The sequence below is a fragment of the Yersinia sp. 22-579 genome (genome assembly GCF_030433455.1).
Classification (GTDB): Bacteria; Pseudomonadota; Gammaproteobacteria; order Enterobacterales; family Enterobacteriaceae; genus Yersinia; species Yersinia enterocolitica.
Map to the genome: position 1 here is coordinate 173,015 of NZ_JAUJTZ010000005.1, position 57,671 is coordinate 230,685.

Below are 57,671 nucleotides of genomic sequence, written 5' to 3' on the forward strand. Positions count from 1 at the left end.
TCATCAATCTTTTAACATCAGGTGTATCAGTACAGGAGTCACTATGTCAGCGGCAAAAAAACAAAAAATTACGCTGTGGGAGTTTTTCCAGAGTTTAGGGAAAACCTTCATGCTACCGGTCGCCTTGCTCTCCTTCTGCGGGATCATGCTGGGTATCGGCAGTTCGCTTAGCAGTAAAGATGTCATCACCTTATTACCCTTTATTGGTCACCCGGCCTTCCAGCTATTGTTTACCTGGATGAGTAAGGTTGGCTCATTTGCCTTTAGCTTCTTGCCGGTGATGTTCGCCATCGCGATCCCACTGGGTATGGCGCGTGAAAACAAAGGGGTGGCAGCATTCTCCGGTTTCGTTGGTTTTGCCGTACTGAATCTGGCAACCAATTTTTACCTGACCACCAGTGGCGTATTACCGACAACTGACCCACTGGTCCTGAAAACACATAACATTCAGAATATATTGGGCATCCAGTCCATCGATACCGGTATTTTAGGCGCGGTGATTGTCGGGATCATTGTTTATTTACTGCATGAACGCTTCAATACAATTCGCTTACCTGATGCATTAGCCTTCTTTGGTGGCACCCGTTTCGTGCCGATTGTCACCACCGTGGTGCTCGGATTGGTCGGTTTGTTGATCCCGCTGATCTGGCCTTGGTTTGCGGCGGGTATCAATGGTTTAGGCCGTTTGATTAACGGTGCTGGTATGTTCGGGCCGATGATTTTCGGTAGCGGCGAGCGCTTATTACTGCCATTCGGCCTGCATCATATCTTAGTGGCATTAATCCGCTTCACCGAAGCTGGCGGCACTATGGATGTGTGCGGTCATAGTGTTAGCGGTGCTTTAACTATTTTCCAGGCGCAATTATCTTGCCCTACTACCACCGGTTTCTCTGAAAGTGCCACTCGCTTCCTGTCGCAAGGTAAAATGCCCGCGTTCCTCGGCGGCCTGCCAGGTGCGGCACTGGCAATGTATCATTGTGCTAAGCCAGAAAATCGCCATAAAATTAAAGGGTTGTTGATTTCGGGTGTCGTTGCTTGTGTTATCGGCGGCACCACAGAACCGATTGAATTCCTGTTCCTGTTTGTTGCCCCGTTCCTGTATTTGATCCATGCCATCCTGACAGGGCTGGGCTTTACTGTTATGGCGCTATTAGGAGTGACCATCGGTAATACTGACGGTAATATCATTGATTTCGTGGTATTTGGCATTCTGCATGGCACCGCAACCAAATGGTACTGGGTGCCTGTCGTTGCCGGGATCTGGTTTGTGGCTTACTACTGTATTTTCCGTTTTGCTATTCAGCACTTCAATATCAAAACACCGGGTCGTGAGAATGAAACCACCGCCAGCAGTAATGCAGAAAAAGCAGCCAGTGGCGCTGTTAGCGGCAAGTCTGGCTATAACTCCCCTGCTATCTTGGCTGCTCTGGGTGGTGCCGATAATATCGTCTCATTAGATAACTGTATTACGCGCTTACGCATGTCGGTCAAAGATATGAATTTAGTGGATAAAGAGGCATTGAAAGCCAATCGTGCCATTGGTGTCATTCAACTCAATGACCACAACCTTCAAGTTGTTATCGGCCCGCAAGTGCAATCAGTGAAAGATGAATTAGACTCACTGATAGGGAATGGTCAATTTGCCATATCATAAGAAGCCAAACTCAGTGAGTGAAGGGTTGACCGCACCCAGGGGCACGTTTCCCCTTCATTTAACTTTCTATAAATAGGTTTGTCATTAACTGACACGGGGTGCTCTGATACCCCGTGTTTTCAGAAGCGAGATGCTGATGTTTGATTTCTCCACCCCCGTCGATCGTCACGGCACCTGGTGTACCCAGTGGGACTATATTGCTGACCGCTTTGGTGCTGCGGATTTGCTGCCCTTCACTATCTCGGATATGGATTTCCCCACCGCTCCGGTTATTTTGCAAGCACTGAATCAGCGCATCGGGCACGGTGTGCTGGGGTACAGTCGCTGGCAACATGAAGATTTTCTCGGCGCAATCCGCCACTGGTATCAGCAACGTTTTCATTGTCATATTGATACCTCAATGGCGGTCTATGGCCCGTCGGTCATCTATATGGTGGCCCAACTGATTCGCTGCTGGTCGGCACCCAGTGATTTCGTCGTCACTCACACCCCCGCTTATGATGCTTTTTACAAAGTGATCCTCGGCAATCAGCGCCAATTACTCAGCTGCCCGCTGCATAAAGTCGATAACCAGTGGCAGTGCGATATGGCACATCTGGAAGCATTACTGGCGCGCCCGCAAACCAAAATATTGTTACTGTGCAGCCCGCATAATCCAACCGGTAAGGTCTGGACAGCAGCAGAACTCGCCCACATGGCCGAGTTATGTGAGCGCCATCAGGTCAAGGTCATCAGTGATGAAATTCATATGGACATGACGTGGGATAATCAAGTGCACACGCCGTGGAGTCAGGTCGGTCAAACACCTTGGGCCTTACTGACCTCGGGTTCCAAGACATTTAATATTCCGGCCCTCACCGGGGCTTACGGTTTTATCAGTGATACTGAAACGCGTGAAACCTATAGCCAAATGTTAAAGGGTCGTGATGGCCTCTCTTCTCCCGCTGTTTTAGCCATCGTGGCGCATATTGCGGCCTACCGCCAGGCTGAACCCTGGTTAGACGAATTACGCCGTTATCTGCAAGCCAATCTGGCTTATGTTGCTCAGCGGTTGAATGAAGCATTTCCCACATTAAACTGGCAACCGCCGCAGGCAACCTATTTGGCGTGGATAGATTTGCGGCCACTGAATATTGACGATAATCAATTGCAGAACGTGCTGATCGAGCAACAGAAAGTCGCCATTATGCCGGGCTTCACTTACGGTGAAGAAGGCCGTGGTTTCCTACGCCTTAATGTCGGTTGTTCGCGCAGTAAAGTTGAAAGCGGAATGGATAAACTCATTAATGGGATCCGGTTTTTACAGCGGGAATAGCGAGTTTGCGTCGGTTATACAGGCACCTTTTGAAAGATAAAAAGGTGCCAAAATGGGACTTTCATCACTTTTTTATGCAACACGGTGGATATTTTCACTGATTTGTTTTTATAATGTTCTGCACTTAATCCATAATAATCCAGTGAGTGCACATATGATTGACCCCCGCCTTCCCTTGACTGACATTCATCGCCACCTTGACGGCAATATTCGTGCGCAAACTATTTTGGATCTGGGACGTCAGTTCAATCTGTCGCTACCTGCTGATGAGTTAGAGGCTCTGCGCCCGCATGTTCAAATCACTAAAACTGAACCTGATTTAGTGAGCTTCCTGCAGAAGTTGGATTGGGGCGTCGCAGTTTTAGGCTCTTTGGAGGCCTGCCGTCGTGTGGCTTATGAGAATGTGGAAGATGCCGCCAATGCGGGCTTACATTATGCCGAGCTGCGTTTCTCTCCATTCTATATGGCAATGAAACATCAGTTACCCGTCGCCGGTGTAGTAGAAGCCGTCATTGATGGTATTCAAGCTGGTTGTCGTGATTTTGATATTGATATTCGTCTCATCGGTATTCTTAGCCGCACTTTTGGTGAGCAAGCCTGTCTGCAAGAACTGGATGGTTTGCTGGCACATCGTGATGCTATTACTGCGCTGGATTTGGCGGGTGATGAGCTGGGTTTCCCTGGTGGGCTGTTCCGCAGTCACTTTAACCGCGCGCGTGATGCCGGTTGGCGAATTACCGTCCATGCCGGTGAAGCCGCGGGACCTGAGAGCATCTGGCAGGCTATTCGCGAGTTAGGGGCGGAACGTATCGGTCACGGTGTTAAAGCCGTAGAAGATATCAAACTAATGGATTATCTGGCTGAGCATAATATTGGTATTGAATCCTGTCTGACATCCAATATGCAAACCAGCACAGTGGCATCACTGGCGACTCACCCATTAGCCATCTTCTTGCGCCATGGCGTATTAGCCTCTATCAATACTGATGACCCTGCGGTTCAAGGAATTGAAATTGCTAATGAGTATCATATTGCCGCGCCAGCAGCTGGCCTGACGCCACAAGAAATTCGTCAGGCGCAAGAAAATGGCCTGACAATGGCATTTATCAGTGAGCAAGAAAAGCAGGCCTTGCGCGACAAAATTCGCAACTAAACAGCAGGATATCAAAACAGCGCGTATCACTAAAAAGTTCTACGCATTCAGTGATTGAAGGGACAGCCGCACTTAGACCTAGTGGCACTTCGACGGCTCACGCGCTTGTATTTAAAACGAAAAGTGAGCCGACGGCACATGTCCCTTTCATTTGACTTAGTTTGTAATCGAAAAGATAGATTATTACTGACTCCTGAGAAACCTCGATAACTCGGTCTTGCAAGGTGAGGACAGGTAGAAGAGTAAAGCGTCCGCGCCAAGGATGGCGCGGCTCGAGCCCCCAGGGAAGGGTTTACGGCGTCTTTACGATCTGCCTGTTTTCACCACTACAGGCACTTTGTCATTAACCTCATGATTACAATGTCCCACCGCTCTCCTCAGTGCGCATTTCCGCATTCTCTCTGGCGACCCGTTTGGCGTATCGCTGCGCCAATACCGCACAAACCATCAACTGAACCTGATGGAATATCATCAGCGGCAATACCATAACCCCCACTACCGAGGCAGGAAACAGCACATTAGCCATCGGAATTCCATTAGCCAGACTTTTCTTCGAACCGCAGAACACAATGGTAATTTCATCGGCAGTATTGAAACCCAACCAACGGGCAGCCAACGTATTGACGACCAATACCAATGTCAGCAAGACCATTGAACAAACCAATATTGCCAGCAACGACCAGCCGTCGATTTGATGCCAAATCCCCTGCACTACCGCCTCACTGAAGGCAACATAAACCACCAACAGAATCGATGACCGGTCAGTAATATTGACCAGTTTCTTATGACGCTCAACCCATTTGGCTATCAGTGGGCGTGATAAGTGACCGACAATAAACGGCACCATCAATTGCATGACGATAGAACCGATAGCATGCAAAGTATCAGTATCGCCCCCCTGGGTATGCATCAACATCCCGACCAGAATCGGTGATAAGAATACACCGAGGATACTGGATGCCGAGGCGCTACATATGGCAGCAGCAACATTGCCTCCGGCCACCGAGGTATAGGCGATAGCGGATTGCACTGTCGCTGGCAATGCACACAGATACAGGAACCCCAGATACAACGTTGGCGTTAACACCCCGGGAACTAACACATTCATACCCAATCCCAATAGCGGGAACAGGGCAAAGGTACTGAGGAATACCACCAAATGCAGTTTCCAATGCCCCATGCCGGAGACTATAGCGGCGCGGGACAGTTTGGCACCGTGCATAAAGAACAGTAATGCGATAGCCGCCGTCGTCAGGTGTTCAAACCCTACTTTGACCTCACCCTCACAAGGAAAGATGGAGGCAATAATAACGACCAGTATGAGTACCAATAAGAACTTATCTATTCGTAAGCGTTGTAACCAAGACATGCAAAAGTATTCCTTCAATATACCCTTCGCTCTGGAAGCTGCGGGGGTGTTAGCTACGCTTACTCACCCGAATCACTTACTGATGTAAGCTCATCGGGATTTGTTCGCTTGCTGCCTACCCGTAACTCCAATAGCTTTGGGTATAGTTTAAAAAAAACGAAGAGGTCTAACTCAATGTGCAGTGACAACTGGCAGCGTTTTTTTCTGTTGATCAGAGGTAATGCCCAACTCAATCAACTCCATCACCGTAATCGCTTCAGATGCTGGCACTGGATTGGCTGCCGTACCCAAAATGGCTTCACGGATCCCAGCATAGTAAGCAGGATAATTACCCGGTAATGTCAGCAGAGGTTTCTCGGCCAGAACACCATCATGTGACAGTGTCACGACACCATCGCGCATGTCATAGCCCCAGTCAGCCTGCGGTAAACGCTCACCCGCTTTCAGTCGGTCTTCCTGCGGATCTAAACCAAATTTAATGTAGCTGCCTTGCATGCCGTGGACGATATAACGCGCAGTTTCTGCCGCCGCCAAAACGGTGCCATGCAACACCACACGTTGATCTGGATAACTGAGAATGGCATGGAAGTAGTCAACCGACTGCGCCCCTGGACGTAGCATTCCTAAATCCACATTTAAGCTGTCTGGCAAACCAAAGAGTTGCAGCGCTTGATCCAGTAAATGCGGCCCCAGATCGTACCAAATACCGCTGCCAGCGCCGCCTTGCTCGCGCCAGCGCTGACGGATTTCAGGGCGATAACGGTCAAAGTGAGATTCAAAATAGACGATTTTCCCCAGCGAACCTTCCGCCAGTAGTGTTTTTAATGTCAGAAAATCACTGTCCCAGCGGCGATTATGGAATACAGATAATAGCAGCCCAGCTTCGTCAGCCTGTTTCTTCAGATCTCGTGCTTGTGACAGTGTCACGGTAAACGGTTTATCGACCACCACATGTTTACCGGCTGCCAGTGCCCGCTGGGCCAAAGGGAAATGGGTATCATTGGGGGTTGGAATAACGATGAGTTTAATTGAAGGGTCATCAAATAAGGCTTGCGGATCAGAAACGACAGTCATTGACGGCCAATCTGCATGAACTTTACTGGCATCACTACTGGAAACCCCTGCCAGTTCCAGCCCAGGCGTCCCCATTATCAGGGGAGCATGGAATGTTTTACTGGCGTAGCCATAACCCAGTAAACCCACTTTTATTTTTTCAGCCATCACATATTTCCTCTTGCCCGGTATCACTCGATACAATCGATTTGACACTATGATGATTCCCGCGACAAGAGGTAATTTTTTGCTGCACGAGACCAGCGGCATTAAACCCTTACGATGCCCTCGCCATTCTCGCGCCATTCAGGGTGGCGTAAGCTGCGTTGTGGATAATTGGTTTCAATGCTGCGACGCCTGAAATCACTGGGGCTAACCCCTACGCGTTTGCGGAATACTCGGGAAAAATAAAGCTGGTCGTCATATCCCACCACCCGACCAATGGTCGCGATCGGTTCTTGCGTGGTTTGCAGTAATAATTTAGCGCGGATCACCCGCTGGTCTTCGCGCCAGCGCAAGATATTAATCCCCACTTGCTCGCGAAACAGGTGCGCCAAGCGTGACGGTGATAAACAGACATGGCGGGCAACTTCATCGATGCGCAACTCACCCGCCAAATTGCCGGTGATAAATTGGCATGCTTCGATCACCCGTGGGTCCATAATACGTTGCGGGCTGAGAGGATCTTCTTCCATTGAACGTAGCAATAGCCGCTCTAACAAATTCATCCCTAGCTCTTCACCAAACCGCCGCCCGGATTTTTGTGTCTGTTCTATATTGGCAAACAGACGATCGAATTCCAGCAACAAGTTATTGTTGGGTAAGGATAAACGCCCTACTTCATGGGTTTTACTGTGCCACTCCAACCAATCTGCCCAATAGGCCCGAGGACGGAAATAGACCCAGCGATGATACCAACAATCACTGTTAGGTGAGCGACCATAATAATGTGCCGCTTTAGGCGGAAAGAGCAGCAAATCACCAGGGTTACTGTAAAAGGTGTTTTCACCATCAAAGATCTTGCCCTGACCCTTAATGGTCAGATTCAAGATATAACCTTTCATGCCGCCGGGCCGGTCGATAAAGAAATCGAGTGGTCCATCAGCCAGAATCGGGGTTAATCCAGCCACCAAATAAGCGTTAAAAGTGTAGCCTGGCAGCAAGGGATTGGGTTGTGGTTCCTGAACCATTCGATGGTACATTGAGTCTCCTTGGTGTCATTTATGCGCTTATACCCGTCATACATCAGTTTATCGGGCAGATTTCAAACTGCCCGATAGTGATAACAAAATTGTGAGCCACGGTGGGTTTTTATGGACTTTCCTGTCATCCGTGCACTTATACCGTCCGTTTAGCCAGCTGTTTGTAACGGTCGAAGATAACCGCTGCCAGCAGGATCAAGCCGCGCACCACGTATTGCGAGAACGGGGAAATATTCAGTAGGTTCATGGCATTTTCCACTGTCCCCAGAATCAAAATACCGGCGATGACATAGGAAATTTTGCCAATCCCGCCTTTGAGGGATACCCCACCCAGCACACAAGCGGAGATGACTATCAACTCATAACCAATCGAGGTCATTGGCTGACCACTGGTCATACGTGAAGCCAGGATGATCCCCGCAGCGGCGGATACCAGACCAGACAACACAAAGATAATGATTTTGGTACGTACCACCGGAACACCGGCCAAACGAGCGGCATCTTCATTACCCCCGATCGCCAGTGTATTGCGGCCAAAGGTGGTTTTATTCAACAAGAAACCAAACAGTGCCAGGCAAGCAATAGTGATCCAGATAGGCGCAGGCAAACCCAGCCAGTTGGTGTAACCGAGCGCGAAGAAACGTTCATCTTCGATACCCACAGCTTTACCATCAGAAATAATGTAAGCCAGACCACGAACAATCTGCATGGTTGCCAGAGTGGTTATCAGGGCGTTTATCTTCAGCCGGGCAATGACAAAACCGTTGATCAGACCACATAATGCGCCCAGTAACAAACCCGCCCCCACCCCCAGCCATAAGCTTTCAGTCATATTGATGACTACCGCGGTGGTGACCCCCGCACAAGCAATAACTGATGCGACAGATAAGTCAAAATCACCGGATGCCAAACAAAACAGCATACCGCACGCCACCATCCCGGACATTGAGATAGCCAGCCCCAAACCTTTCATATTGATAAAGGAGCCAAAATTAGGCACAAATATGACACAGCCAATAAACACCACGGCGAATACCACCAGCATGCCGTAGCTATCCCAAATGCGAGATAGCCCCAGCCCTCTTTTAGCGGGAGCCTCTTGCGGTGGCTGCGACTGAGGTGATGCAGGGGTTTTCTTATCTGAACTTAACGTCACACTGGACATGGATGTATTCATTACAATCTTCTCCTTCACAATCAGGCCACCGCTGGTGCGGTATCCGTCGCAATATTCGGGGTACGTAGCATCGCCAAACTGAGCGCTTGCTCTTCAGTGGCATCATCGTGATTTAACTCACCGGAGATGGCTCCTTCGCGCATCACCACAATTCTGTCCGCCAGCCCAAGAACCTCTGGCAAATCGCTCGACGCAAACAGCACGGCAATGCCCTGTTTCGCCAGTTCATAAATCACGTTATAGATTTCATGCTTGGCGCCGACGTCAATACCGCGTGTCGGTTCATCCAGCAGGATCACTTTCATATCCTCAGATAACCAGCGGCCCAAAATGGCTTTCTGCTGATTTCCTCCGGAGAGATTCATAATCAACTGCTGAGGGCCAGGGGTTTTGATATTCAAGGACTGAATGCGTAGTGCGGCGTTCTCTTGTTCCCAGCGATTGTTAATCAGGCAGCCAGCGGTCAGTGTTTTGCGGCGGGCGCTGATATTGATATTGTCCTGCACCGAATGCACTGGAATCATACCGTCGGCTTTGCGATCTTCCGGACACAGCATGACACCGGCGGTAATGGCATCAATCGGCGAGCGAATAGTGAGCGGCTTGCCATCCAGTAACACCTGCCCACTGCTCAGTTTGGTACCACCAAATAGCCCTTTAAGTAATTCGCTGCGCCCGGCACCGACCAGCCCAAACAAGCCGACAATCTCACCTTGATGTACGGTTAGGCTAATGGGAGATTTCACGCCAATGGCTTTGACGTTTTGTAATGTCAGGCGCTCAGGCCCAATGTCACGCGGCAGATAACCATAAATATCCCCCAGATTGCGCCCGACCATGGCTTGTACCAGCGAATCATTATTCACCTTATCCATATCATCAAAAGTACGTACGTAGCGGCCATCTTTGAACACGGTAATGGCATCACTCAGCGCAAAGATTTCTTCCATACGGTGAGAGACATACAAGATGACGCGCCCTTCAGCACGTAACTCCCGGATCACCCGGAACAGTTGCTCGATTTCCCGCGCAGAAAGCGAACTGGTCGGCTCATCAAACGCAATAATTTTGGCATTACGCGCCAGTGCCTTAGCAATTTCCACCATCTGCCATTGGCCGATGGAGAGGTATTTGAGTGGCGTATCGGGGTCAATATCCAGCCCCAAATGTTTGAGTTGTAAGCTGGACTCATAACGCAGTAATTTACGATCAACCATGCCCATCTTGGTGGGCAATTGGCCCAAATAGATATTTTCTGCCACTGTCATTTCCGGAACCAAATGCAGTTCCTGATAAATGATTGCCACGCCCGCATCAAGCGCTTCGGTGGTATTGGTAAAATTAACGGCTTTGCCTTTAATATGAATCTCACCCTGAGTCGGGGTGTAATTGCCGCTGAGAATTTTCAGCAGAGTCGATTTCCCTGCGCCATTCTCCCCCATCAGGGCATGGATTTGCCCGGCCTGACAGGTAAAACTGATATCATCCAGCGCTTGCACACCGGGGAAACTTTTTCCGATGCCACAAAAAGCCAGATACGGTGACTGTTCGGCTTCCAGCTCGGCTTGTAACGCAGAATGGAGTGCTGACATGATGGTTTCCTTATAAAGTTTGGGTTGCAGCGGGGCCAAATATCAAATGACCCCGATGCGCCATAGCGTGTAGTGGAATTACATCAAGCCTTTCTTCTCTAACTCAGTTTTGAAGTTATCGCGGGTGATCAGCACCACATCAGTCACTTCAGTAAATTTCGCTGGCTCAACATCTTTGGTGACCCAGTCATGCAGCATCTGAATGCTCTTATAACCGTGGATATCCGGGCTGGGTAACAGAGAACCGTAGAAGCCAGTCGCCTGACCTTTGGACAGTTCGCTAACCGCATCAACCCCATTGATACCAATGCCTATCACATTCGGAGCCTTAAAGCCCTGACCTTCAGTGGCACGCACACCACCCAATACGGTGTTGTCGTTCATCCCGACGATCAGCCAGTTTTTCACTTCAGGATGCTGTACTAACATAGAGTTAGCGGCATCGAATGCCCCTGGGATATCATTGGATTTAGTGGGAACTTTGTAGATCTGTTTTTCCGGGAAGCCCGCAGTTTTCAATGCGTCCATTGAGCCAGAAGTGCGACGGCGCGCGGTATCCAGCTCATCAGAAGTGATCGCCATAACAGCGGTTTCCCCTGGCTGCCACCCCCGTTTATTCATCTCTTTCCACAGTTCTTGCCCTTGGCGCTCACCAATTTTGGTCGCCGCCATCATCACCAATGGCACGCTCTCCATGGGTTTACCTTTGGCATTGACGAATTGATCGTCAACGGCGATCACTTTCAGGTTATAACTGCGAGCCTTAGCTTCAATGGCGGGCCCTAGTTTCGGATCAGGGGTACAGATAACGAAACCTTTCGCACCACTGGCGGCCAGACTGTCGATGGCATTTAGGGTTTTTTCACCATCGGGCACGGCTATTTTTATCACTTCAAAACCTAAATCTTTGCCCGCTTTATCGGCAAACTTCCACTCGGTCTGGAACCAAGGCTCTTCAGGTTGCTTAACTAAAAATCCTAGTTTCATGCTTTCGGCAATAGCTGAATGTGACATAACTGCCGCTAACCCAACCACTGCCAGCGCTTTAGTTAATTTATGCATAGTGTTCTCCGGACTTTTTTTGTAGGAAGAGATATTTTTTGTTTATTTAATCAACACCAACAACAATCAATTGTTTTTCAGTGGAAACGTTATCAATCGTATTTTTCAACGTTAATAAGCTTTAATCCTTTATTAAAAGCGACCTAACCTCACCATATCCGCTAAGACGGGAACAGTTTTAACGTTAATTACGTGTCAGAATGTAGAGCGCTATCACATCCAGGGATTACAGTTTATTTATCCATGTATTCAGCAAATTTAACCTATTGCTAACTTTTGACTAGCATCACAAAAACGCTATAGGAAGCAGAAAAGTGCATACTTCCAGCTATTGACTCCTCACCTCTTGCTGTCACTCACTCCTATCTTTGTTAGCAATTAATAGGGTTAGTAATTAATAAGTAATTGCCCTTGAATCCTTGTTTTCAGTAATGAGTTAGGAGCAACCACCATGACAGGCGACGTTATATCGGCAGACCGCCCTTTTTTGACAAAAGAGGCTATCTCGCTCGGGTTGGATTTTGGCAGCGATTCCGTTCGGGTATTGGCGGTGGATTGTCAGGATGGCACCGAGATAGACACTGAAGTTGTTTACTACCCTCGCTGGCAGAAAGGCCTCTACAGCCACGCTGCGCAAAACCAGTTCCGCCACCATCCCCTCGACTACATCGAAGCCATGGAACAGGCTATCCGCCAAGTCGTTAGCCGCCTGTCAGGAGAACAACGCCAACACATTATTGGCATCGGCGTTGATACCACCGGTTCCACCCCCGCACCGATTGATGCACAAGGTCAGGTATTGGCGTTACGTCCTGATTTTGCTGAAAACCCTAATGCAATGTTCGTACTATGGAAAGATCACACCGCCATAGAAGAAGCTGAAGAAATCAATCGGTTATGTCGCAGTGGCGAATTTGAGGATTATTCGCGTTATATCGGTGGGGTTTACTCTTCTGAATGGTTTTGGGCGAAAATTCTGCATGTCACGCGCGCCGATAAAGCGGTGCGAGATGCAGCGGTATCATGGATTGAGCTATGCGACTGGGTTCCCGCGCTACTTTCAGGCACCACTTCTCCTAAAGATATTCAGCGGGGTCGGTGCGCTGCGGGGCATAAAAGCTTGTGGCACCCATCATGGGGAGGATTACCGCCGCGTGAATTCCTGGCCGCACTTGATAACAGTTTAGTCAGCCAACTCGATTACCCGATGTTCACTGATACCTATACCGCTGAACGCCCGGTCGGTCTGATTACCGCTGAATGGGCCGAGCGTTTGGGGCTGCCTGCGACTGTGGTTATTTCAGGTGGTGCATTCGATTGTCATATGGGTGCCGTCGGTGCCGGTGCTCAACCTTATACTTTAGTTAAAGTTATTGGCACTTCTACTTGCGATATATTGATTGCCGATGAGAAGTTAGTCGGTGAGCGGGCTATCGCCGGAATTTGCGGGCAGGTAGAAGGTAGCGTAGTTCCCGGCTGGATTGGTATGGAAGCGGGCCAGTCAGCATTCGGTGACATGTATGCCTGGTTCAGCCGTTTATTGAGCTGGCCACTGCATCAAGCTGCACTGACACAACCAGAATTACAACCACAGTTAAAACAGATTGAATCTACCCTGCTGGCTTCACTGACGGCTGAATGGGCTAAAAATCCCTCACTTGATAATCTGCCAGTGGTATTGGATTGGTTTAATGGCCGCCGCACCCCGAATGCCAATCAGCGACTAAAAGGCGTTATCACTGATCTCAATCTGGGAACGGATGCTCCCACGCTATTTGGTGGGTTTATCGCTGCCACCGCATTTGGTGCCCGCGCGATTATGGAATGCTTCGAACAGCAAGACATTCCGGTAGAGAACGTGCTGGCATTGGGCGGTATTGCACGCAAATCACCGGTTATCATGCAGGTTTGTGCTGATGTTATGAACCGACCAATCCAAATTGTGGCATCCGATCAATGTTGCGCTTTGGGCGCGGCGATTTTTGCCGCTGTTGCCGCCGGTGTGTTTGTTGATGTACCGACAGCACAACAACATATGGCGTGTAAGATTGAACGCACTCTGACACCTAATGCAGCACAAGTTGCCCGCTATCAACAGCTTTATCAACGCTATCAACAGTGGTGTCTATCCGCTGAGCCACACTACGCACCGGTAACCGAAGCGTGATTAACCGGCTGATTTATAACTTTATGCTGTATAAAAATTGATTAAATGGAGTATCCGATGGACGTATTCAAGCAATCAGAAGTGTGGTTTGTGATAGGCAGTCAAAACCTGTATGGCCCTAAAACTCTGCAACAAGTTATGGATAATGCCCATCATGTCGTCAATAGCCTCAATAGTGAAGCGGGCTTGCCGGTCAAACTGGTGCTTAAACCTTTGGTGACCACGCCAGATGAAATTACCGCGTTGTGTCGTGAGGCCAACTACGATACCGCCTGTATTGGCGTCATGACCTGGCTACATACCTTCTCACCGGCCAAAATGTGGATTGGTGGACTGAGTATTCTGAATAAACCGTTGCTGCAATTCCATACTCAGTTTAATGCTCAAATCCCATGGGAAACCATGGATATGGACTTTATGAACTTGAACCAAACTGCTCATGGTGGCCGTGAGTTTGGTTTTATCGGCGCACGTATGCGCCAGCAACACAGTGTTATCACCGGTCATTGGCAAGATAAAGAAGCTCATCAGCGGATTGGCCAGTGGATGCGCGTTGCGGCAGCCAAACAGGAAAGCCAACAACTGAAAGTTGCCCGTTTCGGTGATAATATGCGCGAAGTCGCAGTAACTGAAGGGGATAAAGTTGCAGCACAAATCCAGTTTGGTTACTCGGTGAATGCCTATGGCATCGGTGATTTAGTCACCGTGGTGGATGCGGTCAGCAAAGGTGAGATTGATGCCTTGGTTGAAGAATATGAAGCCACTTACCGGCTGACAGATGCGGTGCAACTGAATGGCAATAAACGCGAAAACCTACTGGATGCCGCGCGTATTGAATTGGGTATGAAGCGTTTTCTGGAACAAGGTGGTTTTAAGGCTTTCACCACTAACTTTGAAAATCTATATGGATTAAAACAGTTACCGGGCTTGGCGGTTCAACGCCTGATGCAACAAGGTTACGGTTTTGGTGGCGAAGGTGATTGGAAAACCGCTGCATTATTACGCATTCTGAAAGTCATGGGTACCGGCCTAAAAGGCGGCACCTCCTTTATGGAGGATTACACCTATAACTTCCAGCCAGGTAATGATCTGGTGGTGGGTTCCCATATGCTGGAAGTGTGCCCATCTATCGCCAAAGAAGAAAAACCACTGTTGGATGTGCAGCATTTAGGTATTGGTGGTAAAGCCGATCCCGCCCGGTTGATCTTCTCGACTCCGGCAGGCCCGGCACTGAATGCCAGCTTAATCGATATGGGTAATCGCTTCCGCTTGTTGGTCAATGTGGTTGATACCGTCGAGCAACCGCATCCGTTACCAAAACTACCGGTAGCGCGCGCTATTTGGCAAGCTCAGCCTTCACTGGCAACCGCCGCCGAGGCATGGATTATCGCGGGTGGTGCGCACCATACCGTGTTCTCACAAGCTATTGGCGTGGATGAGTTGCGTTTGTATGCTGAAATGCACGGCATTGAATTCCTGCTTATTGATAACGACACCACATTGCCAGCATTCAAAAATGAAATTCGCTGGAATGAAGTCTATTACCATCTGAATCGCTGAGTCAGGCATATCCGTACATCACGATAAAGGGGTTTCCCCCCTTTAGACTGCTGACACACCTCGACAACTCGATCTTGCAAGGTGAAGGCAGGTAGAAGAGTAAAGCGTCCGCGCCAGGGAAGGCGCGGTTCGAGCCTACAAGGATGCTTGTTTTAACAAAAGAAGTACGGCGTCTTTACGATCTGCCTGTTTTCACCGATACGGGCACATTGTCATTAAAACCCCCCTTTATTTATTCTGTCTGTAATCGCCACAGGCGTGCATAAGTGCCAGATTTATCCAACAACTCTTGATGGTTACCCTGCTCTAATACTTGCCCCTCTTTTAACACCAAAATACGATGACATTGACGCAAGGTGTTTAAACGATGTGCAATGCAGATTACTGTGCGATTACGCGTGATTTCCGGCAACTGGCGCATAATCGCCGCCTCAGACTCATAATCCAGCGCACTGGTTGCTTCATCAAGAATCAGTATTTTGGGATCCGCCATCAGTGCTCTCGCCAATGCAACTCGCTGCCGCTGCCCTCCCGATAACAAACTGCCGCGTTCGCCAACGGGCGTTTGATAACCCTGTGCTAGTGCAGCAATAAAGTCATGTGCGCCAGCTAATCGAGCAATATGCTCAACATGAGCATCATCAGCGTTTGGCCGACACTGGCATATGTTGTCACGTATCGAGCCAGAAAATAGTACGCTCTCCTGCAACACCACACTCATCTGACAGCGCAATGTGGTGGCATCCGTAATAGCCAAATCCTGCCCGTCGACCAAAATTTGCCCGTGTTGTGGCGTATATAATCGTTGGAGTAGCTTGGTTAATGTGGACTTTCCGCAGCCAGATGGGCCGGTAATACCAATAAACTCACCACCAGCAATCTCTAAATTAAGGTTTTGTATCACTTCGGCGGTATCGGGTCGATAACGGAAACGTACCTGTTTAAAAGCCAGCCCCCCTGGGCTATTCGAACTCGATAACAACCCAGCGCTGCCCGGTTCAGTGGGATAATCCAGAATGGTACCAATGCGTTTTAGCGCCACCTGCGTATGCTGAAAATCTTGCCAGATTTGCGCCAAACGCAAGATAGGCTGAGTGACATAACCCGAAAATAACGTAAACGCGATAAACTGGCCGGGGCTAAGCTCTCCGTCCAATACCAACGTGACACCAACCCACAATAAAATTGCCGAAGTCACTTTATTAATTAAACTGATACCTTGCTCAGCAATATTGGCAGCTCTGGCACAAGCAAATGAGGCACGGACATAGTTTGCCAATGAACGCCGCCAACTCCGATTAAACTGGTTTTCGGTGGCAGATGTCTTGATAGTTTCCAATCCACTAATCGCTTCGGTGAGAAATGCCGTATTCTGTGCACGGGTTTCATATTGGCGCTCCACCCGCTTACGTAGCATTCCGCCCGCAGCCCACCAAAACAGCAGATAACAAACCAGAGAGAACAAGACTATCCATGTCAGTGGTTGGCTATAGCAAAACATCACTGCGATAAAAGTGCTGACAAAAACCAAATCCAGTAGCATGGTTAAAGCAGAACCAGTTAGAAAGCTGCGAATTTGCTCCATTTCTCGCACTTTAGCGATGGTTTGTCCGGTTTGTTGTGAAGCGAAGTAACCCAGTGGCAACCCCATTAAATGGCGATAAAGCCCGGTATTAAGCTCGGCCCCCACTCGGCTGGATAAATGTGAAAACAACCACCCGCGTAAAAAGGTATAGCAGGGTTCCACAATCGCCAGCGCAATCATGGCAATTCCCAGCACCATTAGGCTGCCCATCCCGCGGCTCACCAGAACTTTGTCGATAACCGTTTCAAATAGCATCGGCGTCACCAGCAAAATCCCCTGCAATAGCAATGAAACCAAAATGATATTACGCAACTGGAGGCGGTATTTGGTGATAACCGGAATAAACCAGCTAAAGCCAAAGGGTATTTTCTTTTGCTCATGCAGCTCAGCTTTTGCCAATAATATGGCCTCGCCACACCACAAGCTGGCGAGTTCCTGCCGGCTTATCTGTTTTTGTAGATGTTGTTGCTGACTATCGGCATAACAATAAATGCTCGCTTCTTGTTCATTAAGGGCCAATAACACGTACCACTGAGTATCACAACTGAATAGCAGTGGCAGCGTCAGATTGTCCAGACGTGAAATGGGATAGTTCACCGCCCTGGCCCGCAAGCCAATCCAATTAGCACAGCGACATAGAGTAATATTATCGATATCTTGCGGCGCTAATCCGACCTTATGTGCCAAGTGTGAAGATTCAACAGCCAAATCAAAACAGGCCGCAGCACGGGCCAGCGCCGCCAACGGTTGATTAACCTGAGTCGTGGTTGAATTCATCATTATCAACGCTCCCTCATGGCTTCGGATTGGTACTGCTGCAACGGGCTGAGTAAGTAATCGATAACCCGCCGACGGCCGGTCTTAATCTCTGCGCTGACAGACATACCTGCTGATAAACGCACCGGTTTCCCCTCGACGGTCAGTGTGTCGCTGTCGAGTCGAATGCGTGCCGGAAACACCAAGCCTTGCTGTTGATCTTCCATGGCATCGAGGGAAATATGTTTGACTTCACCAGAGAGAGTACCGAATCGGGTATAGGGGAAGCTGTCTATTTTGACTTCCACCGCCTGACCCGGTAGAACAAAACCGATATCTTTATTGAGGATCATCACATCCAGTTCTAGCTGGTGACTTTCTGGAACCAAGATCATAAGCGGTTGAGCACTGGTGACGACACCGCCCAGTGTATGTACCGAGGATTGCTGTATCACACCGTCGACGGGTGCACGTAAAGTTTGTTGCCGCTGTTTTTCCGTTAACTTAACCAACTCTTGCTTTAGTTGGTTGATAACTTCGTGAGCCTTATTCAACTGCTCCTGATAACTTCGTTTCTTCTCAGCTAAATAGTGCAATCGGACTTGCGCAAGGTTGCGCATTTTAGCGCGCAGAACAGCTTGCTCACTCTCTAAACGATTGCCCTCCGCGCGCGCATTTAACCACTCCCGTTCTTGTATCAATACCTCAGCTTCAGCAATTGCCTTGGATTTCACCAGAGTTTGTAGTGCCTGCAATCTTTGATGAATATTTTTCATCAAAGCCTTGTGATGAGTAATATTGGTACTTCCGGCCTGAATATAAGCCTGATTAACGGCTCGCTCGCTGTCTTGACGTGCCAGCTCGGCGTTAACTTCATCATATTCTTTCGTCAACAGGGATTTAGCTGTCATGACTAAATTCTCAGGGCTATTATCGGGATAGATGAAATTCGTCAGAGGGGCATCAGTGAGCAGCGCCGACATTCGCGCGGCCTCCAGCGAACGGTGCATTAATTGTTGGTTGATATTATTAACTTCAGCATCGACCCCAATGGGGTTGAGTTCTAACAGCACCTGACCGGCAACCACCCGGTCACCATCATGAACATTGATTGCCACCACAACACCAGGCTCAAGTGACTGGATAATTTTGGAATGTTCAGCAACAATCACTTTCCCATTTGCTGATGCATGAATATCTAGCCTTCCCGCAATCGACCAAACTAATACCAATAACAATGTCAGTGCCAAAAACCAGGCAGTACGCCTTGCCAATGGCGCTACCGGACGCTCTACAATATCCAGATAGGCCGGAAGAAAGTCATATTCGTCGCGGGTTCGTTTCGTTGCGTGATGGCGTTGCCAGCGTTTTTTTAACCCGTCGAAAATGGCTAATTTCGCCCAAAATTGCATCAACTTCATTGTGATTCCTCATGGCTAAAGTCGGCTTGCTGCTGCCAAAGTTGGGCATAGATACCGTTCTGCGCCAACAGTTGGTCATGATTTGCCAGCTCAGCCACACAGCCTTGTTTTATGACGGCAATACGATGACAGTGCCGCACCGTCGAAAGGCGGTGAGCAATGGTAATGACGGTGCGGTTGGCAATAATGCGGGACATATTTTTCTGAACTTCAGCCTGCGACTCATCATCCAGAGCACTGGTCGCCTCATCAAAAATCAATACGCGGGGATTGGCCAGTAGAGTACGGGCAATCGCAATACGCTGACGTTGCCCACCAGAAAGGGATGCCCCGCCTTCAGACAGCACGGTGTCATACCCTAGCGGCAAGGCCAGAATAAAATCGTTCGCGCCCGCCAGACAGGCCGCATCAACGACGTCACTCAGTGAGGCAGTTGGCCGAGAATAGGCAATATTTTCACGAACAGTGCGGTTAAACAGGTAGTTTTCTTGCATGACCACACCGACCTGACGACGTAGATACTCAGGAGAGAAATGATTTATCGGGTAACCATCAATATTAATAACACCCTGTTCAGCGATATAAAGGCGCTGTAACAGCCGCGCGACCGTACTTTTTCCTGAACCTGACGGGCCGACCAGCCCGACATGCTCTCCCGCGCGCAGTGATAATGAGAAATGACGCAATACAGGATCAAGATCGGGGCGATAACGGAAAACCACATTGTCCAAGGTGATATCACCGTTAATTTGGCGATTAGACGGTGCGACACCCGTGGCTTGCTCGACCGGCAAACTTAAAATATCGGATATCAGCATCAGCCCAACTTTCGCTCGTATACTCTGCTGCCATAAATCAACCAACTTACTCATTGGCATTAATGCTTGTACCGCCAGCATATTAAAAGCAATTAACTGCCCGATACTCAGTTGCACAGACATGACTTGATATGCCCCAATAACAATCACCAGCGCACTGGCCAATTTTTGCAGTAACTGGGCACACTGGCTGCTGAAGTTTTGCAGGTTTTGCACCTGAAAATTAGCTTGAGCGTAGTCTCGTGTTTGCGTCTCCCACCGCTGCTGCATCTGCGGTTCTAAGGCCAGGCTTTTAACGGTTTCAACGCCGGAGACAGTTTCGGTTAAAAATGCACCATTCTGAGCGGCGCAACTGCACAACACTTCAACTCTCTTTTGCAAGGGACGGGTGGTTAATGCCGCTAATAACAGATATAGCGGCAGTGTAGCCAGGACAATTAATGTCAGGAGCGGCGAAATACACCACATAACAATAAATAAGATGAGGGTAAAAACAACATCAACACATAAGGTCAGCGCTGTCCCGGTAATAAACTCACGAATATTATCCAGCTCACAGACTCGCGCCACAATATTCCCGACATGTCGTTGCTTAAAATAACTTAATGGTAACTTTATTAAGTGATTAAATAGTTTACCCCCCAATAAAATATCCACTCGAGTTGTGGTATGACTAAAAATATATTCACGCAAAAACTTCAGTACAACCTCATATACTCCTACCACCAATAATACGATAATTAACACGTCGAGAGTCGTTAGTGCATTATGCACCAGGACTTTATCCATAATAACCTGAAAGAAAAGTGGTGATATCAATGCCAGAAACTGTAATAGCATTGATAACACCAGCACCTGAATCAGGGATTTGCGATGGCGTAATAAAACGGGGATAAACCACCGAATATCAAAGCGTGAATGGCTACAATAGAATACCACCCCCCCCCCACATCTCACTAAGTAGCTGATAGCTAATTATTTGTGGTTTACTGCTATCAGCATGCTGCAGCAATGCCTCATTATCATTTAATCGTGCTAATAAGATAAACCTGCCCTCTGTATCACGAAATGCCAGTGGTAACTGCTCAGGTTTTATTTTATTTAATGCCCGTTTTTTCATTTTAAAACGGGTCGATGTCGCTCGTGATAACTGTGATAAATATTGTTGCAATGAGGCGAGTGGCCCCCTGGTCGAAAGATCAACAGCAGCATTTTTACCCAATATTTCTACTGACTCCGCATTAACCCCTGCTAAGCGAAGTAATCGCGCAGCACAGACCAAAGAAGAGTGAATATGATTTCCCATAAATTAGACTACCTATAATTTTACCGTCAAAAACAAATAATTGTTCATGAAACCATAGAATATGACCATGGGATTGTAGGGCTTCTTTTATATACCACTTTTATAATCTAAGAATTTAAAATAAAACCGATCTCAAAATTTCTTTAATTTCATCAAAAAAAACAAAACTCACAAAATTAAAATATAAAAAGTAGAAATCGCAATATTGGTGTTATGGGTTAACCCGCAAACACCATCGCGCTATCAGCGGCGGTGGCCTCACATTTATTGATTTGTATCGCCAATTTTTTAGCGCTTTGTGTGATAATTTCGCCGTGATTTATAGTCATCGTGATTGGCCACCGCCGTTTTATCACCACTAACAGGAACTTTCGCACCATGACACCGACACTGTCTTCCTCTGCCGATGCTCTCCCTTCACTAGCAAATATGAGTCCTGAAACAAATTTGCTTCCCATTCAGCAAATTGCACAACAATTAGGCTTGAGCGCAGATGATTTAATCCCCTATGGTCACCCTATGGCGAAAGTTGATATCCGAGCATTACGGCCCGGTGGCCCACAAGGCAAACTGATTCTGGTTTCCAGCATCACCCCAACCCCGCTGGGGGAAGGTAAAACCGTCACGACCATTGGTTTAAGTCAGGGAATCAACCGCTTAGGCTATCGCGGGATGGCTTGCATCCGTCAACCGAGCCTTGGCCCAGTCTTTGGTGTTAAAGGGGGAGCGGCTGGCGGTGGTGCGGCACAAGTGTTACCCATGGAGAAGTTGAACCTGCATCTGACCGGTGATATCCATGCTATTAGCGCAGCACATAATTTGGCAGCGGCGGCGCTGGATGCACGTCTGTATCATGAACAGCGCATGGGCTCGGCTTTTAGTCAACAAACCGGCATGCCACTGCTAAATATTGATGCTCAACAGATCCTCTGGCCGCGAGTGGTTGACCATAATGATCGGGCGCTGCGCCATATTCAGGTCGGTGTGGGCGGCGGTACTCACGGTGTTGAGCGGCACGACCATGTGGAAATTACCGCAGCATCAGAACTTATGGCCATTCTGGCGTTGTCAGAAAGCTTGCACGACATGCGCCAACGCATTGGCCGGATAATTTTGGCCCACAGCACTAGCGGGCAAGCCATTACGGCTGATGACTTGGGGGTGGCAGGTGCCATGACGGCGCTAATGAAAGAGACCATCCACCCAACACTGATGCAAACCAGTGAACAGACGCCGGTGCTTATCCACGCCGGGCCATTTGCCAACATTGCCCACGGGAATTCTTCAGTGCTGGCTGACCGTCTGGGATTGCAGTTAGCAGACTATGTGGTGACGGAAGCCGGCTTCGGTTCTGATATGGGCATGGAGAAGTTCTTTAATATCAAGTATCGGCAATCTGGTATTGCGCCATCCTGTGTGGTTCTGGTCGCCACATTACGTAGCCTGAAAGCCAATAGTGGTGTTTTTGATATCAAACCGGGCCAACCTCTGCCTGCTGAAATTCTCGATACCAACATGCCTTTATTAAGCCAAGGTTGCGCCAATCTAAAATGGCATATTAATCATGCCAAAAGCTATGGCTTACCGGTGGTGGTGGCCGTCAATGGCTTCCCTGACGACAGCCCGGAAGAGCTGGCCTTTTTAGCCGACTATGCGCTATCTGCTGGCGCAGTTGCCTGTGAAATCAGTGAGGCTTTTGCCAAAGGTGGCGCGGGCACCACCGCCTTGGCTCAGCGCGTTATCGATGCTTGCGCTCATGCATCTCCTCCAGTACTGGCGTACCCTGACAGTGCCTCATTGGAGCAGAAAATAGAGATTTTGGCGCAGCGCTATGGCGCCCGTGAAGTCACGTTCACCCCACAAGCACGTCAGCAGCTTGACTCAATCACTAAGGCGGGTTTTGGTCATTTACCGCTGTGTATCGCCAAAACACCGTTGTCCATCAGCGCAGATGCCAGCTTAAAGAATGTTCCACGTGACTTTGTGTTGCCTGTCACCGCCTGTGCGGTGTCAGCCGGTGCCGGATTTGTGCGCATTTATGCTGGGGATATTATGACCATGCCGGGTCTGGGAACACAGCCTGCGTATTATCATATTGATATAGATGACGAAGGGTGTATTCGCGGGTTAAGCTAGTGTGATGTAGAGAAGGGTTAACTGCATAATGGGTTATCCCTTTTGATGAATATATAAAAGGCGCACTATGTCTCAACCTAAGGAATATCAACGTATTGGCGGCTGGCTATTGGCCCCTCTGGCTTATTTGATTGTGACATTGCTCAGTGCCAGCTTAATGTTGGCACTCTATGCTATGGCGATTTTTACGCCAGAATCCAGAGAATATCTGGTGACCAACTCGCAGGCATTTACTTTGCAATGGTATTTCTCCGTGGTCACCACGCTCTTAATGTGGATTTATACCTTATGGGTCATCTGGCTATTCTGTAGCCGCTCACAGCGATTCCCTAAATGGTTTATTCTCTGGCTATTACTTACCGTATTATTGGCATTAAAAGCCTTTGCTTTCTCGCCTATCAGTGATGATATCGCCTTACGTACCTTGGGTTGGCCCCTGCTGGCGGCGGCGGTTTTTGTGCCTTACATGAAACGTTCGCAGCGAGTGAAGCATACTTTTATTGAGTATTAAGCCAATTGCGCACTTTTTCTTCCAGGTATCCAATAGATTTCAAGGCGCAGGAAGGCGGCAAGCAAGAGCATCCCGATGAGCTGACACAAGTCAGTGATTCGGGTGACAAATCTGTCGGGAGCAGATTTGAACGCTGCTCGCAGCGGCCTCGTAGAGGCGAGGCCCATGGACGGGCCGAGTAATTGAGTGCAGCCAACACACCTGCAACTTGAAATATGACGGATAAAAGGGTAATAACCTTGCTCTTCATCTGTTGTTCTTAAGCCGCCAATTTTAGATAATAGGCGGCTTTACTTTTTTTGACTCCGCAATGATTTTTTGGGCTCCGTAATGACTTTTAGGTTCTGCAATGACTGAATACCTGCTGCTATTTGTCGGTACTGTTTTGGTAAACAACTTCGTTCTGGTCAAATTTCTTGGCCTGTGCCCTTTCATGGGTGTCTCCAAAAAACTGGAGACCGCCATTGGTATGGGGCTGGCGACGACTTTCGTACTGACATTGGCCTCGGTTTGCGCCTGGATGGTCAACAGCTTTATTTTACTGCCACTTGGGTTGGTCTATTTGCGGACGCTGGCCTTTATTTTAGTTATCGCGGTGGTGGTGCAATTTACTGAGCTGGTGGTGCGCAAAACCAGCCCGGCACTTTATCGCTTGCTGGGGATCTTTTTGCCGCTCATCACCACAAACTGTGCGGTATTAGGTGTGGCCTTACTTAATGTCAATCAATCACACAATTTTATGCAATCGGCAGTCTATGGCTTCAGTGCCGCCGCCGGTTTCTCTTTAGTCATGGTGCTGTTTGCGGCTATCCGTGAGCGGCTGGCTGTCGCTGACGTTCCCGCCCCCTTCCGTGGCTCGTCCATTGCCCTGATAACCGCGGGGCTGATGTCATTGGCCTTTATGGGCTTTACCGGATTGGTGAAGTTCTAATGATGTCGTTATGGATTGCCATTGGTGCATTAAGTACATTGGCGCTGATTTCTGGTGCCGTGCTAGGTTTTGCTGCCCGCCGTTTCCAGGTTGATCAAGACCCGGTTGTCGAGCAAGTTGATGCTATTTTACCGCAAAGCCAGTGTGGTCAATGTGGCTATCCCGGCTGTCGCCCGTATGCCGAAGCGGTATCAGCGGGTGGTGAGAAAATAAACAAATGCGCTCCCGGTGGCGAGCAAGTGATGCTTAAGCTGGCCGAATTGCTGGCCGTAGAGCCACAACCGTTGGATGGTGACGAAGCTGCCGCCCACCCGCAGCGCAAAGTGGCTTTTATTGATGAAGCAAATTGCATTGGTTGCACCAAATGCATTCAGGCCTGTCCGGTTGATGCCATTGTTGGCGCGACCCGAGCCATGCATACGGTTTTGCCGGATCTCTGCACCGGTTGTGACCTTTGTGTCTCGCCGTGCCCGACGGACTGCATTGAGATGATCCCGGTTGCTACCACCACCGCCAACTGGAAGTGGGATTTAAGCACCATCCCAGTTAAAAACCTTCCCAGCCAATTAGCTGCCTCGCAGATGATTCCGGTGAAAATGATAGATGTGGAGCAACATGTTTAAGCTGTTTACTGCCCGCAAACACGACAATATCTGGGAGTTTGATGGGGGTATCCATCCGCCAGAAATGAAGCTGCAATCAAGTCGGGTTCCAATGCGTATCGCGACTTTGCCGGAACAATTAATCGTTCCTTTGCAACAGCATTTGGGGCCAGAAGGCGAACTGCGCGTCAGCACCGGTGAGCGGGTGTTAAAGGGTCAACCGCTGACTGTTGGCCGTGGCCGTACGGTGCCGGTACATGCACCAACTTCCGGCGTCATCACGGCAATTGCGCCGCATACTACTGCCCACCCCTCCGGTCTGGCAGAGCTGTGTGTACACATAACTCCCGATGGTGAAGACCGCTGGCGCGAGCAACAGCCGTGGGCCGATTACTCGCTACACGATAAAACCTCCCTGCTGGAGAGGATCCATCAGGCGGGTATCGCCGGTTTAGGCGGCGCGGGGTTCCCTACCGCTAGCAAACTACAGGGCGGTTTGAACAGTGTAACCACACTCATTATTAATGCTGCCGAGTGTGAACCTTATATCACTGCCGATGATCGCCTGATGCAAGAACATGCCTCAGAAGTGGTCTTGGGGACACAGATTTTAATGTACTTGTTGCAGCCGCAGCAGGTGCTGATTGGTATTGAAGACAATAAACCCGAAGCTATCGCCGCCCTAAAACAGGCATTACGCGGTCAGGATAAAATACAGCTGCGGGTAATTCCTACCAAATATCCGTCAGGTGGGGCCAAGCAACTCACCAAGATCCTGACAGGTAAAGAAGTACCTTACGGTAAACACTCATCATCCATTGGCGTATTAATGCAAAACGTCGGTACTGTAGTGGCCATTAAGCGGGCGATTATTGACGACGAGCCATTAATTGAACGCGTGGTGACATTAACCGGTGATGCATTATCAAAACCAGGTAATTTCTGGGCCAGAATTGGCACGCCCGTACTGCATTTGTTGAAACTGGCCGGTTTTACACCGCAAAACCAACCGATGGTGATTATGGGCGGCCCATTGATGGGCTTTACCCTACCCAGTCTGGATGTACCGATTGTTAAGATCAGTAACTGTATTTTGGCTCCCACGGAAGCCGAAATGGGGTTATCTGAGCCTGAACAGTCGTGTATTCGCTGCGGTTTGTGTGTAGATGCGTGTCCGGCGGGTTTATTACCTCAGCAACTCTATTGGTTTAGTCGTGGCGAAGAGCATGAGAAAGCGCGCAATCATAATTTATTTGATTGTATCGAATGCGGTGCCTGCGCCTATGTTTGCCCAAGTAATATTCCTTTGGTGCAATATTATCGTCAGGAAAAGGCCGAAATACGCACCCTTGATCAAGAAGCTGAACGTGCTGCACAAGCGAAAGCGCGTTTTGAAGCTAAGCAGGCACGCCTTGAGCGGGAAAAACTGGCGCGCGAATTGCGCCACAAACAAGCCGCCGTCAAGCTGACAGATGTAGACCAACAGAGGGTTGAAGCGGCTGTCAGTCGTTTAGCGCGTGAATCTAATAATACAGATTCAACTATCAGTGTGACCCTTGGGCAAACACCCGATAATAGTGCCGCTATTGCTGCTCGTGAGGCTCGTAAAGAACAAGCTCGAGCACGTCAGGTAGAGAAAAAGCTTGCTACCGCCGAACCAGAAACTGATGCTATTGACCCACGTCAGGCCGCAGTTGCTGCGGCTATTGCCCGCGTTAAAGCTAAAAAAGCCGCGCAAGCTCAACTTGAGTCAGATGCGGTGAAAAGTGACAGTGAAGTATCAGAGGAAGATCCGCGCAAAGCTGCTGTCGCCGCTGCTATTGCCCGAGTGAAAGCCAAAAAGGCCGCACAAGCTCAACTTGAATCAGAACCGGTGAAAAGCGAAAGTGAAGCGCCAGAGGAAGATCCGCGCAAAGCTGCCGTGGCGGCGGCTATCGCCCGCGTGAAAACCAAAAAGGCTGCACAAGCTCAACTTGAATCAGAACCGGTGAAAAGCGACAGTGAAGCACCAGTGGAAGATCCGCGCAAAGCTGCTGTCGCCGCTGCTATTGCCCGAGTGAAAGCTAAAAAGGCTGCGCAAAGCGCATCAGCCGTTAAACCCTGACGAGGTAAGAACTGACGCGCTTTTGCCGTCGCAGTTGAGCGTCAGTTCACGGACATAAGGTAGGTGTAGGTAGATGTAATATCACGTAATTTAGATTCGGCGTGGCAACTATCGACCTCAATCACTTCCATTTCAATACCACCGCCGAACTCATCACGCAGCTTGGGCAGCACTTCATTAAACAAATATATTGAAAACTTGATACATTCTTTAGCATTACCTTGATGAGAAATAGCCAGAAACTCTCCCTTAGGAATTGAGATACTGTCTATCTCTCGATGCCCTTGAATTTCATGCCGTTTTTCTTTATCAATTGCCGTCGAATAATACATACTTTTCTGCCCTTGCTGATCCTTATTGGCAGAAAACAGGGAATACACTCGCTGGCAAGAGAAGTTAACTTCCTTAAAAAAATCGAGCATAATTTCATCTTTCATTGCCATGCAAGAGGAATGCTGCCCGCTGCAATGATTATGTTCATCAAAATTCAGCTGCCGGGTAAACCCGACCAGCTCTTGCGCAGGTAAAGATACCCGTTTGATTTCTGGCGTGTAATTCTCATAGAAGTTAAAGCGCGGAAGCATTCCCTGCACATCCCACTGATCCATCTGGCGAAAACTATTGGGCGTGACACCAAAGCGCTTCTTAAAGGTACGAGTAAAGGTCTGTTGTGAGTCGAAACCCAATTCATCAGAAATCTCAATGATTGGCCGACGCGAAATGCGTAGAGCAACAGCCGCGCGCGTCAGTACCCGTCCACGTATATAGGAGGCTAATTGTAACCCCACAATACTTTTAAATTTTCGTTGCAGATGCCATTTTGAATATCCGGAAATTTTTGCCACATCATCCAAGGTAGGACGTTTTTCTAAATTAATTTCAATCCATTCAATTAATTCATCTATAAACAATATGTCTTCGTTTATCATTTCATTGTTCTTTAAATATATAATTACACTGCATACTACATTAATCTATCATTATGCCAACGCTTTTCTCAACTCTCATTTCTCACGTTAATAAATCGTTAACTTACAATTAATTACAAATAAAACAATCATATCATCTATTATTATAATCGCCTGCTGCCCCCTGACTGTCACTTAAGTCTAATTACATATGCAGGTAAAAATCCTATTTTCACTAATTGCTTGTAACTACCCGGATATAAATTGCAAGTTAATTTTTTTGATTGGCGCTGTTTATTAAACATACCTGCTTTCTTAATAGAGCGGCAAATGATGAACAATAACCCTACGATTAGGGCGTATTACACTTTGCTTGAATAGGGTAGAATGCTGCACCAATATTATCCCCCTGACGGCTGAGTGTATTGACGCCCGCAAGCATCGACTTGCCCGCGCAACGCCTGCGTTTGAGAATCCTGATAAGTATTTGACATATGGTTACAATTTCATGAAATTCAGGCCTGTAACATCGACCCAGAACAAAGGGTTGCAGATAGCCAGTTCCCCTTTTACACATAATCAACGTAGCACCCGCAGTATTATGCTGCTGGTTATTTTAGCCTGCATTCCGGGGATTATTGCCCAGACTTACTTCTTTGGCTATGGCAGCCTAATCCAGGTTGCACTGGCTATCATTACCGCCGTGCTGGCCGAAGGCGCTGTCTTGCATTTACGTAAACAGCCGGTACTGACACGATTACAGGATAACTCTGCCCTACTCACTGGCTTATTGTTAGGTATCAGTCTGCCGCCACTTGCCCCTTGGTGGATGATTGTTCTGGGTACTGCATTTGCCATTATTATTGCCAAACAACTTTACGGCGGTTTAGGCCAGAATCCGTTTAATCCAGCCATGGTCGGCTATGTTGTATTACTGATTTCATTCCCGGTACAAATGACCAGTTGGCTTCCTCCGCTGCCATTACAGGGAACGCCGGTTGGATTCTATGACAGCTTATTAACTATTTTCACCGGATTCACCCAAAATGGTGCCGATATTCACCAATTGCAGATTGGCTATGATGGGATAAGTCAGGCCACACCGCTCGATAACTTTAAAACCTCACTGCGCTCCCAACCCGTGGAACAGATTCTGCAACAACCGATTTTTACCGGGGGGCTGGCGGGTATTGGTTGGCAATGGATTAACCTCGGTTTCCTGGCGGGCGGCCTGTTGCTGCTATGGCGTAAAGCCATCCACTGGCATATTCCGGTGAGTTTCCTGTTGGCTTTGGCAGGTTGTGCTGCTATCAGTTGGATGATTGCGCCACACAGCTTCGCCCCCCCTATGTTGCATCTGTTTTCTGGTGCCACCATGTTGGGTGCTTTCTTTATTGCAACCGATCCGGTCAGCGCCTCTACAACACCTCGTGGTCGGCTGATTTTCGGCGCATTGATTGGTATTTTGGTGTGGCTGATTCGCGTTTACGGCGGTTATCCCGATGGGGTAGCATTTGCGGTGCTGCTGGCCAACATCTGTGTTCCACTGATTGATCACTACACTCAACCACGCGTTTATGGTCATCAGCGTGGGCATAAATAAGGAGCCGTTATGCTAAATACTATGAAGCGTCACGGCATCACTCTGGCATTGTTTGCCGCAGGTGCCACTGGGCTGACAGCAGTGGTTAATTCGTTAACCGAATCTACCATCGCCCATCAGGCTGCACTACAACAGAAAGCCTTGTTGGATCAGGTCGTTCCAGCAGAGAATTATGACAATGACATGCAAGCCGAATGTTACGTTGTCACTGATTCAGCACTCGGCAATATGGCCCCTCACCGTCTTTATCTGGCGCGCAAAGAGGGCCAGCCAGTCGCTGCCGCCATCGAAACTACCGCGCCAGATGGCTATTCCGGCGCTATCCAACTATTGGTCGGAGCAGACTTTGGCGGCAACGTATGGGGTAGTCGGGTGATTGAACATCACGAAACCCCTGGCCTCGGTGATAAAATTGATATTCGTATATCTGACTGGATCAGTCATTTCAGCGGTCGACATGTTGCAGGTGAGCAAGATAAGCGCTGGGCGGTGAAAAAAGACGGCGGTGACTTTGATCAGTTTACCGGCGCGACCATCACGCCGAGGGCAGTAGTCCGGGCGGTGAAAAACACGGCGCTATTTTTAGAAACTCTGCCGGTAAAACTCGATAGTTTGCCCGTCTGTGGAGAAGATCAATGAGTGAAGCAAAAGACTTGTTAGCCCAAGGGCTATGGAAAAATAACTCAGCATTGGTACAACTGCTGGGCCTGTGCCCGCTGTTAGCCGTTTCATCAACGGCAACCAATGCGCTAGGCTTAGGTCTTGCCACCACACTGGTATTGGTATGCACCAACACCGCTGTATCGGCGCTGCGCCGCTGGGTGCCGAATGAAATCCGCATCCCTATCTATGTGATGATCATTGCTTCAGTGGTCAGTACTGTGCAAATGCTGATTAACGCCTATGCATTTGGTTTATATCAGTCTCTTGGGATATTTATCCCGTTGATTGTGACCAACTGTATTGTGATTGGTCGGGCAGAAGCATACGCAGCCAGGAACCCGGTAGGTTTATCGGCACTGGATGGTTTAGCTATGGGGCTGGGGGCAACATGCGCATTATTTGTCTTGGGCTCCCTGCGTGAAATCCTGGGTAACGGTACCCTGTTTGATGGTGCCGATATGTTACTCGGTGATTGGGCAAAAGTACTGCGTATTGAAGTCTTACATCTGGACAGCCCTTTCCTGTTAGCCATGTTGCCACCGGGCGCGTTTATCGGTCTGGGTTTGTTGTTAGCCGGGAAATATGTCATTGATGAGAAAATAAAAGCGCGCAAAGCCAGAGCCTTGGCTACCACGCCGCAACTTCAGGATGGAGTGGCAGAGAAAGCCTTATGAATCAAGAGAAACGTGTTGCTATTTTGACCCGCCTACGGGATAACGACCCACACCCAACGACGGAGTTGGTCTACAGCACGCCGTTTGAGTTGTTGATTTCGGTGCTTTTGTCGGCACAAGCAACCGATGTCAGTGTCAATAAAGCCACTGCCAAGCTCTATCCAGTGGCTAACACTCCACAGGCCATACTGGATCTGGGTGTTGATGGCCTCAAGTCATACATCAAAACTATTGGTTTGTTTAACACCAAAGCTGAGAACGTGATTAAAACCTGCCGGATATTGCTGGAAAAACATCACGGCGAAGTGCCAGAAGATCGCGCAGCACTGGAAGCACTACCGGGTGTTGGCCGTAAGACCGCCAATGTGGTGTTGAATACCGCTTTTGGTTGGCCGACGATTGCCGTTGATACGCATATTTTTCGTGTCTGTAACCGCACAGGGTTCGCCCCTGGTAGCAATGTTGATCAGGTTGAAGCCAAGTTACTCAAAGTGGTTCCCGCTGAATTTAAACTGGACTGCCACCATTGGCTGATTTTACATGGCCGCTATACCTGTGTTGCCCGCAAACCCCGCTGCGGTTCGTGCATTATTGAAGATTTATGTGAATTTAAAGAAAAAGTCTATCCTGAACATTAATCACCCCGCCCAGTAAAATATGCTGGGCTGGTGGAAGATTCACGGCAATAAGCCAGTGCCATAACAGATCAGTATTCATTCAGTTCTCACTGAGTGAACTGTTTGATTAGTGACTCTAAATAGATCTGTTGTTTTATTAGCGGCTTCGATAGCCCAGCTTCATCCAGAGAAGTACCTTCCAGAGCCGCTATCTCATGAATAAAAATATGCCATGCACGGCTGAGTTTTTCGGCCTCAGCAACAACCGCACTTTTCTCTTGATCAATTTTAATCACCGCGTTAACACCAGAAATTAACCTCTCTGATTGCTCTAATTGGCAATTGAGTTCGATTAAACGGGTGGAGGCGGTATCTATTTGGTTATCCAGCTTTTTCCGGGCGTCAGTTAAATCTATATACTTTAAACCCTCAGAAAACTGTCCCAATAATTTTTTGGTGATCTCTAATGACTGTTTAAGCAATTCTATTTCAGGTTTAGCCAGATCTAATTCACTTAAATTTTCGCCTGTTGGGATAAGATCTTTAAATGCATCGACCAGATTATGCTCGCGGATAACATCCAAAGCTTCGATTATCTTATCTCTTTTCTTCTCAATCTCTTTTCTTTCCAATTCTTTGGTAGCGATATCTGCTGTCAGTTGTTTTTGACGTGATTGTTCTGTTTGCAAGACTTGGTCGGTTCCTTCAATAATCACCACATTATGCAGATCAGAGGAAGACTTATCTAATAACTCAGTTTTTTCGATAAACAACTGCTTTAGTTGAGCAATGTCATTAGCCAGATTTTTAATAATATTAATACGCTCTTTACGCATTTCAGATTTACTTTCTTCATCGATATCTTGACTGATCAGTGCCTCATCAATTTCTTCCAGAGTGGTAAAATAGGTGAGAGCCAGAGTATTTTCCAATTTAACCTGTAAACTTGATAGTGAATCTCGCACAATAACATCCAACCTTTGTGCATATAAACTGACTCGTAGTGCCTTTTCCTGTAGGACTTCAACGCCTGTCGTTTTGAACTGAGCGAGATGAGATATATTTTTAACGCCTTGGCTAAAAATTTTAATATTAATGTCTGGGTAACTCAGACCACTGTGTGGAAATGTGCTTATTTCGGCCATAGTGATAATCCTCATAATAAATAATTAAATACGGTAAAATGGATTAGCCATACACTTTTTTGTATTCTTTTATTGCCTCATCAAATATATCCACCAACTGGCGGGCAGAATCTCCGACACTTTTCCATGGAGTTATAACCTGCTGGAATTTATTAACAAAACTAGTCAGGCGCAACGCATTGTTAATCATCGCAAATTGTGTCTGAGATTCAGTAATTTGGTTGAGAACAGATAACCACATAAAATCCAAATGATTAAGCGCCGATTCGGCATCAACCATTCGAATGCCAATATCACTAAATGACAGAGAAAGTGCCTCTAACGCAGTTTGTAATGCCCTTTGGGAGCTAACTTTTTTTTCTAATTCAGCAACCTCAGAGATTAATGCGTTTTTTTCTTTTCTGGCGTTTTCTGCTTTAGCACCAAAGATGCCACCAGTAATAGCAATCGCTATTATGCCGCCTATGGCCCCAGTAAAAGACAACCCGACAAACTTATCGTAATCTTTCTTTAGTTGCTCAATTCTATCTCTTTTCTCTTTTATTTTTTCGTCTAATTCCTTTATTGATTTCCTCATGTTGTTTTTTTCCATCAGGTCGTATTTTGTTTTGACCTGAGGTTCCAGTCCATTCACTTTATCTCCCGAAGATAACTCACCGCCGGTCAAGGTGATTCTATAATCGGATACTTTTTTCCTGACATTCGCAGTTGTTGCTTGATGCCGGTTGATATCCACTTCCATTTCATCAAGAATATCTTTTAATGCTAAGGCTACTTCATGATCAGCAGATTCATAAGTGATATTCTTCAACTGCTGGTCTGTAATGTCACCCAACATAGTTTTGACACGCACGGTTATTGGCATTTGATTTATCAGATTAATAATTTCATTACCGGTACTGATGATGTTTTTTGCTGCTATATCCAGATCCAGACTTTGCTGTAATACAGCCTGTTCCACATCATTCCAATTTAAGGCATGATTATGAATTCCATCAAATAACAATTTAATATCTTTCGGCTCAAGACCAGCGACATCTATTTTTTTATATCCAAGGTAAGCCTCCACCTCATCCTGCCGGGTTGGTAATGAAAGCCCCTTTCTGACATAAAGTTTAAGGTTAATTAAATCCTCCTTAGTAAAAATCCCGCCGGAACGCGCAACACCGGTTTGCTCCCCGGTGATAAAGTCCAGAACAACTTTAGGTAACTCATTAAGTTGTATTGTAGCTTCAGCACTAGCCAGGTTATTATTAATAGCCAATTGTATTTGTGTCATTGTATTATCCTCATCTGGATGATTATGCATGCAGAACCGTAAAGGCAGGGAAAGAGCCCCCTTTATATATCTCAGCAGTGGTGCTAAATATGACTAATGTTATTGTTTTTATTTAATGGTTATCATTTGAAATTAATGGTTATTTTTGATTATTTATATTAGCACTTATATTAAACACACTAAGCTGCCTGCTATTAAATAATAGAGCAGTTAAGTCATTTTGCCATTATTTAAACCAGATAAAAATTAATACCAGTATGTAAAATTATATTTTTGTTAATTGTAAAACCATTTATTAATATAATTATTAAATAACATCATTTCATAAATATAAGATACAGCCATTAACTCACCAGAGCAGAGGTACATCAACGGATTTGATCCGCAACATTCGAGTGATAAGCCCCCTCTATGCCGCGATTGTGGTATTCGATTAGACGCTAGTGCCCCGCCCCACTAGACTTGTGACAAAACAGACTCAAACAGTTAATCATTTTGTTACCTGTTTGAAACAAAAAAAACCTGCGGCGTATTATTATGAAATTTAAATCAGCCATAAAACCCTATACCGGCGCTGCTGGTGGCTGGGGTTCTCTTGAAGCCACCACGCGCTTTGTGTTGGACAGCAAGCAAGCATTGAAGAATATTCGTAACTTGTTGCGCGTCAACCAAGTCAAAGGCTTTGACTGCCCAGGCTGCGCCTGGGGAGATGACAACCACAGCACTTTCAGTTTTTGTGAGAATGGGGCCAAAGCGGTCAGTTGGGAAGCTACCCGCAAGGCGGTGGAGCCGGAGTTTTTTGCGGAACACAGCCTGACGACTCTGCGCCAACAGAGTGATTACTTTCTTGAATATCAAGGGCGAATCACCCATCCCATGCGCTATAACCCCGAGACTGATCGTTATCAACCCATCAGTTGGGAAAGTGCTCTTGAGTTAATTGCCAAGCATATTAATGGGTTGGATAACCCAAATCAGTTGGAGCTATATACTTCAGGCCGAGCCAGTAATGAAGCCTCCTACCTTTATCAGCTTTTCGGCCGTATGTTGGGAACAAATAATTTTCCAGATTGCTCAAATATGTGCCATGAAGCCAGTGGTACCGGGCTGAAACAGAGTATTGGGGTCGGTAAAGGCACCATTCGTATGCAGGATTTCGAGCTGGCTGATGCCATTTTTGTCTTCGGGCAAAACCCAGGTACCAATCATCCGAGAATGTTGCACAGCTTACGTCATGCCAAAGATCGCGGCGCACGGATTGTCAGCTTCAATACCTTACGTGAGCGTGGATTGGAACGTTTTGCCGACCCACAAAATCCGATTGAAATGTTGACACCTAAATCATCTCCCATCAGTTCTGCCTATTTTCAACCTAATCTTGGCGGTGATATGGCAGCGGTTCGCGGTATGGTGAAAGCTTTGTTGGAAACCCATCGCCAGCAACGGGCACAAGGGCAGTCAGGCTTATTTGATGAAACCTTTATTAGCGCACACACTGAAGGGATCGATGATTATCTGGCGGCGGTTGATAATACGTCATGGGCGCAAATTACTCAGCAATCAGGCTTAACCGAGACGCAAATACGCCATGCAGCAGATATCTATCAGCATGCAGAGCGCGTTATCCTGACCTGGGCAATGGGTATCACGCAGCATAAACATTCAGTGATAACGGTTAGGGAACTGACTAACCTGCAACTGTTATTTGGCCAGTTAGGCAAACCTGGTGCGGGTTTATGCCCGGTGCGTGGTCACAGTAATGTGCAAGGCAATCGCACTATGGGGATAGATGAGAAACCCTCTGCCGCCATGTTAACGCGCTTAGGCCAGCATTTTGGTTTTACCCCGCCTCAAGCCGCTGGACATAATACCGTGGAAGCGCTTGAAGCCATGCTGCGCGGCGAAGTCAAAGTGTTGATTGCCCTAGGTGGCAATCTGGCAGCAGCGGCTCCCGATACCGAGCGTACCGCCCAAGCACTGCGCCGCTGTAATCTCACGGTACATATCAGCACCAAACTCAATCGTAGCCACCTGATAACCGGTGCTGAAGCCTTGATTCTTCCAACGCTGGGCCGTACTGAACGTGATATGCAAGCGACTGGCTCACAATTTATTACCGTAGAAGATTCATTTAGCATGGTGCACGCCTCTGAAGGTGTGGGGAAACCGCTGGCGGAGACTCAACACTCAGAAACAGCCATTGTTTGCGGCATTGCCAATGCTGTTTTTGCTCAGCAGCCCGCAGAGGGAAAAGCGCTGGATTGGCTGGCATTAGCCGATGATTACAACTTGATTCGTGACCATATTGGCGCAACCACTCCCGGTTTCGATGACTTTAACGCCCGTTGCGAGCAACCCGGTGGTTTCTATCTGGGCAGTGCCGCCGCCGAAATGCAATTTGCCACCCCCAGTGGTAAAGCCGAGTTTTGTGCATCAATGCTCCCTGAGAGCTTATTTCCGCAGATTGCCGGTGAGCAGGCCCCTTTTGTGCTGCAAACTTTACGTTCACACGATCAATATAACACCACTATTTATGGCCTCGATGACCGCTATCGCGGGGTGTATGGTCAACGGGAAGTACTGTTTATTAACCCGCAAGATTTGGCTGAACTGGCATTAGAAGATGGCGATTTAGTTGAGATTGAAACGCTGTGGAATGATGGAGTTACGCGAAAAGTCAGTGGTTTCAAACTGGTGAGCTACGATATTCCGCGTGGAAATCTGGCTGCTTATTACCCTGAAACTAACCCACTGGTACCGTTATCCAGTTTTGGTGATGAAACCCACACGCCAACCTCAAAATCCGTGCCGGTGACGGTGCGCCGCTGGCAGCAACCGCAAACATTGCGTATTGCTTGAATGTCCTCATGAAACTGGCCCCGATTCGTCGGGGCAGGTTTATTATGGATAACGCCCCAGACATGCCCCTGTCTTTAATAGGGAATTCCTCTGCAAAATGATATGCCGCTTGCCCGATGGGGCTGATTCGCGTAAAACTGTCAGCCGGATTAATCCCACTCACTACACCATTCACTGGACGATATGTTTCAAGATAACCCGCTGCTGGCGCAGCTAAAACAGCAACTTCACACTCAGACTCCACGCGTCGAAGGCGTGGTTAAAGGTACTGAGAAAGGCTTTGGCTTTCTTGAGGTAGACGGGCAGAAAAGTTACTTTATTCCGCCGCCACAGATGAAAAAAGTCATGCATGGCGATCGTATTATTGCCACTCTTCACACCGATAAAGATCGTGAAATTGCTGAGCCGGAAACCCTGGTTGAGCCATTTTTGTCCCGCTTTGTTGGCCGTGTGCAACGAAAAGATGACCGCCTGTCTATCGTTCCTGACCATCCTCTGCTGCGTGATGCCATTCAATGTCGTCCAGTGCGTGAACTGACTCACGATTTTCAGACCGGTGATTGGGCGGTGGCCGAGATGCGCCGCCATCCATTAAAAGGTGACCGTGCCTTTAATGCCGACCTGACTGCTTTTATTACGGATGGTGAAGATCACTTTGTCCCTTGGTGGGTCACCCTGGCGCGCCATAATTTGGAGCGCGAAGCGCCCGTCATGATTGAATCAGCGTTGCATGATGCCAACCTGCAACGGGAAGATTTGACTGCGCTTAATTTTGTCACTATCGACAGCGCCAGCACCGAAGATATGGATGACGCGTTGCATGTGCAAGACAACGGTGACGGCTCGCTGTTGTTGACCATTGCTATTGCTGACCCTACTGCTTATGTCGATGAAAACAGTGAGTTGGACTTAATTGCCCGTAAACGTGCATTTACCAACTATCTGCCGGGCTTTAACATCCCGATGCTGCCACGTGACCTATCCGATAATCTTTGTTCACTGCGGCCGAATGAACGCCGCCCGGTATTGGTGTGCCGCGTCACTGTCGCTGCCGATGGCGCGCTCGGTGATGATATTCACTTCTCTGCCGCCTGGGTTGAGTCGAAAGCCAAACTGGTTTATGACGAAGTTTCTGATTGGTTAGAAGGCAGTGGTGACTGGCAGCCACAAAATGCTGATATCGCTGAACAAATCACCTTATTAAAACGTGTTTGCGAAGCGCGCAGCCATTGGCGTGAAACACATGCATTGGTGTTTAAAGACCGGCCTGACTATCGCTTCTTGTTGGGCGAAAAAGGCGAAGTGCTGGATATCATTGTTGAACACCGTCGTATTGCTAACCGTATTGTTGAAGAGTGCATGATTGCCGCCAACGTCTGTGCCGCTATTGCGCTGCGTGATAATCTTGGTTTTGGTATCTATAACGTGCATACCGGTTTTGATCCCGCGCTGGTTGAGCAAGCCGCTAATGTGTTGCAGGCCAATGGGGTGGAAGCCGATCCGCAAGCGCTGCTGACCTTACCTGGTTTCTGTGAATTGCGCCGTCATCTTGATGCCTTACCGACCCAGTTCCTTGATAGTCGCATCCGCCGTTTCCAGACATTCGCTGAAATCAGCACGGTTCCCGGCCCACACTTCGGTTTAGGGCTTGAAGCTTACGCCACCTGGACCTCGCCAATTCGTAAATACGGCGATATGGTCAACCATCGTCTGCTGAAAGCCATTATTACCGGACAGCAAGCGGAAAAACCACAGGACGAAATCACGGTTCAATTGGCCGAACGCCGCCGTTTGAATCGCATGGCGGAACGTGATGTCGGTGATTGGTTGTATGCCCGTTACCTACAACCGATGGCAGGCACCGATACGCGCTTCCCTGCGGAAATCATTGATGTCACTCGCGGCGGCCTACGGGTGCGCTTACTGGATAACGGCGCAGTCGCCTTTATTCCCGCGCCCTTTATTCATGCGGTGCGTGATGAAATGGTCTGCAGCCAGGAAACCGGCACTGTACAAATCAAAGGTGAAACGGTTTACAGCCAGAGCGACAAAATTGAAGTACGCATTGCCGAAGTGCGGATGGAAACGCGTAACGTGGTGGCACGCCCAGTGGTTTGATGTTTAGAATCAATACATTAACTTAATATCAGCCGTGGTGATGCACAACATCCCACGGCTTTTTTATGTCCGCTATTATCCGCCCCGCTCTATTTTCACTTCGTACCCGTACAGTCGGGTAGTCGTCACAATATGTAAGAAAATGATTCTAATGGTGAGCAAAAAACATTTACCTCATCACAGTTCTCACTTTCGCTACTTTTCTTTCACATTAAAGCTCCTATGTTAACTAACGGTTTGCATCTTTTTTCCCAAACGGGTGCTGATTACCGTTAAATTTTCCCCATAACAAGGAGTCGTTACCCATGAAAAACGTCAAGACTGTCGTCATCTGGCTGACCGTCGCGTTAATAGGTGCATTCGCGTTTGCCATGCTGGCATTGAGCCGAGGCGAACATGTCAATGCCATCTGGTTGGTGATTGCCTCGGTAGCCTGTTACAGCATCGCCTACCGCTTTTATAGTTTGTTTATTGCCAAGAATGTCTTTGAGCTGGATGACCGCCGTTTAACCCCGGCAGAGCGACGTAATGATGGTCTGGATTATGTTCCGACCAATAAATGGGTACTGTTCGGCCACCACTTCGCGGCTATTGCCGGGGCCGGGCCGCTAGTTGGGCCTATTTTGGCCGCCCAAATGGGCTTCTTACCCGGTACTATCTGGATTCTGGTGGGCGTAATGATGGCCGGTGCGGTACAGGACTTCCTTATCCTGTTTATCTCAACCCGTCGTGATGGCCGTTCATTGGGGGAAATGGCAAAACAAGAATTAGGCGCTTTTGCCGGAATTATTACCATGCTGGGTGCCTTAGGGGTGATGATTATCATCTTGTCTGCACTGGCATTAGTGGTGGTTAAAGCACTGGCCGACAGCCCGTGGGGCCTGTTTACCATTGCTGCTACTATCCCGATTGCACTATTTATGGGCGTGTACATGCGCTTCCTGCGCCCGGGTAAAATTGCCGAAGTGTCATTAATTGGTTTTGTGTTGATGATGGCGGCAATTATTTACGGCGGGAATATTGCCGTTCACCCTTACTGGGGACCGTTCTTTACCTTGCACGGCACCACCTTGACCTGGGTGCTGGTCATTTATGGCTTTATCGCCTCCGTTCTACCGGTATGGCTGCTGTTGGCACCACGTGACTATTTATCGACCTTCCTTAAAATTGGCGTCATTATCGGTTTAGCAATTGGTATTGTGTTTGCCATGCCAGAAATGAAAATGCCTGCCGTTTCGCGCTTTATTGATGGTAGCGGCCCGGTCTTCTCCGGTAGCCTGTTCCCATTCCTGTTTATCACTATCGCTTGTGGTGCTATTTCGGGCTTCCATGCGCTGGTTGCCAGTGGTACCACGCCGAAATTGGTGGAACGCGAAAGCCATACCCGCTTTATCGGATACGGTGCGATGCTGATGGAATCATTTGTCGCCATTATGGCGCTGATTTGTGCATCAGTTATCGATCCGGGCGTGTACTTTGCCATGAACTCACCGGCAGCACTGATTGGCACCACGGTAGAAAGTGCCGCTCTGGCCATCAACAGTTGGGGATTTGTCGTCACACCTGAAACCCTGACCATGATCGCTAAAGATGTCGGCGAAAACTCAATATTATCTCGTGCCGGTGGCGCACCAACCTTCGCGGTTGGGATGGCGCATATCATCAGTGAAGTCTTTAATAGCCGCAATATGATGGCATTCTGGTACCACTTTGCCATTCTGTTTGAAGCGATGTTTATTCTGACGGCTGTTGATGCCGGCACCCGTGCTTGCCGCTTTATGGTGCAGGATTTGGTCGGCGTGGTGGTGCCAAGTCTGGCGAATAACCGTTCATGGTTTGGCAACTTATCCGGTACTACCGTTGCCGTCGCCTGTTGGGGCTTCTTTGTTTATCAAGGGGTAGTCGACCCGCTGGGTGGTATTAATACCTTGTGGCCACTATTCGGTATCGGTAATCAGATGCTGGCATCAATGGCGCTAATTTTAGGGACTGTGGTCCTGTTTAAAATGAAGAAGCAGCGCTATGCTTGGGTAACCATCCTGCCAACAATTTGGCTGTTTATTACCTCAATGACGGCGGGCTGGCAGAAAATTTTCCACGAAAAACCAAGTATTGGTTTCCTGGCTCAGGCGAAGAAATTCTCGGCTGGTGTCGAGCAAGGGGTATTGATTGCCCCAGCCAAGAGCATTAAGGACATGGAAACCATTGTGTTTAACAACCAGATCAATGCCGCTTTGTGTGCCTTCTTTATGCTGGTGGCAGTGACCATGTTGATTTCATCTTTCTTCGTGATTCGGCGTGCGCTGAAATCCAGCAAACCGACTACGCATGAGACTGAAATTGTATTCCGTGAGGAGACTGTTCGTGGCTAATGCAGGTATCCCACTGCGCAGGCAGCAAACCAATCTGTTGCACCGGCCATGCCCACCAGGGCCGCGTCAGATTACGCGCTGTATACCGCTGGTTCCCGTCGTCGCTCACCCGACCACGTTATGGGCTTGGGTTCGTTTGATTGCGCACCGAGTGGCTCAAAGTTTCCGTCTGATGGTGGGAGTGCAGGATTATGGCAATTATGTGAATCATATGCGACGTCATCATCCGGATACGCCGCCGATGACCGAACGTGACTTCCACCGTTATTGTCTGGAGGCTCGCTTCCCCAGCAAAGGTGGCAAGTTGGGAAAATGCCCTTGCTAGCGTAATTGCCGGCTGGTTTAAGTGACAACGTAACGCCCATTTAATGTCTAAGCGGGCGTTTTTTTATGCTTTAGTCCGTGAATGAAACACTAGCTCAAGATTGCTGAGCCAAATGCGCCCTGCCAGTCATGCTCAAACTGTTCTACTGCCGCTTTAACTGCTGGAGTGCTGATAAACTGCTCTGCAACATCCACGGGAATGGTCACGGACTGACAACCCGCCAGCAGGCAATCTAATACCTGCCGAGGTGTCCGGAAGCTGGCTGCCAACACTTTAGCGCCCGGCGCATGTAAGGTCAGCAATTGCTGTAATTCGCGTACCATCGCGATACCATCACCGCCCTGCGCATCTAACCGGTTGACATAAGGAGCAACATATTCAGCTCCGGCTAATGCCGATAATAGCCCTTGCCCCGCACCGTACACCGCGGTACCCAATGTCGGGATTGACATCGTTTTCAATTTCTTAATTGCAGCTAAACCTTCAGCGGTTGCTGGCACTTTGATAACCAAACCGGGAACGCGCTGGGACAGTAATACCGCCTCTGACACCATGAGTTCGCTGTCGCTGGCCAACACTTGGGCAAACAGTTTACCGGTTCCCCCCAAAGCATCGCGTAGCGCAGGGAGCACTTCCCAGATGGGTTTGCCCGCTTTTGCCAGAATACTGGGATTGGTCGTCACTCCCTGCAAAGGCAAAACACGTGCCAGTCGTTTAACTGCGGCCACATCTGCTGTATCAAGATAAAGCTCCATAACAACCTCCGGTTTGAATGAGTGAAACAGCCAGACTGATTAAACAAATAACCAGTAAAGCAAATAGCATAACCAAGAATCATTAACCGCAATCATAGACCAACCCTTAATCAATAACGTGACCTTGATCAAACCTATTTCATTCGAAAGTAAATTATACTTCAAACGAAAGTTTATTTATTTGGTAGACCTATGATGAACCCAAGACAGCAAACGATTTTGCAACAGGTGAATGACAACAAACGAGTGAGTGTCAGCGAATTATCCCAAGTAACCCATGTATCAGAAGTCACCATTCGGCAAGATCTCAATCTGCTAGAGAAACGGGGTTTACTCAAGCGCGTGCATGGCTTCGCTGTCGCCCTTGAAAGTGATGATATTGATGTGCGCATGATGCGCCATTTTTCCGTGAAGCAAAAACTGGCCAATCATGCCGCCTCGCTGGTCAACGACGGTGAGACAATATTTATTGAAAGTGGCAGCAGTAATGCCCTCTTGGCTCATCAGTTGGCAAAACGCCCCGGCATCACATTAGTGACAGTGAGCGGCTATATTGCCCGACAATTAAAAGACTCAGCTTGCGAAGTTATTCTATTGGGCGGGATCTATCAGAAGAAAAGTGACAGCATGGTTGGCCCACTCACTCTACTGTGCTTACGTCATGTGAATTTCAGTAAGGCATTTATCGGTATCGACGGTTACCAGATGGATATCGGATTTACTGGGCGTGACGTGCTACGGGCCGAGGTCATTAATAGCGTATTAGCTAAAGGTGCCGAAAACATCATCTTGGCGGATGCATCAAAATTTGGTCAGGTGCATCAGAACCTGTTGACCCCTATCTCTGCCGTCAACAGAGTCATCACGGATAATCGCTTGCCCACAGCTTACCGACAGCAGTTGATAACTCAGGGAATTCAAATCGACATTCTAAGTGAATAAAATAATTATCGGAGCAGCAATGGCAGACATCACCTTCACCCGCGAACAAACCCAGCGCATGACAGATAAACTTCAGCGTTATCTGGAGCAGGAGCACAATATTGAGTTGGAAGATTTTGACGCCGAATTTTTACTGCAATTTATCAGTCGCGAATTAGGTGCACATTTTTACAATCAGGGAATCAATGATGCGATCGCGCAAGTCGAAGCAAAAATACTCGATATCAGCGACTCGATATTATGGTTGGAAAAACCCGTGCAAGACTAAACACGGGCGGCGGCTAAACGCAGTTTTTATTGCCCATAATAGGCATTTTTCCCGTGCTTGCGCAGGTAGTGCTTATCCAGCAATTGTGGCTGCATATCTCGCAGTTGCGGGTTCAACTGGCGTGAGAAAATCCCCATATAAGCCAGCTCTTCTAATACAACCGCATTGTGTACAGCATTATCAGCATCGGTTCCCCAGGCAAATGGCCCGTGTGAATTCACCAATACGGCGGGCACATCTTCTGGTTTAATGCCTCTATCAACGAATGTCTCGACAATGACATTACCTGTTTCCCATTCATAACGACCAGCAATCTCTTCTGGCGTCATCAGGCGGGTACAGGGGATTGCGCCATAGAAATAATCCGCATGCGTGGTGCCCCAGGCGGGCAAATCCAAACCAGCCTGCGCCCATATGGTGGCGTGGCGTGAATGCGTATGTACGATGCCACCGATTTGAGGAAAATTAAGGTAAAGCACCCGATGCGTGTCGGTATCCGATGAAGGCTTCTTACTGCCCTCCACCACTTTGCCGGTTTCCAACTCCACGACCACCATGTCATCCACCGTCATCACGTCATACTCAACGCCCGAAGGCTTAATCACCAGCAAGCCCTTTTGTCGATCGACAGCACTGACATTTCCCCAGGTAAAAGTGACCAGATTATGGCGTGGCAGTGCCAGATTAGCAGCAAGCACCTGCTGCTTCAGTTCGTTGAGCATTGTCTTATCCTGAATAACTGAATTTGTTTCATTTTCAGCGCCACAGGTGAGAACCGGTATGGGAGAAATAGCTATAAACTGCGTGCGGATTGGCTGGAAAGTGGAGTCTGAGAGATGGACAACCCATGCAATCTGGTTTTATTGAGTACAGACAATGAGTTAATTGTGCCTGTTGCTTCAGATAATCCTTAATTACACCCTTGGGCGGGTCAAATTAGGACTATTTACCTACTAAATGAATTACAGGCAATTATACTAGATTCTATTGATGAAGAAACCAGTTCTCAATATTAATTCCAAATTTAAATCAAAATGGCGTTTTTTATTCTAATCACAAATGGAATGAGCTGACGCCTAATATTAATATAATACCTATACTGAGTAAGGTAAGTTTAATTCAGTATGGATTTGTACTTAGCCAACGTGAGGAAAATAATTATGATGATCAATAAAAGATTTGCGACTGCCGCATTGGCACTAACGCTGGCCCTATCACTATCCGCATGTTCCAACATGTCCAAACGTGACCGTAATACCGCAATTGGTGCCGGTGCTGGTGCTGTCGGCGGCGCAGTATTGACTGGCAGTACTTTAGGGACGCTAGGCGGTGCTGCTATTGGTGGGGTTATTGGCCATCAGGTGAGCAAATAAATTTCCCCGTTTTACTTGGCGTTGCAGGGGTGTTAGCTACGCTCACTCACCCGAATCACTTACCTGTGTAAGCTCATCGGGATTCGTTTGCTTGCTGCCTACCTGCAACACCAATTAATTAGGGGAAACCTGTTAAATGAAACTCAGACTGCTGACAAACCCCAACGACTCGATCTTGCAAGGTGAGGACAGGTAGAAGAGTAAAGCGTCCGCGCCACGGATGGCGCGGCTCGAGCCCCCAGGGAAGGGTTTACGGCGTCTTTACGATCTACCTGTTTTCACCGCTACGGGCACTTTGTCATTAACCCCAACTATAAATTATTCTCACCCACCCGCCAGTTTGACTTTCATCCCTTTGGCTTCGAGCAGTTGCTTAAGAAGATCACGTTTATCTCCTTGAATTTCAATGATGCCGTCTTTAATCGAGCCACCGCAACCGCACTTCTTCTTCAATTCTGCTGCCAGTTTCTCCAGCATCTCATCACTGCCATCAATACCGGTAATCAAACACACGCCCTTGCCTTTACGGCCGCTGGTTTGACGCTGGATGCGAACAATACCATCGCCTTTAGGCCGCTGCGGTTTGACCTCGGGTTCAGTGATACGCCCGGTATCGGTTGAATAGACCAAGCGGCTATTATCATGACTCATTTTGCCCCCTTACCCAAAGAGGCCAGGATGTCGGTTAAGGTTCTTTCCGGATCGGGAGATTGGGTGATCGGACGCCCTATCACCATATAATCCACACCTGCCGCTACAGCTTGTTCTGGCGTCATAATACGGCGCTGATCGCCAGCATCACTGCCCTCCGGGCGAATCCCCGGTGTCACCAGTTTGAAATCCTCACCACACACCTGCTTTAAGCGCACCGCTTCATGGGCAGAACACACTACGCCATCTAAACCGCAATCCCAGGTTAATTTTGCCAACCGCTCTGCATGTTCGGCTGGGGTGATATTAATGCCAATATCACGTAAATCCTCACCATCCATGCTGGTTAGCACCGTCACGGCAATCAGTAATGGTGCTTGTTGGCCAAAGGGCAATAACGCTTCTTTTGCTGCGGTCATCATGCGCATGCCCCCAGAGGCATGGACATTTACCATCCACACACCCAGTTCCGCCGCCGCCGCAACCGCACGGGCGGTAGTGTTAGGAATATCGTGGAATTTCAAATCCAGAAAGACCTCAAAGCCGCGCTGATGCAGGTCTCGAACAAGTTGGGGGCCATATAAAGTAAACATCTCTTTGCCTACTTTTAATCGGCAATCTCGTGGGTTAACACGATCAGCAAAAGCTAACGCCGCGTCTTTATTGGCATAATCCAGTGCAACAACGATCGGGGAAGATATTGAGCCACTGTTATTAGTTTTAGTTGCAGACGTCATTTTCAAGCCTTTTTCAGTCAGTTAGTCATGATAACAGCGACATTCTACAGGGTGTGTCACTGAAATTACAGCAGTCGACAGTGTGAGTTTAGCCGCCCTTTGTCAGGCTTTTTCTGGTTACGTAGATTTATGCAAAAGTAGGCGTACTTCTTATACCCGCAGTTAAGTAAAAAAGTTTCAAGAAACGTAAAATGTCATTCGAATTTTTTGATGATAAAAATCAATTTTTTGTGATTTTATTTAAACAAGCCTGCGCTATGATGCACTCTATCGCAAGACATTGATTGTCTATATCATGATTTAAATAATAATTTGTTATTTAAATGGTAAATATGTAACTGGAGTTCTACATGAAAAATATTAAATATATTATCCCTGCGTTGGCCCTTTCTTTCGCATCATTTGCCAGTGTTGCTGCCACACAAATCCAGCACGCACCAGCAACAGGCTTGAATGAGATTGGTACCGTTGCCGCCAGCAATGCCGGTACATTAACTGAATTAGAAAACGCTCTGGCGAAAAAAGCAGATGAAGCCGGCGCAACCTCATACCTGATCACCTCTGCAACCGGCAATAACAAATTGCACGGTACGGCGGTCATTTACCGCTAAGAGATAAAGGGGAAAGGTGGTTTCAGCACTTTTCCCCGAAAGTGACATTTTGTTCCCCAGAATATAAATAAACTCAACTTTTCCCAGCGTCGTATTCCGTTTTGTGCGCTGGGAGGTTGAGGATCAGATGTGTGATTATCCCCCCCACCAGCCCCCAGAATGCGGAACCGACCCCCAACAGCGTCACGCCGGAAGCCGTTATCAAAAACGTGATAATCGCTGCATCACGCTGACGTTCATTTTCCAGCGCACGATACAAACTACCCGCAATGGTGCCAAGCAAGGCCAGACCGGCAATAGTGTGGATAAGTGCGACCGGTAGTGCGGTAAACACCATACCGATTGATCCACCAAACACACCAGCGATCAGATAGAAGAACCCAGCAGCAACCGCCGCCATATAACGTTTTTTCGGATCAGGATGGATATCTTGCCCCATGCAGATCGCCGCTGTAATCGCCGCGATACAGATGGTAAAACCACCAAATGGTGCTAAAATCAGTGCGGTCAGTGCTGTCCATGAAATCAGGGGGGAAACAGGTAGATTGTAACCATGCGCTTTCAGCGTAGCGATGCCCGGCGCATTTTGTGAGGCCATTGTCACCACGAAAAACGGAATACCGATGCCGAGAAGAGTTGAGATTGTGAAGTGCGGCATGACAAAGACCGGAGTGGCAAAAATCAACGTCTGGCCGTGCAGCGCAATATTGCCCTGTAATCCGGCCACCATCAGCCCGGCGGCCAGTGCCAGAACAATCGCATAACGCGAAAGCATTCGTTTTGCCAGCAGATACACCAGACACATGGTGCCAGCTAGCGCGAAATTACTTTGTAACGAGGTAAAAGCGTCCAACCCAAAGCGCAACAAAATCCCGCCTAACATCGCCGCCGACAGTGCCTGAGGAATATATTGCATCAATCTGGCGAATAAGCCGGTCACGCCACACAGCAAAATCAGTCCGGTGGCAAACACAAACACCCCAATAGCTTCATTGATCGATGTACCGGGCAAGCTGGTCACCAGCAACGCAGCACCCGGTGTTGACCAGGCAGTGACCACTGGTGTGCGGTAATAGAGCGATAAACCTATGCTAGTCCCCCCCATTCCCAGCCCAAGCATACTCAGCCAACCACCGATTTGTGCCACACTGGCACCTGCTGCTTCCGCGGCCTGAAAAATTATTGCCGCTGAGCTGGTATAGCCGACCAGAACAGCTACAAAGCCGGCGATAACCGCAGAAAAAGTTAAATTCTGCAAACGGAAACGCGATGCCATCGGGGAAAATCCTTCTGATTATCGAACGCGAGCGGTATGCTGTCGTGCGTTATAACGCATATTTATTGTGCTCAATATATCATCGTGCGTTATAACGCACAATCGTGTTCGATAAAGAATGGTATTCGATGAAGAATTGTATTCAATCAAAAGTACCGCTACAGGAGTCAAGATGAAGGAAATCGCCCACCATATTGGCAGCCAACTGAAAAACGTTCGCCGCGAACGAGGCTGGAGTTTGAGCCAGACGGCGGAGCAAACCGGCGTCAGTAAAGCGATGCTGGGGCAAATTGAACGCGGCGAATCTAGTCCAACAGTGGCGACACTGTGGAAAATCGCCAGTGGTCTGAACGTCTCTTTCTCACAATTTCTTGAAACACCGCCGGCGCAGTCTGCTGCGTTGCACCGTCATGGCTTACTCACCACATTCAATAGCGAAACGTCGGGAATGCGCGTCGTACCTCTGTTTCCTTATGACGCGACACTGCACATGGATATGTTTGTTATCGACCTCGAACCGGGTGGATGCAGTGAGTCAACGCCACACGAAGCTGGCGTGATTGAGCATGTAATTGTCATTGAAGGGGAACTGATACTCACCGTCGATGGTGTGACCCGAACGCTGGCCACCGGTGAGGCACTACGGTTTGCAGCTGATTGCCCGCACGGCTATCGCAATGAAAGTGCCCATTCTGTGCGCTTCCACGACTTGATACATTATCCCCACACTCGCCCATAAGCCTTCATTTATTCCCAGCGTAACGGGTCTTAGGCATCGGTTACGCCAAACCATAATCCCCATCACTTCCGATCACCTAACCTGCTGCGCATTGTCTATTTCTGAAAACGCTCAATGTGAATTTTTTGTGACAATTGTGTTATCCCCTAGACAGTTTCGCTTCCCTCGCTTAGCTTGGTATTTTCCCCTAAGTTGAAGGTTATATGATGAGCGAAATATCTACCTTAACCATTAAAATCCCTCTGGAATTAAAAGAGAAAATTAAAGCTGCCGCCTTAGAAAAACAGTTTTCTCTCAGCACCGAAGTCTGCGAAAGATTAGAAAAAAGTTTTGCGGTTGATGTTAAAAGCGCTAAGAGCGGCCATAAAGATGCCAAATTGCATCACAGCGAGATTGATAACCAAGGCGTGGAAGAAATTTCAGAACAACCGTTGAGCCAGAAAGAATTGAAGAAACTGCGCCAATTGCTAAAAGCACCACAGAAGAAAAAATAGATCATAAATTACTGTCGGGTGATTCAATTCACCCGATATCCCTGAATAACCTGCACTTATTGACCATCCAACCCTCTAATAGGCTTAACAGACGCCCAGGCACGGCAAGACGGGCAATGCCAATAGAGCGAGTGAGCGGTAAAACCACACTTGTGGCAGCGATAACGCGGTTTGGTGCGGATTTGCTCACCGACCATATCGCGCAACAACAGTAAACTCTCTTTCGCCCGCCCTTCTTCGGCATCTGCCAGGTGATAGTCCATCAACCGATAGAACACGCGCATGGTTGGATGGCGTTGCAATTGGCGATTAATATAGGTTTGCGCCACATCCCGGCCTTCATGCTGTTCAAGAATTTCCGCCAACATTAACTCAGCCGTCGCGCCAGTATTATCTTCAACACAGCGTTTCAGGAAATTAGCCCAGGCCTCCGGTTGCTGTAGGTGTTGATAGCATTCACTCAACATCGGCAATGCTTCGCTGACCACTTCTTTATCTTGTTCCAGCACGCGCTCCAGTGCTTCCACGCCCTTCGCATACTCACCCTTGGCCAGATGCACCCGACCTTGCATGATGGACACCCTGGCGCACTGTTTGTCTGCTGAGGCGGCTTTCTTCAAAAGGTTCATTGCTTTGTCGAGATCATCACTGCCCATCGCTTGCAGCGCCAATTCGCAATAAAAATGAGCAATTTCCAATCGCTGATTCTCTTTACCCATCTTGACCAGTTTGTCTGCCACTTCGATGGCATTGTTCCAATCACTGGTCGCCTGATGGATAACTAATAACTGCTGTAATGCGCCAAGCCGGAAATCTTGCTCCTCAACCAATTGGTTGAACATATCCTCCGCCCGGTCATATAACCCCGCAGCCATGTAATCGCGGCCTAACTGCTGGACGGCCAGCAACCGTTGTTCAAAGGTCAGAGAGGCACTCTCCATCAAGGCTTGATGGATGCGGATAGCACGGTCAACTTCACCACGGGAGCGGAACAAATTGCCTAACGTCAGATGTGCTTCAACTGTTGAACTGTCTTCTTTCAGCATTTCAAGAAACAGATCAACCGCTTTGTCTTGCTGGTTTGAGAGAAGGAAGTTAACCCCAGCCACATATTCACGCGACAGGCGGTTAGCATCCTGCTGCTTATCCTGCTGAGCACTTCTACGCCCCATATACCAACCATAGGCAGCAGCGACCGGTAACAGCAGAAACAGCATTTCTAACATAGAAAATTATTCCTTGCCGACGGCAGGTGTGGATGCAGTCGCACTGGGTTCAATCGGTAACTCTTGCTGCGATTCAAGGCGTTTAATTTTCCGCTCTGCACGCCCCAATAAAATTCGAACTCGCAGATAAAAAAGTCCACAAATAATCCATCCCAGAACCAAACCGGCGGCAAACAGCGTCGCCAACAAGGTAGATACCCGATATTCACCCTGAGCCAATAAATAATTGAAGGTAACGACCTGATCGTTATTTGCTCCGAGCGTGACTGATATCACGAAAATGACGAGCACTAACAAAAAAATCAGCAAATATTTCACGTTTTTTCCTAAAGGCCGAATCAACCTGATGAATTATGCCAAAAATGTGGCGTCCTTACTTAACAAATTAGCACTTCCTTACCCCGCAAAGAAACCCTGCACCAAGATAAAGCGCCCAACTGATGATCAATAGAGATTATTTTAAGCAACTTAATCGCGAATGATTAATTGCAAATAAGAATCAATCGTCTACTTTTAGTCATGCTCACGCTTTTCAATCTCTTGCTGTTCTTGCGGTGGAATATTCAACGGGCCGAACCACCGCTGCACTAAACTGCATACCATCGCAACTAACAAACCGCTAATTATCGTGGCCGCCATTAAATCGCCTGGCCAATGCATACCTAATACCAGGCGGCTCATCATTACGCCCTGCGCCCAAAGCATCAGTAAAATAACCGTTTTATAATGTCGACGGGGCCATAACAACCCGACGGCCAATAATGCCCAACTGGCGGCAAAAACCGTGTGGCCGGAAGGAAAGGCAAAACCCGTCTCAAACTGCCAGTGACTGCTCAGCCACGATGGGATCGCGGATTGATTCTGTAATTGTTGTTTAATCAACTGACTACGTTCAGCACGCGGTAAAGAATAGAAAAAATGGTTATCGATATGATGCTCAGCTTCGAGCCACACCACAAATGGCCGTGGCTCCTGTACCTGTTCTTTAATCAGCGATTTCAGTCCCTGCCCCACAACAATCACCATACTGAGTATAACCAACAGCCCGATAGCCGGTTTGAGCCGAAAACGCAGACACCACAAAAACCAGCCACCGAGTAATACGCTGGTGACGATGCCCCACGGCGCGGTCACCGTCTCTGTTACCCAAAACAGCCCTTTTAACCAGCGTTCACCGCCCCCCGGCTGCCACTGCCAACCCGAGAGCCAGATGACCAAGGTTGGCAGCAGTAAAATAAGTGATCCCAGAGTAATGCGTTTTGTTATATTCCACATCTGTTGCCCTTTCTTTCTGGCAATATCCACAACATATTACCTGTGGTGATAGCACGATTTATATAAGCGCTATATCTGTATAATATAAGTATCTCTACCTATTGATAACATACACAAATTTTTATCATTTCTAAAATAAGTCTTAGATAGACATTCTCACTAACCTTATTGCTGCTTTGTTGAACAGCAGCATGTGAAAAGTTATGGCAATATAGCTAATAATGATCGCAGAAAATTTTTATTTAACCTTATGCCCTAAAACCAAAAGGGTGTAGCAGGCATTCACGATAGGGTATGCGATAACCTATCTAAGGGTATAAAGTTATAATATGAACAGCAAGATGCAGCTAAAACGTGTAGCAGAAGCCAAATTACCGACCCCTTGGGGTGACTTCCTGATGGTAGGTTTCGAAGAGTTAGCCACCGGTCATGACCATTTGGCATTGATTTTTGGTGATATTAGCACCGATGAACCCGTGCTCTCCCGTGTTCACTCTGAGTGTCTGACGGGCGATGCCCTCTTTAGTCTGCGTTGCGATTGTGGTTTCCAGCTAGAAGCTGCGCTGGCACATATTGCTGAAGAAGGCCGTGGTGTACTGATTTATCATCGTCAGGAAGGCCGTAATATTGGTTTACTGAATAAAATCCGCGCTTATGCTTTGCAAGACTTAGGTGCCGACACCGTTGAAGCTAATCATCAACTTGGTTTCGCTGCCGATGAACGCGATTTCACGCTGTGTTCTGATATGTATAAGCTATTGGGTATTAAGGCCGTGCGTTTGCTGACCAATAACCCGAAGAAGGTCGAAATTCTCTCCGAGGCCGGGATCAATATCGTCGAACGCGTTCCGCTGATTGTTGGACAAAATCCTAAGAACGAGCACTATATGGCGACCAAAGCCGCCAAGATGGGCCATTTATTGACCAAGTAATGGTCTGGCCCTTCAGATTGCTAACAACGTCAAATGAAGGGGGATCGTGCCATTGGGGCCGCTCTTTGTTTCAAATACAAGTGCGTAAGCCATCGAAATGCCCCCAGGCGCGGTAACCCCTTCACTCAACTGAATCGTGACACTGTCACGAAACTATCAGTTTATTACAACATTTTGCGGATCACATAATGCAGGATGCCGCCATTTTCGAAATAAACCAATTCATTGCCTGTATCAATACGGCAACGGGTATCAACCTTTTGTTGCCGCCCATCTCCATAAGTAATGGTGACAGGGACAGTTTGCCCCGGAGCCAAACTCTGTAACCCACTGACACTAATAGATTCATCCCCAGTCAGGCCCAATGTTTTACGATTGACACCTTGCGGAAACTCCAGCGGCAGAATTCCCATCCCGATTAAATTAGAGCGGTGAATACGTTCAAATGATTCCGCGATAACAACGCGCACTCCCAGTAACCTCGGCCCCTTAGCTGCCCAGTCACGGCTAGAGCCTGAACCATATTCCTTACCGGCAATCACTGCCAGCGGCACATTCTCTTGCTGATAACGCATCGCCGCATCATAGATAGCCATTTGATTTTGAGATGGAATATGGCGAGTGATCCCCCCCTCAATACCGGGCACCATTTCATTGCGAATACGAATATTGGCAAAGGTTCCGCGCATCATCACTTCATGATTACCGCGACGAGAACCGTAGGAGTTAAACTCTTTAATCTCCACGCCACGATCACGTAGATAGCGGCCTGCCGGGCTGTCCAGCTTGATATTCCCCGCCGGTGAAATGTGATCGGTGGTGACGGAATCAGCCAAAATAGCCAGAATACGGGCGTGATGGATATCCTGCACCGGTTCCGGTAATGCTTTCATATCACTGAAGAAAGGCGGCAAACGAATGTAGGTGGAATCACTCTGCCAATCATAAGTTGGCGTGCTATCGACTTGAATGCCCTGCCACTCTTCATCACCATCAAACACCGCAGAATACTCTTTGCGGAACATGTCTGTTTTCACTTCTTCAACCGCTTTGGCGATTTCAAGGCCCGTCGGCCAGATATCTTTCAGATAGACCGGATTACCCTGAGGATCGTTACCCAACGAATCTTGCGTCAAATTGACATTCATGTTCCCAGCCAAAGCATAAGCAACTACCAGCGGTGGCGAGGCCAGCCAGTTGGTTTTGACCAACGGATGAATACGCCCTTCAAAGTTGCGGTTGCCGGAAAGCACTGCACCCACGGTTAAATCACCCTCTTTGATGGCTTTTTCTATTGGTTCTGGCAATGGGCCAGAGTTACCTATACATGTGGTGCAACCATAGCCCACCAGATTAAAGCCCAAATTATCCAGATAAGCGGTTAAACCGGCTGACTTGAGGTATTCAGTGACGACTTTCGAGCCGGGAGCTAATGACGTTTTCACCCAGGGCTTGGTTTTAAGCCCTTTTTCTGCGGCTTTCTTGGCCAGTAAACCGGCCGCCATCAATACGCTGGGGTTGGAGGTATTAGTGCAGGAGGTAATGGCCGCGATGACCACTGCGCCATGTTCCAACTCGTGGGTTTTGCCGTCCAGAGTGAAGGATACATGGTTCACTTTGTCTTTTTTGCTATTAACTTCCAGTTCTTCAAAAGCATTAAATGCCAAAGGTACTTTCGGCAAAGCAACTCTGTCTTGCGGGCGTTTTGGCCCCGCCAGACTGGATTCTACCGTACTCAGATCAAGTGATAACTGGCTGGTAAACACCGGTTCATCCCCCGGATGACGCCATAACCCTTGAGCTTTGCTGTATGTTTCCACCAGCGCTATCTGTTCATCACTACGGCCACTTAAACGCATATAACCCAAAGTGACATCGTCAACCGGGAAGAAGCCGCAGGTGGCACCATATTCCGGTGCCATATTGGCAATGGTGGCGCGATCCGCCAGGGGTAAATCCGCCAGACCATCACCGTAAAACTCGACAAACTTACCCACCACACCATGTTTTCTTAGCATCTGCGTCACTGTCAGCACTAAGTCGGTAGCGGTGATCCCTTCCCGCATCTTGCCGGTCATTTTGAAGCCGACGACGTCAGGGATAAGCATGGATACCGGCTGTCCCAACATCGCAGCTTCAGCTTCAATACCGCCCACGCCCCAGCCCAGGATCCCCAGACCGTTAATCATGGTGGTGTGAGAGTCAGTTCCTACCAGGGTATCCGGGTAAGCCACCTCCTTGCCGCCCTGCTGTTCATGCCAGACGGTTTGCCCCAGATACTCCAAATTTACCTGATGGCAAATCCCGGTGCCCGGCGGCACGACGCGAAAACGGCTAAAAGCTTTTTGCCCCCAGCGCAGGAAGATATAGCGCTCGTGGTTACGTTCCATTTCCAGGCGGACGTTTTCACCAAATGCCGCTTTATCACCAAACTCATCAACGGTGACCGAGTGGTCGATCACTAAATCAACCGGTGATAACGGGTTAACCTGTGCTACATCACCGCCAAGACGTTGCACCGCTTCGCGCATCGCGGCCAAATCCACCACCGCCGGGACACCGGTAAAATCTTGCATTAAGACACGGGCGGGCCGATAAGCGATCTCTTTGTCAGCATGGCCGGTCTGTTGCCACGCCACAATGGCTTTAAGGTCATCCTCTTGAACCTGCTCACCGTCCAAATGGCGTAGCAAATTTTCTAACAACACTTTCAGTGATTTAGGTAAGCGGTCGATATCCCCCAGCACTGCCGCCAATTGCGGCAGGCTGTAATAGTGATATTCGTGATTGAGGGCGACCAACCTGGCCATACTCGTTTTTCGCAAATCCAACGACATAGCGCCTCCATTGTTTCTTATAGTGCTCTAAGCCACATTCATCATCACAAGGCTATTCCCTTGAAATTATGAGGTCTGCATTAAATATAACACAAAGAAACATTAACATTTTGGCAACAATGGCGATTGCTGTGATAGATAATCTATCGTTCGGTCGCTAAATTCTTGATATATCCCTTCGCTTCCCCGATAGTAAATCCTATATCTACACCCTCGTTATATCCGGCTGCGACTCCCGCATTGTAAATTTGGGTTTCATCAATTTCGTCGAGTATTGCAATCTCATCCTCCCAAAAAGAATTTTTAGGATGAACAAATTCATCATCTCTTTGTAATACCTCATGTCTCAACTCAGCGTCAGTTAACTCTGAAAAAGGTAGTTGTGGTATTTCAACTGCATCAGATATATTTTTAACGGTGAATGGAGTAGAATTATGGCCGATATAGAATAAATTTCTCAACCAATCTAAGATTCTATTTTTTATTGTTCGACAATCCAAATCATTTTTTAAGTTATTAGGGCATTGTTCTGTGAATTCAAAGAAAACATGAGGCCCACTTTCATCCAATTCAAATTCTTTACCTAAAGGAACTTGGCAATATAAGGTGAAAAGATCATTTCCATTGCTATGGCGATAATTCACCGAATAAATCATTTCCAGTTTATCATCACTATTAAGCTTAAACTCCATTGAGATATTGTTCTCATGTTTTAAGCAAAAATAATGTGTGTCACTGCGTACCAGCATAACATCTGCCATGGATGAGTTACTGATTAAATTAAGTAAATTGACTCTTCTTTCACTTTCCCCCAAGGTGTTTGGAGGTGCTAACCAGCCATTCTTAACTAACTGACCTATCGCTTCCCCCGTATTATCATGACCAGCTACATTATAACCATTAATGTAGAACTGAGCTTTATCCTGTGTAACTCCTCTGTCTGTGTATGCAAGCATCATGTTGTTTAATTCTGTATAAGGTATTTTGTAAGATATTATACTCATCATTCCTCTTGTCTATGTTTATATAAAACCAAGGTTATATATCAATAAAATATCAAACTAATTTTGAATTATCTTTTGAATTTACACTTATTATTTTCGTTTTTGAAAAAAATTAATTATTCAACTAAGGTTATAAACTATATTATCAGGAAATTTAATTTGAATGTCATACTAATTTTTTATACAGTCTTAAATAATATGTTGTGTTGTTAAAACACAACATCAGGTACACCCCACACATAAAATGAGATTAATTAATGTCGAGAAATAAAAAGAAAACATCCGCGTCGGTCGCGGCACAGGCAGCAAGAATACTAAAAGATCCTAATGCTTCTCCCCTCGAAAAGAGTTTGGCGGGATCAGCACTCTCTCAGACCAATACGGATAATCAGACGGGCGTTCATATGGAAGATGTCGCGGCACAAGTGCTGGCAAATCCCGAGTCCAGTGAAAAAGCCAAAACACTGGCAGGGTCTGTGCTTGCCCAAGCAAATAAAAAACGCTAATTACGCAA

General features: G+C 47.9%; 47 protein-coding genes and 1 pseudogene. 26 read left to right on the forward strand and 22 right to left on the reverse strand.

The features are described 5' to 3' along the window. The first annotated feature begins 43 nt into the window (after nucleotides 1-43). From malX to add, 3 genes are all read left to right on the forward strand, one after another. Nucleotides 44-1,654 (forward strand): maltose/glucose-specific PTS transporter subunit IIBC, encoded by a 1,611-nt coding sequence (gene malX / locus QSV56_RS08050; protein WP_046050910.1) that lies wholly within the window; start codon nucleotides 44-46, stop codon nucleotides 1,652-1,654. 136 nt (nucleotides 1,655-1,790) lie between these two features. Further along, complete coding sequence (locus QSV56_RS08055; protein WP_046052024.1) at nucleotides 1,791-2,969, forward strand: MalY/PatB family protein; 1,179 nt, start codon at nucleotides 1,791-1,793, stop codon at nucleotides 2,967-2,969. A 154-nt stretch (nucleotides 2,970-3,123) separates the two neighbouring features. Then, a complete protein-coding gene (gene add / locus QSV56_RS08060) occupies nucleotides 3,124-4,122 on the forward strand; it encodes an adenosine deaminase (protein ID WP_046695690.1) in 999 nt (332 codons plus the stop codon). Between the two features lie 355 nt (nucleotides 4,123-4,477). Here add and QSV56_RS08065 read toward each other — a convergent pair whose 3' ends face one another. The 6 genes from QSV56_RS08065 to QSV56_RS08090 form a co-directional block, all read right to left on the reverse strand. Further along, entirely contained in the window at nucleotides 4,478-5,491 is a 1,014-nt protein-coding gene (locus QSV56_RS08065) for a bile acid:sodium symporter family protein (RefSeq protein WP_019079451.1), read from the reverse strand. Nucleotides 5,492-5,662: 171 nt separating this feature from the next. After that, nucleotides 5,663-6,712, reverse strand: a complete 1,050-nt coding sequence (locus QSV56_RS08070) for an oxidoreductase (RefSeq protein ID WP_046694982.1) — start codon at nucleotides 6,710-6,712, stop codon at nucleotides 5,663-5,665. 101 nt (nucleotides 6,713-6,813) lie between these two features. Beyond that, complete coding sequence (gene araC / locus QSV56_RS08075; RefSeq protein WP_019079453.1) at nucleotides 6,814-7,746, reverse strand: arabinose operon transcriptional regulator AraC; 933 nt, start codon at nucleotides 7,744-7,746, stop codon at nucleotides 6,814-6,816. Between the two features lie 136 nt (nucleotides 7,747-7,882). Beyond that, entirely contained in the window at nucleotides 7,883-8,911 is a 1,029-nt protein-coding gene (gene araH, locus QSV56_RS08080; protein WP_026018224.1) for an L-arabinose ABC transporter permease AraH, read from the reverse strand. Between the two features lie 32 nt (nucleotides 8,912-8,943). Further along, nucleotides 8,944-10,515 (reverse strand): L-arabinose ABC transporter ATP-binding protein AraG, encoded by a 1,572-nt coding sequence (gene araG / locus QSV56_RS08085; RefSeq protein ID WP_301211842.1) that lies wholly within the window; start codon nucleotides 10,513-10,515, stop codon nucleotides 8,944-8,946. A 78-nt stretch (nucleotides 10,516-10,593) separates the two neighbouring features. Then, nucleotides 10,594-11,577 (reverse strand): arabinose ABC transporter substrate-binding protein, encoded by a 984-nt coding sequence (locus QSV56_RS08090; RefSeq protein WP_019079456.1) that lies wholly within the window; start codon nucleotides 11,575-11,577, stop codon nucleotides 10,594-10,596. A gap of 451 nt (nucleotides 11,578-12,028) precedes the next feature. On the opposite strand from QSV56_RS08090, the gene QSV56_RS08095 reads away from it, so the two are divergent. Beyond that, nucleotides 12,029-13,744, forward strand: coding sequence for a ribulokinase (locus QSV56_RS08095; protein ID WP_046050907.1), 1,716 nt, complete (start codon nucleotides 12,029-12,031; stop codon nucleotides 13,742-13,744). Nucleotides 13,745-13,801: 57 nt separating this feature from the next. Then, the gene (gene araA / locus QSV56_RS08100; RefSeq protein WP_005164787.1) at nucleotides 13,802-15,304 is read left to right on the forward strand and encodes an L-arabinose isomerase; all 1,503 of its coding nucleotides are present in this window, start codon (nucleotides 13,802-13,804) and stop codon (nucleotides 15,302-15,304) included. Nucleotides 15,305-15,536: 232 nt separating this feature from the next. On the opposite strand, the gene QSV56_RS08105 is transcribed toward araA, so the two are convergent. The 3 genes and pseudogenes from QSV56_RS08105 to QSV56_RS08115 form a co-directional block, all read right to left on the reverse strand. Next, nucleotides 15,537-17,669 (reverse strand): type I secretion system permease/ATPase, encoded by a 2,133-nt coding sequence (locus tag QSV56_RS08105; RefSeq protein ID WP_263816484.1) that lies wholly within the window; start codon nucleotides 17,667-17,669, stop codon nucleotides 15,537-15,539. Nucleotides 17,670-17,671: 2 nt separating this feature from the next. After that, the gene (locus tag QSV56_RS08110; protein WP_301211848.1) at nucleotides 17,672-19,066 is read right to left on the reverse strand and encodes an HlyD family type I secretion periplasmic adaptor subunit; all 1,395 of its coding nucleotides are present in this window, start codon (nucleotides 19,064-19,066) and stop codon (nucleotides 17,672-17,674) included. Then, nucleotides 19,063-21,190 (reverse strand): annotated as a pseudogene (locus tag QSV56_RS08115) (peptidase domain-containing ABC transporter). Before QSV56_RS08115 ends, QSV56_RS08110 begins: the two are co-directional and overlap by 4 nt. A gap of 378 nt (nucleotides 21,191-21,568) precedes the next feature. On the opposite strand from QSV56_RS08115, the gene QSV56_RS08120 reads away from it, so the two are divergent. From QSV56_RS08120 to rsxC, 5 genes are all read left to right on the forward strand, one after another. Further along, entirely contained in the window at nucleotides 21,569-23,326 is a 1,758-nt protein-coding gene (locus QSV56_RS08120; protein WP_050327964.1) for a formate--tetrahydrofolate ligase, read from the forward strand. A gap of 67 nt (nucleotides 23,327-23,393) precedes the next feature. After that, nucleotides 23,394-23,837 carry a DUF2569 domain-containing protein gene (locus QSV56_RS08125; RefSeq protein ID WP_011816280.1) on the forward strand — a complete coding sequence of 148 codons (444 nt, stop codon included), beginning with the start codon at nucleotides 23,394-23,396 and terminating at the stop codon, nucleotides 23,835-23,837. A gap of 349 nt (nucleotides 23,838-24,186) precedes the next feature. Beyond that, a complete protein-coding gene (gene rsxA, locus QSV56_RS08130) occupies nucleotides 24,187-24,768 on the forward strand; it encodes an electron transport complex subunit RsxA (RefSeq protein ID WP_013649928.1) in 582 nt (193 codons plus the stop codon). Further along, the gene (rsxB, locus tag QSV56_RS08135) at nucleotides 24,768-25,391 is read left to right on the forward strand and encodes an electron transport complex subunit RsxB (RefSeq protein WP_005169885.1); all 624 of its coding nucleotides are present in this window, start codon (nucleotides 24,768-24,770) and stop codon (nucleotides 25,389-25,391) included. Before rsxA ends, rsxB begins: the two co-directional genes overlap by 1 nt. Continuing rightward, nucleotides 25,384-27,474: an electron transport complex subunit RsxC gene (rsxC, locus tag QSV56_RS08140; protein ID WP_301211854.1), complete on the forward strand. Its 2,091-nt coding sequence runs from the start codon at nucleotides 25,384-25,386 to the stop codon at nucleotides 27,472-27,474. The genes rsxB and rsxC overlap by 8 nt, the downstream gene beginning before the upstream one ends. 41 nt (nucleotides 27,475-27,515) lie before the next feature. Here the strand turns inward: rsxC and QSV56_RS08145 are convergent, their stop codons facing one another. Beyond that, nucleotides 27,516-28,403, reverse strand: a complete 888-nt coding sequence (locus tag QSV56_RS08145; RefSeq protein WP_019083149.1) for a helix-turn-helix domain-containing protein — start codon at nucleotides 28,401-28,403, stop codon at nucleotides 27,516-27,518. Between the two features lie 487 nt (nucleotides 28,404-28,890). Between QSV56_RS08145 and rsxD the strand changes: the two genes are divergently transcribed. The 4 genes from rsxD to nth are packed head-to-tail and all read left to right on the forward strand — an operon-like array spanning nucleotide 28,891 to nucleotide 31,960. Then, a complete protein-coding gene (gene rsxD, locus QSV56_RS08150; RefSeq protein WP_046050901.1) occupies nucleotides 28,891-29,985 on the forward strand; it encodes an electron transport complex subunit RsxD in 1,095 nt (364 codons plus the stop codon). Between the two features lie 9 nt (nucleotides 29,986-29,994). Then, on the forward strand, nucleotides 29,995-30,624 hold the full coding sequence (gene rsxG / locus QSV56_RS08155) for an electron transport complex subunit RsxG (protein WP_019083151.1): 630 nt from the start codon (nucleotides 29,995-29,997) through the stop codon (nucleotides 30,622-30,624). Continuing rightward, the gene (locus tag QSV56_RS08160; RefSeq protein WP_050157804.1) at nucleotides 30,621-31,322 is read left to right on the forward strand and encodes an electron transport complex subunit E; all 702 of its coding nucleotides are present in this window, start codon (nucleotides 30,621-30,623) and stop codon (nucleotides 31,320-31,322) included. The genes rsxG and QSV56_RS08160 overlap by 4 nt, the downstream gene beginning before the upstream one ends. Beyond that, a complete protein-coding gene (gene nth / locus QSV56_RS08165) occupies nucleotides 31,319-31,960 on the forward strand; it encodes an endonuclease III (protein ID WP_019083152.1) in 642 nt (213 codons plus the stop codon). The genes QSV56_RS08160 and nth overlap by 4 nt, the downstream gene beginning before the upstream one ends. An 86-nt stretch (nucleotides 31,961-32,046) precedes the next feature. Here nth and yaxB read toward each other — a convergent pair whose 3' ends face one another. Together yaxB and yaxA are read right to left on the reverse strand one after the other, a co-directional pair. Beyond that, complete coding sequence (gene yaxB / locus QSV56_RS08170) at nucleotides 32,047-33,084, reverse strand: pore-forming cytotoxin subunit YaxB (protein ID WP_046694976.1); 1,038 nt, start codon at nucleotides 33,082-33,084, stop codon at nucleotides 32,047-32,049. Between the two features lie 43 nt (nucleotides 33,085-33,127). Continuing rightward, nucleotides 33,128-34,363, reverse strand: coding sequence for a pore-forming cytotoxin subunit YaxA (yaxA, locus tag QSV56_RS08175; protein ID WP_301211860.1), 1,236 nt, complete (start codon nucleotides 34,361-34,363; stop codon nucleotides 33,128-33,130). Nucleotides 34,364-34,900: 537 nt separating this feature from the next. Between yaxA and QSV56_RS08180 the strand changes: the two genes are divergently transcribed. From QSV56_RS08180 to QSV56_RS08195, 4 genes are all read left to right on the forward strand, one after another. Next, complete coding sequence (locus QSV56_RS08180; RefSeq protein WP_301211862.1) at nucleotides 34,901-37,222, forward strand: FdhF/YdeP family oxidoreductase; 2,322 nt, start codon at nucleotides 34,901-34,903, stop codon at nucleotides 37,220-37,222. A 183-nt stretch (nucleotides 37,223-37,405) separates the two neighbouring features. Further along, on the forward strand, nucleotides 37,406-39,340 hold the full coding sequence (locus QSV56_RS08185; RefSeq protein ID WP_046694973.1) for an exoribonuclease II: 1,935 nt from the start codon (nucleotides 37,406-37,408) through the stop codon (nucleotides 39,338-39,340). 305 nt (nucleotides 39,341-39,645) lie between these two features. Beyond that, nucleotides 39,646-41,712: a carbon starvation CstA family protein gene (locus QSV56_RS08190; RefSeq protein ID WP_005169907.1), complete on the forward strand. Its 2,067-nt coding sequence runs from the start codon at nucleotides 39,646-39,648 to the stop codon at nucleotides 41,710-41,712. Continuing rightward, entirely contained in the window at nucleotides 41,705-42,037 is a 333-nt protein-coding gene (locus tag QSV56_RS08195; RefSeq protein WP_019079476.1) for a YbdD/YjiX family protein, read from the forward strand. Before QSV56_RS08190 ends, QSV56_RS08195 begins: the two co-directional genes overlap by 8 nt. Before the next feature lie 89 nt (nucleotides 42,038-42,126). Here QSV56_RS08195 and fsa read toward each other — a convergent pair whose 3' ends face one another. Then, nucleotides 42,127-42,792: a fructose-6-phosphate aldolase gene (gene fsa / locus QSV56_RS08200; RefSeq protein WP_005169909.1), complete on the reverse strand. Its 666-nt coding sequence runs from the start codon at nucleotides 42,790-42,792 to the stop codon at nucleotides 42,127-42,129. 195 nt (nucleotides 42,793-42,987) lie between these two features. On the opposite strand from fsa, the gene QSV56_RS08205 reads away from it, so the two are divergent. Both QSV56_RS08205 and QSV56_RS08210 read left to right on the forward strand, forming a co-directional pair. Beyond that, the gene (locus QSV56_RS08205) at nucleotides 42,988-43,734 is read left to right on the forward strand and encodes a DNA-binding transcriptional regulator YciT (protein ID WP_046695689.1); all 747 of its coding nucleotides are present in this window, start codon (nucleotides 42,988-42,990) and stop codon (nucleotides 43,732-43,734) included. A 19-nt stretch (nucleotides 43,735-43,753) separates the two neighbouring features. Beyond that, nucleotides 43,754-44,002, forward strand: a complete 249-nt coding sequence (locus tag QSV56_RS08210; RefSeq protein WP_046050895.1) for a DUF2164 domain-containing protein — start codon at nucleotides 43,754-43,756, stop codon at nucleotides 44,000-44,002. 26 nt (nucleotides 44,003-44,028) lie between these two features. On the opposite strand, the gene araD is transcribed toward QSV56_RS08210, so the two are convergent. Continuing rightward, entirely contained in the window at nucleotides 44,029-44,724 is a 696-nt protein-coding gene (gene araD, locus QSV56_RS08215; protein WP_019083158.1) for an L-ribulose-5-phosphate 4-epimerase, read from the reverse strand. Between the two features lie 435 nt (nucleotides 44,725-45,159). Between araD and osmB the strand changes: the two genes are divergently transcribed. Beyond that, the gene (osmB, locus tag QSV56_RS08220) at nucleotides 45,160-45,375 is read left to right on the forward strand and encodes an osmotically-inducible lipoprotein OsmB (RefSeq protein ID WP_026018226.1); all 216 of its coding nucleotides are present in this window, start codon (nucleotides 45,160-45,162) and stop codon (nucleotides 45,373-45,375) included. A gap of 324 nt (nucleotides 45,376-45,699) precedes the next feature. On the opposite strand, the gene yciH is transcribed toward osmB, so the two are convergent. Together yciH and pyrF are read right to left on the reverse strand one after the other, a co-directional pair. Then, on the reverse strand, nucleotides 45,700-46,026 hold the full coding sequence (gene yciH / locus QSV56_RS08225; protein ID WP_019079480.1) for a stress response translation initiation inhibitor YciH: 327 nt from the start codon (nucleotides 46,024-46,026) through the stop codon (nucleotides 45,700-45,702). Beyond that, a complete protein-coding gene (gene pyrF, locus QSV56_RS08230) occupies nucleotides 46,023-46,763 on the reverse strand; it encodes an orotidine-5'-phosphate decarboxylase (protein ID WP_046694972.1) in 741 nt (246 codons plus the stop codon). Before pyrF ends, yciH begins: the two co-directional genes overlap by 4 nt. Nucleotides 46,764-47,113: 350 nt before the next feature. Between pyrF and QSV56_RS08235 the strand changes: the two genes are divergently transcribed. Further along, on the forward strand, nucleotides 47,114-47,374 hold the full coding sequence (locus tag QSV56_RS08235; protein WP_011816266.1) for a YdgH/BhsA/McbA-like domain containing protein: 261 nt from the start codon (nucleotides 47,114-47,116) through the stop codon (nucleotides 47,372-47,374). 73 nt (nucleotides 47,375-47,447) lie between these two features. On the opposite strand, the gene QSV56_RS08240 is transcribed toward QSV56_RS08235, so the two are convergent. Continuing rightward, entirely contained in the window at nucleotides 47,448-48,650 is a 1,203-nt protein-coding gene (locus tag QSV56_RS08240) for a benzoate/H(+) symporter BenE family transporter (RefSeq protein ID WP_301211870.1), read from the reverse strand. 172 nt (nucleotides 48,651-48,822) lie between these two features. Here QSV56_RS08240 and QSV56_RS08245 point away from each other — a divergent pair, with 172 nt between their 5' ends. Both QSV56_RS08245 and QSV56_RS08250 read left to right on the forward strand, forming a co-directional pair. Then, on the forward strand, nucleotides 48,823-49,389 hold the full coding sequence (locus QSV56_RS08245; RefSeq protein WP_301211872.1) for a helix-turn-helix domain-containing protein: 567 nt from the start codon (nucleotides 48,823-48,825) through the stop codon (nucleotides 49,387-49,389). A 206-nt stretch (nucleotides 49,390-49,595) separates the two neighbouring features. Next, entirely contained in the window at nucleotides 49,596-49,883 is a 288-nt protein-coding gene (locus QSV56_RS08250) for a hypothetical protein (protein WP_046052020.1), read from the forward strand. A gap of 56 nt (nucleotides 49,884-49,939) precedes the next feature. Here the strand turns inward: QSV56_RS08250 and lapB are convergent, their stop codons facing one another. The 3 genes from lapB to pgpB form a co-directional block, all read right to left on the reverse strand. Next, on the reverse strand, nucleotides 49,940-51,109 hold the full coding sequence (gene lapB / locus QSV56_RS08255) for a lipopolysaccharide assembly protein LapB (protein WP_046050891.1): 1,170 nt from the start codon (nucleotides 51,107-51,109) through the stop codon (nucleotides 49,940-49,942). 6 nt (nucleotides 51,110-51,115) lie between these two features. Then, nucleotides 51,116-51,427 carry a LapA family protein gene (locus QSV56_RS08260; RefSeq protein WP_005165840.1) on the reverse strand — a complete coding sequence of 104 codons (312 nt, stop codon included), beginning with the start codon at nucleotides 51,425-51,427 and terminating at the stop codon, nucleotides 51,116-51,118. A 195-nt stretch (nucleotides 51,428-51,622) separates the two neighbouring features. Beyond that, complete coding sequence (gene pgpB / locus QSV56_RS08265; RefSeq protein WP_050298383.1) at nucleotides 51,623-52,384, reverse strand: phosphatidylglycerophosphatase B; 762 nt, start codon at nucleotides 52,382-52,384, stop codon at nucleotides 51,623-51,625. 341 nt (nucleotides 52,385-52,725) lie between these two features. On the opposite strand from pgpB, the gene ribA reads away from it, so the two are divergent. Beyond that, the gene (gene ribA, locus QSV56_RS08270; protein WP_005165846.1) at nucleotides 52,726-53,316 is read left to right on the forward strand and encodes a GTP cyclohydrolase II; all 591 of its coding nucleotides are present in this window, start codon (nucleotides 52,726-52,728) and stop codon (nucleotides 53,314-53,316) included. Between the two features lie 164 nt (nucleotides 53,317-53,480). Here ribA and acnA read toward each other — a convergent pair whose 3' ends face one another. Together acnA and QSV56_RS08280 are read right to left on the reverse strand one after the other, a co-directional pair. Next, the gene (gene acnA / locus QSV56_RS08275) at nucleotides 53,481-56,153 is read right to left on the reverse strand and encodes an aconitate hydratase AcnA (protein WP_050157795.1); all 2,673 of its coding nucleotides are present in this window, start codon (nucleotides 56,151-56,153) and stop codon (nucleotides 53,481-53,483) included. Nucleotides 56,154-56,296: 143 nt separating this feature from the next. Further along, complete coding sequence (locus tag QSV56_RS08280) at nucleotides 56,297-57,157, reverse strand: hypothetical protein (RefSeq protein WP_046050889.1); 861 nt, start codon at nucleotides 57,155-57,157, stop codon at nucleotides 56,297-56,299. 257 nt (nucleotides 57,158-57,414) lie between these two features. On the opposite strand from QSV56_RS08280, the gene QSV56_RS08285 reads away from it, so the two are divergent. Further along, the gene (locus QSV56_RS08285) at nucleotides 57,415-57,663 is read left to right on the forward strand and encodes a hypothetical protein (RefSeq protein ID WP_019083167.1); all 249 of its coding nucleotides are present in this window, start codon (nucleotides 57,415-57,417) and stop codon (nucleotides 57,661-57,663) included. Nucleotides 57,664-57,671: the final 8 nt, after the last annotated feature.

What these genes read in the sequence shown, in the direction of transcription:
- QSV56_RS08180 (WP_301211862.1), top strand. Translation starts at nt 34,901, where the DNA reads ATGAAATTTAAATCAGCCATAAAACCCTATACCGGCGCTGCTGGTGGC.
- pgpB (WP_050298383.1), bottom strand. Translation starts at nt 52,384, where the DNA reads ATGTGGAATATAACAAAACGCATTACTCTGGGATCACTTATTTTACTG.
- araA (WP_005164787.1), top strand. Translation starts at nt 13,802, where the DNA reads ATGGACGTATTCAAGCAATCAGAAGTGTGGTTTGTGATAGGCAGTCAA.
- rsxB (WP_005169885.1), top strand. Translation starts at nt 24,768, where the DNA reads ATGATGTCGTTATGGATTGCCATTGGTGCATTAAGTACATTGGCGCTG.
- QSV56_RS08145 (WP_019083149.1), bottom strand. Translation starts at nt 28,403, where the DNA reads ATGATAAACGAAGACATATTGTTTATAGATGAATTAATTGAATGGATT.
- yaxB (WP_046694976.1), bottom strand. Translation starts at nt 33,084, where the DNA reads ATGGCCGAAATAAGCACATTTCCACACAGTGGTCTGAGTTACCCAGAC.
- araG (WP_301211842.1), bottom strand. Translation starts at nt 10,515, where the DNA reads ATGTCAGCACTCCATTCTGCGTTACAAGCCGAGCTGGAAGCCGAACAG.
- QSV56_RS08285 (WP_019083167.1), top strand. Translation starts at nt 57,415, where the DNA reads ATGTCGAGAAATAAAAAGAAAACATCCGCGTCGGTCGCGGCACAGGCA.
- add (WP_046695690.1), top strand. Translation starts at nt 3,124, where the DNA reads ATGATTGACCCCCGCCTTCCCTTGACTGACATTCATCGCCACCTTGAC.
- araC (WP_019079453.1), bottom strand. Translation starts at nt 7,746, where the DNA reads ATGTACCATCGAATGGTTCAGGAACCACAACCCAATCCCTTGCTGCCA.
- QSV56_RS08095 (WP_046050907.1), top strand. Translation starts at nt 12,029, where the DNA reads ATGACAGGCGACGTTATATCGGCAGACCGCCCTTTTTTGACAAAAGAG.
- pyrF (WP_046694972.1), bottom strand. Translation starts at nt 46,763, where the DNA reads ATGACGTCTGCAACTAAAACTAATAACAGTGGCTCAATATCTTCCCCG.
- QSV56_RS08205 (WP_046695689.1), top strand. Translation starts at nt 42,988, where the DNA reads ATGAACCCAAGACAGCAAACGATTTTGCAACAGGTGAATGACAACAAA.
- yciH (WP_019079480.1), bottom strand. Translation starts at nt 46,026, where the DNA reads ATGAGTCATGATAATAGCCGCTTGGTCTATTCAACCGATACCGGGCGT.
- QSV56_RS08185 (WP_046694973.1), top strand. Translation starts at nt 37,406, where the DNA reads ATGTTTCAAGATAACCCGCTGCTGGCGCAGCTAAAACAGCAACTTCAC.
- QSV56_RS08160 (WP_050157804.1), top strand. Translation starts at nt 30,621, where the DNA reads ATGAGTGAAGCAAAAGACTTGTTAGCCCAAGGGCTATGGAAAAATAAC.
- QSV56_RS08240 (WP_301211870.1), bottom strand. Translation starts at nt 48,650, where the DNA reads ATGGCATCGCGTTTCCGTTTGCAGAATTTAACTTTTTCTGCGGTTATC.
- acnA (WP_050157795.1), bottom strand. Translation starts at nt 56,153, where the DNA reads ATGTCGTTGGATTTGCGAAAAACGAGTATGGCCAGGTTGGTCGCCCTC.
- lapB (WP_046050891.1), bottom strand. Translation starts at nt 51,109, where the DNA reads ATGTTAGAAATGCTGTTTCTGCTGTTACCGGTCGCTGCTGCCTATGGT.
- yaxA (WP_301211860.1), bottom strand. Translation starts at nt 34,363, where the DNA reads ATGACACAAATACAATTGGCTATTAATAATAACCTGGCTAGTGCTGAA.
- nth (WP_019083152.1), top strand. Translation starts at nt 31,319, where the DNA reads ATGAATCAAGAGAAACGTGTTGCTATTTTGACCCGCCTACGGGATAAC.
- QSV56_RS08125 (WP_011816280.1), top strand. Translation starts at nt 23,394, where the DNA reads ATGTCTCAACCTAAGGAATATCAACGTATTGGCGGCTGGCTATTGGCC.
- QSV56_RS08065 (WP_019079451.1), bottom strand. Translation starts at nt 5,491, where the DNA reads ATGTCTTGGTTACAACGCTTACGAATAGATAAGTTCTTATTGGTACTC.
- fsa (WP_005169909.1), bottom strand. Translation starts at nt 42,792, where the DNA reads ATGGAGCTTTATCTTGATACAGCAGATGTGGCCGCAGTTAAACGACTG.
- QSV56_RS08105 (WP_263816484.1), bottom strand. Translation starts at nt 17,669, where the DNA reads ATGATGAATTCAACCACGACTCAGGTTAATCAACCGTTGGCGGCGCTG.
- araH (WP_026018224.1), bottom strand. Translation starts at nt 8,911, where the DNA reads ATGTCCAGTGTGACGTTAAGTTCAGATAAGAAAACCCCTGCATCACCT.
- QSV56_RS08120 (WP_050327964.1), top strand. Translation starts at nt 21,569, where the DNA reads ATGACACCGACACTGTCTTCCTCTGCCGATGCTCTCCCTTCACTAGCA.
- QSV56_RS08070 (WP_046694982.1), bottom strand. Translation starts at nt 6,712, where the DNA reads ATGGCTGAAAAAATAAAAGTGGGTTTACTGGGTTATGGCTACGCCAGT.
- rsxC (WP_301211854.1), top strand. Translation starts at nt 25,384, where the DNA reads ATGTTTAAGCTGTTTACTGCCCGCAAACACGACAATATCTGGGAGTTT.
- QSV56_RS08210 (WP_046050895.1), top strand. Translation starts at nt 43,754, where the DNA reads ATGGCAGACATCACCTTCACCCGCGAACAAACCCAGCGCATGACAGAT.
- araD (WP_019083158.1), bottom strand. Translation starts at nt 44,724, where the DNA reads ATGCTCAACGAACTGAAGCAGCAGGTGCTTGCTGCTAATCTGGCACTG.
- rsxG (WP_019083151.1), top strand. Translation starts at nt 29,995, where the DNA reads ATGCTAAATACTATGAAGCGTCACGGCATCACTCTGGCATTGTTTGCC.
- QSV56_RS08250 (WP_046052020.1), top strand. Translation starts at nt 49,596, where the DNA reads ATGAGCGAAATATCTACCTTAACCATTAAAATCCCTCTGGAATTAAAA.
- QSV56_RS08055 (WP_046052024.1), top strand. Translation starts at nt 1,791, where the DNA reads ATGTTTGATTTCTCCACCCCCGTCGATCGTCACGGCACCTGGTGTACC.
- rsxD (WP_046050901.1), top strand. Translation starts at nt 28,891, where the DNA reads ATGAAATTCAGGCCTGTAACATCGACCCAGAACAAAGGGTTGCAGATA.
- QSV56_RS08190 (WP_005169907.1), top strand. Translation starts at nt 39,646, where the DNA reads ATGAAAAACGTCAAGACTGTCGTCATCTGGCTGACCGTCGCGTTAATA.
- QSV56_RS08110 (WP_301211848.1), bottom strand. Translation starts at nt 19,066, where the DNA reads ATGAAGTTGATGCAATTTTGGGCGAAATTAGCCATTTTCGACGGGTTA.
- ribA (WP_005165846.1), top strand. Translation starts at nt 52,726, where the DNA reads ATGCAGCTAAAACGTGTAGCAGAAGCCAAATTACCGACCCCTTGGGGT.
- QSV56_RS08235 (WP_011816266.1), top strand. Translation starts at nt 47,114, where the DNA reads ATGAAAAATATTAAATATATTATCCCTGCGTTGGCCCTTTCTTTCGCA.
- QSV56_RS08280 (WP_046050889.1), bottom strand. Translation starts at nt 57,157, where the DNA reads ATGAGTATAATATCTTACAAAATACCTTATACAGAATTAAACAACATG.
- malX (WP_046050910.1), top strand. Translation starts at nt 44, where the DNA reads ATGTCAGCGGCAAAAAAACAAAAAATTACGCTGTGGGAGTTTTTCCAG.
- rsxA (WP_013649928.1), top strand. Translation starts at nt 24,187, where the DNA reads ATGACTGAATACCTGCTGCTATTTGTCGGTACTGTTTTGGTAAACAAC.
- QSV56_RS08090 (WP_019079456.1), bottom strand. Translation starts at nt 11,577, where the DNA reads ATGCATAAATTAACTAAAGCGCTGGCAGTGGTTGGGTTAGCGGCAGTT.
- QSV56_RS08245 (WP_301211872.1), top strand. Translation starts at nt 48,823, where the DNA reads ATGAAGGAAATCGCCCACCATATTGGCAGCCAACTGAAAAACGTTCGC.